The sequence below is a fragment of the Alienimonas sp. DA493 genome, from assembly GCF_043951915.1.
Taxonomy (GTDB): Bacteria; Planctomycetota; Planctomycetia; order Planctomycetales; family Planctomycetaceae; genus Alienimonas.
This window is the reverse complement of the sequence record NZ_JBINJD010000004.1, coordinates 1-57,671: the sequence shown is the minus strand read 5'-3', so window position 1 is coordinate 57,671 and position 57,671 is coordinate 1. Positions and strand designations below refer to the sequence as shown.

Annotated in this window: 37 protein-coding genes and 1 CRISPR repeat array (1 of these 38 running past the window's edge); of the genes, 11 read left to right on the top strand and 26 right to left on the bottom strand. The window is 73.0% G+C overall.

Translation table 11 applies throughout. The features are described from left to right. Positions 1-264: a CRISPR direct-repeat array (repeat unit 36 nt; unit sequence GTGCCCCCTCCGATCACGCCTACGGGCGTTGAGCAC) (it extends 2,493 nt beyond the left edge of the window). Between the two features lie 241 nt (positions 265-505). The 7 genes from ACG2DA_RS01230 to ACG2DA_RS01200 all read right to left on the bottom strand — a co-directional run bounded on the left by ACG2DA_RS01230 (position 506) and on the right by ACG2DA_RS01200 (position 11,522). After that, the gene (locus ACG2DA_RS01230; RefSeq protein WP_395253635.1) at positions 506-1,924 is read right to left on the bottom strand and encodes a DUF1501 domain-containing protein; all 1,419 of its coding nucleotides are present in this window, start codon (positions 1,922-1,924) and stop codon (positions 506-508) included. A 142-nt stretch (positions 1,925-2,066) separates the two neighbouring features. Next, positions 2,067-4,523 carry a PSD1 and planctomycete cytochrome C domain-containing protein gene (locus ACG2DA_RS01225; protein WP_395253634.1) on the bottom strand — a complete coding sequence of 819 codons (2,457 nt, stop codon included), beginning with the start codon at positions 4,521-4,523 and terminating at the stop codon, positions 2,067-2,069. Then, on the bottom strand, positions 4,510-5,457 hold the full coding sequence (locus tag ACG2DA_RS01220; protein ID WP_395253633.1) for a hypothetical protein: 948 nt from the start codon (positions 5,455-5,457) through the stop codon (positions 4,510-4,512). The genes ACG2DA_RS01225 and ACG2DA_RS01220 overlap by 14 nt, the downstream gene beginning before the upstream one ends. 20 nt (positions 5,458-5,477) lie before the next feature. Next, complete coding sequence (locus ACG2DA_RS01215) at positions 5,478-6,770, bottom strand: DUF1552 domain-containing protein (RefSeq protein ID WP_395253632.1); 1,293 nt, start codon at positions 6,768-6,770, stop codon at positions 5,478-5,480. Beyond that, positions 6,767-9,568, bottom strand: coding sequence for a DUF1592 domain-containing protein (locus ACG2DA_RS01210; RefSeq protein ID WP_395253631.1), 2,802 nt, complete (start codon positions 9,566-9,568; stop codon positions 6,767-6,769). Before ACG2DA_RS01210 ends, ACG2DA_RS01215 begins: the two co-directional genes overlap by 4 nt. After that, positions 9,565-10,989 (bottom strand): FecR domain-containing protein, encoded by a 1,425-nt coding sequence (locus tag ACG2DA_RS01205; RefSeq protein ID WP_395253630.1) that lies wholly within the window; start codon positions 10,987-10,989, stop codon positions 9,565-9,567. The genes ACG2DA_RS01210 and ACG2DA_RS01205 overlap by 4 nt, the downstream gene beginning before the upstream one ends. Continuing rightward, positions 10,986-11,522 (bottom strand): sigma-70 family RNA polymerase sigma factor, encoded by a 537-nt coding sequence (locus ACG2DA_RS01200; RefSeq protein WP_395253629.1) that lies wholly within the window; start codon positions 11,520-11,522, stop codon positions 10,986-10,988. The genes ACG2DA_RS01205 and ACG2DA_RS01200 overlap by 4 nt, the downstream gene beginning before the upstream one ends. 170 nt (positions 11,523-11,692) lie before the next feature. Between ACG2DA_RS01200 and ACG2DA_RS01195 the strand changes: the two genes are divergently transcribed. Further along, on the top strand, positions 11,693-13,141 hold the full coding sequence (locus ACG2DA_RS01195) for a right-handed parallel beta-helix repeat-containing protein (protein WP_395253628.1): 1,449 nt from the start codon (positions 11,693-11,695) through the stop codon (positions 13,139-13,141). Positions 13,142-13,154: 13 nt separating this feature from the next. Here the strand turns inward: ACG2DA_RS01195 and ACG2DA_RS01190 are convergent, their stop codons facing one another. The 19 genes from ACG2DA_RS01190 to ACG2DA_RS01100 all read right to left on the bottom strand — a co-directional run bounded on the left by ACG2DA_RS01190 (position 13,155) and on the right by ACG2DA_RS01100 (position 42,381). Next, positions 13,155-15,101 (bottom strand): glycosyl hydrolase family 28-related protein, encoded by a 1,947-nt coding sequence (locus ACG2DA_RS01190; RefSeq protein ID WP_395253627.1) that lies wholly within the window; start codon positions 15,099-15,101, stop codon positions 13,155-13,157. Positions 15,102-15,184: 83 nt separating this feature from the next. Then, positions 15,185-15,892 (bottom strand): DUF1080 domain-containing protein, encoded by a 708-nt coding sequence (locus ACG2DA_RS01185; RefSeq protein WP_395253626.1) that lies wholly within the window; start codon positions 15,890-15,892, stop codon positions 15,185-15,187. Positions 15,893-16,008: 116 nt separating this feature from the next. Continuing rightward, complete coding sequence (locus tag ACG2DA_RS01180) at positions 16,009-17,790, bottom strand: FecR domain-containing protein (RefSeq protein ID WP_395253625.1); 1,782 nt, start codon at positions 17,788-17,790, stop codon at positions 16,009-16,011. Continuing rightward, entirely contained in the window at positions 17,787-18,374 is a 588-nt protein-coding gene (locus ACG2DA_RS01175) for a sigma-70 family RNA polymerase sigma factor (RefSeq protein WP_395253624.1), read from the bottom strand. Before ACG2DA_RS01175 ends, ACG2DA_RS01180 begins: the two co-directional genes overlap by 4 nt. Positions 18,375-18,512: 138 nt before the next feature. Then, entirely contained in the window at positions 18,513-19,952 is a 1,440-nt protein-coding gene (locus tag ACG2DA_RS01170) for a DUF1501 domain-containing protein (protein ID WP_395253623.1), read from the bottom strand. Between the two features lie 53 nt (positions 19,953-20,005). Beyond that, complete coding sequence (locus ACG2DA_RS01165; RefSeq protein ID WP_395253622.1) at positions 20,006-22,990, bottom strand: PSD1 and planctomycete cytochrome C domain-containing protein; 2,985 nt, start codon at positions 22,988-22,990, stop codon at positions 20,006-20,008. Positions 22,991-23,119: 129 nt separating this feature from the next. Further along, positions 23,120-24,439 (bottom strand): DUF1552 domain-containing protein, encoded by a 1,320-nt coding sequence (locus ACG2DA_RS01160; protein WP_395253621.1) that lies wholly within the window; start codon positions 24,437-24,439, stop codon positions 23,120-23,122. A gap of 49 nt (positions 24,440-24,488) precedes the next feature. Next, the gene (locus tag ACG2DA_RS01155) at positions 24,489-27,050 is read right to left on the bottom strand and encodes a DUF1592 domain-containing protein (protein WP_395253620.1); all 2,562 of its coding nucleotides are present in this window, start codon (positions 27,048-27,050) and stop codon (positions 24,489-24,491) included. Between the two features lie 127 nt (positions 27,051-27,177). Further along, positions 27,178-27,801, bottom strand: coding sequence for a hypothetical protein (locus ACG2DA_RS01150; protein ID WP_395253619.1), 624 nt, complete (start codon positions 27,799-27,801; stop codon positions 27,178-27,180). A 91-nt stretch (positions 27,802-27,892) separates the two neighbouring features. After that, positions 27,893-29,278 carry a Gfo/Idh/MocA family protein gene (locus tag ACG2DA_RS01145; RefSeq protein ID WP_395253618.1) on the bottom strand — a complete coding sequence of 462 codons (1,386 nt, stop codon included), beginning with the start codon at positions 29,276-29,278 and terminating at the stop codon, positions 27,893-27,895. Continuing rightward, positions 29,275-30,384, bottom strand: coding sequence for a sugar phosphate isomerase/epimerase family protein (locus ACG2DA_RS01140; protein ID WP_395253617.1), 1,110 nt, complete (start codon positions 30,382-30,384; stop codon positions 29,275-29,277). Before ACG2DA_RS01140 ends, ACG2DA_RS01145 begins: the two co-directional genes overlap by 4 nt. A 35-nt stretch (positions 30,385-30,419) precedes the next feature. Next, positions 30,420-31,238 carry an SDR family NAD(P)-dependent oxidoreductase gene (locus ACG2DA_RS01135; protein WP_395253616.1) on the bottom strand — a complete coding sequence of 273 codons (819 nt, stop codon included), beginning with the start codon at positions 31,236-31,238 and terminating at the stop codon, positions 30,420-30,422. Next, positions 31,235-33,877 carry a sulfatase-like hydrolase/transferase gene (locus ACG2DA_RS01130; RefSeq protein ID WP_395253615.1) on the bottom strand — a complete coding sequence of 881 codons (2,643 nt, stop codon included), beginning with the start codon at positions 33,875-33,877 and terminating at the stop codon, positions 31,235-31,237. Before ACG2DA_RS01130 ends, ACG2DA_RS01135 begins: the two co-directional genes overlap by 4 nt. An 8-nt stretch (positions 33,878-33,885) precedes the next feature. Then, complete coding sequence (locus ACG2DA_RS01125; protein WP_395253614.1) at positions 33,886-35,178, bottom strand: DUF1552 domain-containing protein; 1,293 nt, start codon at positions 35,176-35,178, stop codon at positions 33,886-33,888. Between the two features lie 93 nt (positions 35,179-35,271). After that, on the bottom strand, positions 35,272-37,908 hold the full coding sequence (locus tag ACG2DA_RS01120; RefSeq protein ID WP_395253613.1) for a DUF1592 domain-containing protein: 2,637 nt from the start codon (positions 37,906-37,908) through the stop codon (positions 35,272-35,274). Between the two features lie 176 nt (positions 37,909-38,084). Next, the gene (locus tag ACG2DA_RS01115; RefSeq protein ID WP_395253612.1) at positions 38,085-38,225 is read right to left on the bottom strand and encodes a hypothetical protein; all 141 of its coding nucleotides are present in this window, start codon (positions 38,223-38,225) and stop codon (positions 38,085-38,087) included. Then, positions 38,204-38,410 (bottom strand): DUF1553 domain-containing protein, encoded by a 207-nt coding sequence (locus ACG2DA_RS01110; protein WP_395253645.1) that lies wholly within the window; start codon positions 38,408-38,410, stop codon positions 38,204-38,206. The genes ACG2DA_RS01115 and ACG2DA_RS01110 overlap by 22 nt, the downstream gene beginning before the upstream one ends. 54 nt (positions 38,411-38,464) lie before the next feature. Continuing rightward, a complete protein-coding gene (locus ACG2DA_RS01105; RefSeq protein WP_395253611.1) occupies positions 38,465-39,928 on the bottom strand; it encodes a DUF1501 domain-containing protein in 1,464 nt (487 codons plus the stop codon). Next, on the bottom strand, positions 39,925-42,381 hold the full coding sequence (locus tag ACG2DA_RS01100) for a DUF1553 domain-containing protein (RefSeq protein WP_395253610.1): 2,457 nt from the start codon (positions 42,379-42,381) through the stop codon (positions 39,925-39,927). The genes ACG2DA_RS01105 and ACG2DA_RS01100 overlap by 4 nt, the downstream gene beginning before the upstream one ends. Before the next feature lie 1,060 nt (positions 42,382-43,441). On the opposite strand from ACG2DA_RS01100, the gene ACG2DA_RS01095 reads away from it, so the two are divergent. From ACG2DA_RS01095 to ACG2DA_RS01050, 10 genes are all read left to right on the top strand, one after another. After that, positions 43,442-44,950, top strand: coding sequence for a sulfatase (locus ACG2DA_RS01095; RefSeq protein WP_395253609.1), 1,509 nt, complete (start codon positions 43,442-43,444; stop codon positions 44,948-44,950). 43 nt (positions 44,951-44,993) lie between these two features. Further along, positions 44,994-46,499, top strand: a complete 1,506-nt coding sequence (locus ACG2DA_RS01090; RefSeq protein WP_395253608.1) for a sulfatase — start codon at positions 44,994-44,996, stop codon at positions 46,497-46,499. Positions 46,500-46,537: 38 nt separating this feature from the next. After that, a complete protein-coding gene (locus tag ACG2DA_RS01085; protein ID WP_395253607.1) occupies positions 46,538-49,531 on the top strand; it encodes an exo-alpha-sialidase in 2,994 nt (997 codons plus the stop codon). Positions 49,532-49,554: 23 nt separating this feature from the next. Beyond that, positions 49,555-50,697, top strand: a complete 1,143-nt coding sequence (locus ACG2DA_RS01080) for a substrate-binding domain-containing protein (protein ID WP_395253606.1) — start codon at positions 49,555-49,557, stop codon at positions 50,695-50,697. A 160-nt stretch (positions 50,698-50,857) separates the two neighbouring features. After that, complete coding sequence (locus ACG2DA_RS01075; protein WP_395253605.1) at positions 50,858-52,459, top strand: sodium:solute symporter; 1,602 nt, start codon at positions 50,858-50,860, stop codon at positions 52,457-52,459. Then, positions 52,456-53,412 (top strand): dihydrodipicolinate synthase family protein, encoded by a 957-nt coding sequence (locus ACG2DA_RS01070; RefSeq protein WP_395253604.1) that lies wholly within the window; start codon positions 52,456-52,458, stop codon positions 53,410-53,412. The genes ACG2DA_RS01075 and ACG2DA_RS01070 overlap by 4 nt, the downstream gene beginning before the upstream one ends. Then, complete coding sequence (locus ACG2DA_RS01065; RefSeq protein WP_395253603.1) at positions 53,409-55,013, top strand: ribulokinase; 1,605 nt, start codon at positions 53,409-53,411, stop codon at positions 55,011-55,013. Before ACG2DA_RS01070 ends, ACG2DA_RS01065 begins: the two co-directional genes overlap by 4 nt. 45 nt (positions 55,014-55,058) lie before the next feature. Continuing rightward, positions 55,059-56,657: a fucose isomerase gene (locus tag ACG2DA_RS01060; RefSeq protein WP_395253602.1), complete on the top strand. Its 1,599-nt coding sequence runs from the start codon at positions 55,059-55,061 to the stop codon at positions 56,655-56,657. 109 nt (positions 56,658-56,766) lie between these two features. Further along, positions 56,767-57,147, top strand: coding sequence for a hypothetical protein (locus ACG2DA_RS01055; protein WP_395253601.1), 381 nt, complete (start codon positions 56,767-56,769; stop codon positions 57,145-57,147). A 216-nt stretch (positions 57,148-57,363) separates the two neighbouring features. Continuing rightward, on the top strand, positions 57,364-57,671 hold a 308-nt coding region (locus ACG2DA_RS01050), incomplete at its 3' end, for a heavy-metal-associated domain-containing protein (RefSeq protein WP_395253600.1).

Genomic DNA, 57,671 nt, shown 5'->3' with positions numbered 1-57,671 from the left:
GCCGGCGACGTGCCCCCTCCGATCACGCCTACGGGCGTTGAGCACTTCACCGCCTCGATGACGACGGGCCTCTTGCGGAACGTGCCCCCTCCGATCACGCCTACGGGCGTTGAGCACCCCAGCAGGCCGCCCACCGCCGCGGCGCACCAGAGGTGCCCCCTCCGATCACGCCTACGGGCGTTGAGCACATCAGGTCGCCGAACCGCTTCACCGTCGCCGTCGTCGCGTGTGCCCCCTCCGATCACGCCCACGGGCGTTGAGCACTTTCATGAATCCCCGACCAAGAGGACGGGTCGACGCGGATTTGTCCTACGAAACATGGGCGAGAGCAAGATTCTTTGATGCGGGCGGCGCGGAATGCGGCGCAGTGGAGACGGACGCCAATCTCGCCGTCGTAATCGCCGCTTGGCCGCACCTGCCGCCGGCGGTGCGGAGAGGGGTTGCGGCGATGGTCGTCGCGGCGACCGAAACGCCGGGCGGCGGCTGAACCCGACGGACCGTCGCCTCAGGCCAGCGCCTCGCGGACGACGCGGCCGTACACGTCCGTCAGGCGGAAGTCGCGGCCGGCGTAGCGGTACGTCAGCCGCTCGTGGTCCAGGCCCAGCAGGTGCAGGATCGTGGCGTGCAAATCGTGCATGTGGACCTTCCCGTCGACGGCCAGGTAGCCGAACTCGTCCGTCGCCCCGTGGGCGTGGCCGGGTCTGGCGCCGCCGCCGGCCAGCCAGACGGTGAAGCCGTGCGGGTTGTGGTCCCGGCCCGGCCGCCCGCGGTCGATCTGCGAGACCGGCGTGCGGCCGAACTCCCCGGCGCAGACCACCAGCGTGTCCTCCAGCAGACCGCGGCGGTCGAGATCTTGAATTAATCCCGCGACCGACCGGTCCGTTTTCGCGGCGCTGCGGGGCAGGTCGGTCTGGATGTTACCGTGGTGGTCCCAGTGGTAGCCGGTGGAGACCTGTACGAACCGCACGCCCGCCTCCGCCAGTCGGCGAGCCATCAGGCACTGCCGACCGAAGCCGTCGGTCGGTTCCTCGTCGACGCCGTACAGGGCCCGCGTCTCGGCCGTCTCCCGGCTCAGGTCGAACACCTCCGGGGCGACGGACTGCATGCGGAAGGCCAGTTCGTAGGAGCGAATCACGCCCTCCACGTACGGGTCGCCGCCGGCGCCGGGGTGGGCGGCCGACAGGGCGGCGACGGCGTCCACCTGCTCCCGCTGGCGGCCCTTCGACAGCCCGCCGCCGGTCAGGTTCGCCACCTCCGGGACCCGCCCGGGGGCCCCGCGGAGCCGCACCCGCATCGCCTGGTGCTCCGCCGGGAGAAAGGAGTTGCCCGCCAGCCGCACCCCGCCGTGGATCGTTGGCGGGTCCAGCGCCACGAACGCCGGCAGGCTCTCGTTCCCCGTCCCGAGGCCGTAGCTGACCCACGCCCCCACGCTGGGGCGGTCGAAGGCGGCCTCGCCGGTGTGCAGCCGCAGCACGGCCTGCCCGTGGGCCTCCCCCTCCGTGTGCACGCCGTGCAGAAAGCACAGCTTGTCGACGACCCCGGCGGTGTGCGGGAACAGCTCGCTGACCCACCGGCCGCTCTCCCCGTGCCGGGCCCACCTCAGGCCGGTGCCGAACACTTTTCCCAATCGGTCCGGGCGGATGAGCCCCGGCAGGGCGAAGGGCAGCGCCTCGCCGTGGCGCTTCTCCAGCAGCGGCTTGCGGTCGAAGGAGTCCATCTGACTCACCCCGCCGTGCATGAACAGGAAGATCACCCGCTTTGCCCGCGGGGCGTGATGCGGCTGGGGCGTCGACCCGGCGGCCCGCTCCGCGGCGGCGGCCCGGTCGGCGAGGCCGGCCAGCGCCAGCCCGCCGAACCCGGAGGCCGCCGACCGCAGCATCGCCCGTCGCGAGACGGTCGGGCGGGGGGTGGCGAGGTCGCTCATCGGTTCGCTCCGGGGAGTGAAATGCGTTGAAAAAGTCTCAGAACACCAACCCGAAGCGTCAGCGAGGGACACGTGAGGAGCCGCTTCTGCCCGCGGTGCGGGCGGCCCTCGCTGACGCTTCGGGTTGGTGCGTCGTCATCTCTCAATCCAAAAACTGAAACTGCGTGCCGGCGACGATTACGCGGGCCAGCTTCGCCGCGTCGTGCCGGGTGAGGCCCCCCGCCCCGCCCGCCTGTCGGACGAGGTAATCGCCGAGGACGCCCGTCTCCGCGGCGTTCGGCGGCCGGCCGACGACCGCGGCGAACAGGGTCTCCGCCGCCGCGGCGAGGGCGTTCGAGTCGCTCGTTCCCAGCGGCAGATCGCCCGCCAGCCGCTCGGCCAGCCCCTCGCAGGCCCGGGTCACGGCGGCGTCGTTCAGGAAATACAGGGCCTGCGGGGCGACGACCGTCCGCGGCCGGTCGCCGGTCGCCATCGTGTTGACCGGGGCGTCGAACGTCCGCATCACGACCGGCTCCAGCGTGCGGATCACCGGTTGGTACACCGTCCGGCGGTCGTCCCCGGCAGGGATCGCCTCCGGGGCGCCGCTGAGGTCGCCGATCGGCAGGTCGTCCAGCATCCCCCGGCCCGGCGTGCGGTTCAGATGCCCGCCGAGGTGCAGCAGGGCGTCGCGCAGCTCCTCCGCGTCGAGCCGCCGCCGATGCTGCACCGAGAGCAGCCGGTTCTCCGGGTCCGCGGCCGGCGGCGGGGCGACGGCGCGGCGGTAGACGTCCGACAGCACGATCTCCCGCACCAGCCGCTTCAGGCTCCAGCCGGAATCGATGAACCGGCGGGCCAGCGCGTCCAGCAGTTCGGGGTGCGAGGGCTCCTCGCCCATCACGCCGAAGTTGTCCACCGACCGCACCAGGCCCTCCCGCAGCAGGTGTTTCCAGACGCGATTGACGAACACCCGGGCGGTCAGCGGGTTCTCGTCGGAGGCAATCCACGCCGCCAGCTCCCGCCGCCCGCTGACGCCGGGGGGCAACGCAGGCCGGGCGTCGCCGACGCTGGCGACCTGCAGGAACCCCCGGGGCACGACGTTCCCGCGGCTGGCCGGCACGCCGCGGACCCGCAGCGCCTCGTCCGCCGGCGCCGCCGCGTCCCGCACCGCCATCGCGTGCGGTGGCTTGAGGGCCTCCAGCTCCGCCAGCCTCGTCTCCCACCGCTCTAACTCGTCCCGCTGCTTTTGAAGGTCCGCTTCGATCCGCTCCCGCCCGGCCGAGTCGGCCGCGGCGAGGTCCCGTTCCGACTCCGCGACCTTCCGCCGGCCGTGGAAGGTCTTCTGCGTGGCCTTCACCCATTCGTGGGCGTGCTCCTCCAGAAACGCCCGCAGCGCCGCGTCGCCGCCGGGGCCGAGGCCGCGGCGGGCCCAGTCCGATTCGTCCTCCTTCGGCCCGCCCAGCCGCCCGTCGAGCGTCGCCGTGCTGGTGAGGATGCCGGCGAGCGCGTAATAGTCCGCCTGCGGGATCGGGTCGAATTTATGATCGTGACAGCGGGCGCAGGCGACCGTCAGGCCGAGCATCGATTTGCTGATGACGTCGAGTTGCTCGTCCGCCACGTCCAGCGTGAGTTGCTCCTTATCGAACGTCCCCAGCACCTTCGATCCCAACAGCAAATAACCGGTGGCGATCAGATGGTCGTCCCGCTCCGCCGGCGTGTCGGCCGGCAATAAATCGCCGGCGAGCTGCATTTGAAAGAACCGGTCGATCGGCAAATCGTCGTTCGTCGCCCGGATCACCCAGTTGCGGTAGCGCCAGGCCTCGCGGAAGGGCGGATTAAAACTGGAGCCGTTGCTGTCCGCGTAGCGGGCCAGATCGAGCCAGTGCCGCCCCCAGCGCTCTCCGAAGTGCGGCGAGGCCAGCAATCGGTCGACCGCCGCCGCGACGCCGGCGTCGCTGTTCAATTCCTTCGGTCCCACGTCCGGCAGCACGGCGTCCGGCGGCAGGCCGGTCAGGTCGTGGGCGAGCCGTCGGAGCAGCGTGACCGGGTCCGCCGGCGGGGCGGGGCTCAAGCCGGCCTCGGAGAGCCTTTTATTAATGAACGGGTCGACCGCGTCGCCCTCGCCCCAATTCTCGGGGGCCGCCGGGTCGCCCGTCGGGAGCGGGCGGAAGGCCCACCAGTCACGGCCGGCGTCGAGGTCGATCCCCGCCGGGCCGGCCTGACCGCCCTCGCGGGGGTCGGCGGCGCCGGTCTCGATCCAACGCTTGAATACGGCGACCTCTTCAGCGGGCAGCGTCTCGTCGGGCGGCATATGCAGGCCCTTCGACCCGCCGCTGACCGCTAAATACAGCAGACTCGCGGCCGGCTTGCCGGGGGTGACCGCCGGGCCGGAGTTCCCGCCGGACTCCCACCCCGCCCGGCTGTCCAGCACCAGCCCGCCCTCCGCCGTCTCCCACTCGTGACTGTGGCAGAGCGTGCAGCGGGCCTCCAGAATCGGCAGCACCTGCTCGGTGAAATACGCCTCCTCCGGCGACGGCTCGTCGGCCCACGCCGCCGGGGCGGCGAGGAGCAGCGCGGCCAATAGAGCGACCGAGGCGGCGGCGGGGCGTTTACAGTCCGTCATAATTCCTCGACCGGGTGAGCTTCGGCGAGACGACCAGCCCCGGGCGGGCGGTCGTTAATTCTTCGAGGGCTGCGGCGTTGGTCTGCGCTCCGCGGCCGGCGATCTCCAGACGTTCCAACGCCGGATGAGCGGCCAGCGCGTCCCACCCGCCGGCGTACGGCACGGCGTTTTTGAAGTGTTGCGGACTGAAGATCCGCAGCTTCGGGAACGCCGCCAGCGCCCGGAGATGCTCCGCCTTCAACCCGCCGCGGGGCTTGAACCACAGGACTTCCAGCTTCGGCAGGAGGGCGCCGAGTTCCGTGAGTTGCTCCGGCGAGAGGTCCGTCCGATGGAGTTGTAGATCGCGGACGTGCGGGCAGAGCCGGGCGAGGTGCAGCGTCTGCTCCGCCGTCACCGGCGTGTCCAGCACCAGTCGCCAGACCTTCGGGAACGGCCCCTTTAATGCGTCGACCGCGATCGCGTCGACTTTGAAGTTGTGTTTTATTTCCAGGATCTCCAGGTCCCGCATCGGGTCGATCCGCGTGACGAACCCCGGCGAGACCGGCGACAGGTCGCGGTCGGCGGCGAACGTCGCCCAAGCTTTACCCATGTAATGAAAGCCGACCTGCTTCATCCCCGGGAACCGGTTCAGCACGGCCAGCCCGCGGTCGGTCACCGGCTGGGACTCCAGGACCAGCGTGTCCAGCTTCGGCAGGGCCGCCAAGGAGAGCAGGTCGTCGTCGTCCGCGCCCGGTTTCTCGCCGACCTTCTGATGCAGCGCCTGGTGATTGATGAGGATCAGCCCGGTCACGTTCCCGTCGTCGTCCGTGCGGACCTCGGCCCGCTGGGCCTTCGCGGCGACGGCGTCGGCGAGCGCCCGCTGCTCCGTCGGCGAGGGCGGCGCGTCGGCGGGGGCCGGCGGGGTCAGGACGGCGGTCAGCAGGAGCGCGAGCATGCGTGCGAACTTGGAAGGATTTAAAGCGTCACCGTGCCGTCGCTGTCGGCGAAGGCGTCGGCCTCCACGCCGACGGCCTGGGCGACGGACAGCCACAGGTTCGCCAGCGGGACCTTCCCTTCGAACTTATGGTGGGCGCCGGTCCGCACCCGGCCGCCGAGGCCGCCGGCGGTGACCAGCGGGAGGTCGCCGTAGTCGTGCACGCGGCCGTCGCCCATGCCGCTGCCCAGCGAGATCAGGCAGTTGTCCAGCAGGGAACCGCCCGCCTCCGGCGTCTCCGCCAGGCGCCGCACAACATGGGCGAACTGCTCCACGTGGAAGCGGTCGATCCGGGCCAGTTTCTCCTTCGCCTCGTCCCCCTTGGTGTGGGTGAGGGCGTGGTGGTTCTGCGGTTCGTCGAACACGCCGTGGTACAGGCGGGGGGTGTCCCAGCGCTCCGGGTCGACCAGCAGGGTGGCGACGCGGGTGCGGTCCTGCCGGAAGGCGGCGACGATCAGGTCGCCCATCAGCCGCAGGTATTCCCCGCGGTCCTCCGGCACGGACGAGGCCCGGCGGGCGAGGTGCGGGTCGGCCTCGGCGGGCGAGGCGCCGGCCCGTTGGACCCGCTTTTCCAGTTCGCGGACCGACTGCAGGTAGCCGTCGACCGTCTGCCGGTCCGACCGGCCCAGCCCGGTCCGCAGGCGTTTGGCGTCGGCGAGGGCCACGTCCAGCACGCTGGCAGCGGAGGGGTCCAGCTTGCCGAACAGTCGGTCGAACACCTGCCGCGGGTCCTTCTGGGCCGGGGCCGCGTTCCCGGGGCCGCGCCAAGAGACGCTTTCGAAGTACCGCGTCTCCCGCTGGTTGGCGTGGTCGTTGCAACTGAGGTGCAGCGAGGGGACGGGCGTGTCCCGGCCGATCTGCGACGCCACGATCTGGTCCAGCGTGCGGTTCGTCGGGAACCCGCCGTCGAGGGCCTCCGCGGGGGGCGAACTGCTCAGCCAGCAACAGCCCGCCTGGGCGTGCACGCCGGTGCCGCCGCGGAACTCCCGGTCCAGCCCGGTGTAGAGGTTGAGGTGGCGCCGCAGGTCGGCCAGCGGGGCGAGGGAGGGCGTCGCCTCCCAGTCCGGCCCGGCCGTCCGGGGGTGCCAGGCATCCTGCACGACGCCGTTGGGGATGTAGACCCAAGCCAGCCGCGGCGGCGGACCGGGGGCCGCTTTCGCCGCGGCCGTGCCGGCGGCGGGGACCATCGCCTCCAGCCACGGCAGGGCGATCGCGGCACCGGCCCCGCGGAGCAGCGTGCGGCGGTGCAGCGGGGCGGTCGTCGAAACGTTCATCGGGTCTTCTCCACTGAGGCGTTCTGCGTGTCGGCCGGGCGATCGGCGTGTCGGAACGGGTCGCTCCGCACCACGCCGGCGACAAGGTCGCTCAGCCGGAAAGCGCTCCCGTCCGCGGCGGCGAGGATGCGCTCCACCGGGGCGAGGTCGTGGTAGGCGAGTTCGCGGGCCAGGGCGTAGGACAACAGCCGCTCCGTGACGCCCCGGGCGAACCGCAGGCGGTCCTCGCAGAGTCGTCGTTTGAACTCGGTCACGTCCCCGAACGCGCCCACGCCGGGCAGGTCGCCGGCGGGTTCAATCGGGCCGCCGGCGTCGTCGGTCTCGCGCCAGCGGCCGATGGCGTCGTAGTTCTCCAGCACGAAGCCGGGCAGGTCGATGCGGTCGTGGCAGATCGCGCAGGCCGGGTCCTCCCGGTGCCGTTCGACCTTCTGCCGCAGGGTGAGAGCGTCGCCGAACGCCTGTTCGTCGACGTCCGTCACCGCCGCGTTCGGCGGGGCCGGCGGACGGTTTAGGATCGTCTCCAAGGTCCAGGCCCCGCGGCGGATCGGGCTGGTGCGGTGGGGGAAGGAGGTGAGCGTCAGCACGGCCCCGGTCGTCAGCAGCCCGCCGCGGCGGCCGTCCGGCAGGTCGACCCGCCGCCAGGTGCGGTCGCCGTCCGGGCCGCCCTCCAGGCCGTACAGTTCGGCCAGCGGACCGTTGAGGTAGGCGGCGTCGGCGTCGATCAGCTCCAGCACGCTGCGGTCTTCGATCAGGATGCGTTCGAACAGCAGCAGGGCCTCGGCGAACATGTCGTCGGCCAGCGTGTTCTTGCCCTTCGCCCCGGCGTAGAAGGCCCGGAACGCCCGGCGGTCCGGCTGGGCGCTCCACAGCTCCCGCAGGCGGAGCCATTCCACGAAGAAGTTCTCGGACAGCTCCCGCACCCGCGGGTCGCGGATCATCCGCCGGGCCTGGGCCTCCAGCACGTCCGGGTCGGACAGCCGGCCGGCGTCGGCGAGGGCGAACAGTTCGTCGTCCGGCAGCGTGCTCCAGAGGAAGTACGACAGCCGGTTCGCCAACTCGTGATCGGTCAGCGGCCGCACGCCGGAGGCGTCGGCAGCCTCGGGCGGGGTCGGATTGACGTAGAGGAAGCTCGGAGACGACAGCGCCGCCCGCACGACCTGCCGGGCCGCCCGCTCTTCGCCGCCCTCGGCCTGGCCCGCTTGGTAGAGGGCGAAGTAGCGGTCCGCCTCCGCGGCGTCGACGGGCCGGCGGAAGGCCCGCCGCAGGAACCGGGTCACGCGGTCCCGCGGGGCGCCGCCGAGGTCGGCGTCCGGGGCCGGGCCGGCCGGTTTGGGGGTCTCTTCATCCTCCGGCTCGGCCGGTTCGACGCCCACCAAGGCCGGGGCCGGCGGCGGCGAGTCGCACAGCAGGGCGAGGTCGTCCAGCAACACGTAGTCGCCGCTGAAGGCGGACCCGTCGATCACCAGCCGCCGCACGTGCTCCCCGTCGGGGGCGGCCAAGGCGGCGAAGACGTTGTCCGCCCCGGCCCCGGCGGCCAGTTCGACCGTCACCGAGACGGCCTCGTCGCCGGTGCACTCCGCCGTCAGCGTGATCGCCCCCGACTGCCCCCGCCGGCTGACCAGCGACACGCCGACGGCCCGCACGGCGCCGCGGTCCTCGCCCTCGAAGCCGATCAGGAAGTTCTTCTTGTCCTTCTGACGGTTGGTGAAGATCGCGTTGCCGGAGGTCGCCCGGCCGGTGGAGAACACGGCGCTCCACAGGTCCTCGCTGGGGTTCAAACCGACGGTCCGTCCGCCGATCTCCGCCGGGGCGAGGTGCAGCACGCCGCCCTTGCCGGGCACGGTGGTGTTGGCGACGGCGTCGGCGTCGAAGGTCCCGCCGCGGCCCTCCGCGTGGGCGGCGGCGACTTGCTGCCGGAACGCCTCCAGCGTGACGGCGCTGCCCTCGGCGGTGCGGGCGAGGTTGTCGTTGGGGGCGAACTCCGCGGAGGCGACCGCCACCAGCCGGTTCCGCGGCCGGTTCGGCCCGGGGCTGGGCTTGGGGGCGGCGTCGGCGACTTCCGGGGCGAGGTCCCGCAGGCGGGCCGCCCGGCCGAACAGTTCCGGGTGGGAGGCGACCGCGTCCGCCAGCGACAGGTACTGCTCCAACAGCGAATCCGACATGTCCTGGGCGTCGCCCCGGTTGCTGAACCCGTGCTCCGCCCGCCCGTCGCCGGGCAGCCCGGCGGTCGGCAGCAGGACCGGGTACTTCGCCCCGTACTCCCGCGCCCGGATCGACAGTTCCGCCGGCAGCCGGTCGGCGGCGGGGTCGAAGTAGGCTTTGTCGAAGGGCAGCCGCTCCGGGAACATGAACACGTCCGTCTCCAGCCCCAGCAGGTCGCGGACGGTGTTGTTGTACTCCAGCCGCGTGAGCCGCCGCAGCGGCGCCGCCCCGACCCGGGCGCGGCCGAGCCCGGGCTCCGGCTCCGCCAGCGCCCCGCGGAGCCACGCCGCCAACGCGTGCCGGTCGGCCGGGTCGAGCCAGGCGTCGTCCGCCGGCGGCATGGCGTGCGTTTCGATCGCCTCCAGCGCCTTCGCCCAGGTCGCCCGCTCCCGCAGGACGGACGCACGATCGGCGAACCCGGCCATGGCGAATCCGCCGGCGGGGTCCTCGTCCGCGGCGCCGTGGCAGTACGTGCAGTTGTCCTCCAGCAGGGGGAGGATGCGGTCCGCGAAGTCGTCCGCGGCCCCGGCCGGGACGGCGAAGACCGGGCAGAGCAGCGCCGCACAGCCAGCGAGCAGGGGCGAAACGCGGGTCATTTGGCCTCTCCAGCGGACGTCAGGGACAGTTCGGCGACCTCCAGCCCGTCGTCCGAGGCGAAGCTGGTCAGCATCCACAGCACCGGCCGACCGGCGTCGGGGACCGTGGCGTGCCGGGGGATCAGCGGGCGGAACGCGGCGACCGGCACACGCACGCGGCGCCACCCGGCCGCCCCCGCGGCGCCGGGCAGCGGGGTTCCGGCGCCCTCCGGCAGGCGAACCTCGAAGTTCCCGCCGAAGCGGCCGGACTTCTTCAGCGTTCCCAGAAAGACCTGCAACGCCGTCGGCCGATCGGTGCGGAGCACGGCGGTGAACACGGCGTCCGGCGGGAGCGTGCCGAGGTCCGCCGCGTCCGTCCGCCGGGCCGTCACGCCGAAGTGCACCACCGGGGCGCCCTCGCCGTCGGCGCCCGGTTCGTCGGTGCGGCCGACGACCAGCGGCACGGAACGCACCCGGGCGGGGGCGTCTCCGTCGGGCCCCGGGGGCAGCCAGCGGCCGCGCCACGCGTCCGGCGGGGGGGCGGCGAAGACGTGCCGCCAGCCGGGCTCGTCGGCGGCGGGGGCCTGCGAACGCAGGTCGGCGGCGGCGTCCAGGGAGGCGATCACCCGCCGCCCGGCCGGCACCTCGACGGCCCGCCCGTCCACGGACCGGCGGAGCCGCACCAGCCCGTCCTCCACGTCCAACCGCGTCGCGTCCGCCCCGGCGGCGAGCGTGAACACCGTGCCCAGCACCTCCGCCCGGGCGGCGGGCGTTTCGATCACCATCGGGGCCCCGGCCGGCTGCGGGCGGACCTCCGCCGTCAGCAGGCCGGACCGCAACCGCAGGCGCTTCTGGGCGACGCCGCCCGCCGTCGGGCGTTCCTCGATCTCCACCTCCGCGTCCCCGCCGACGCTGACCAGCGTGCCGTCCGCGAACCGCAGTTGGACCGAGGACGACGCCCCCTCCAGCAGCGCCGTGCCGGCCGGCAGACCGGCGGCGACCCGCACCGGACGAAGCGCCCCGCCCGGACCCCGATACCGCACCGCCCCCCGCACCGACGCCACGCTCACGACGGACGCCGCGTCGCCGTCGCCGCCCGGCGCCCAGACCCGCGGCAGCAGGGCCGCCGCCAGCAGACTCGCGGCCAGCGTCGCCAGCCCCAGCGCCCACAACGCCCGCCGCCGGACGCGCGGTTCGGGCGCCGGCTCCGGGGCGTCGGGCTCGGCGAAGCTCGCCGCCGGGGCCCCGGTCCGCCAGTGCAGCTCCGCGTGCAGGGACATGAACCGCCGATACCGCTCCCGGGCGGCCGGGTCGTCGCGGAGCCGGGCCGTCAGCTCGGCCTCCTCCGCCTCGGACAGACCGTCGTCCACGGCGGCGTTCAGCAGCCGGTCCAGCGGGTCGGCCGCCGCGTCGTTCGTCGTGTTTTGGAAGGGATCGGTCACGCGCGGGCCTCCCGGGCGAGGGTGCGTTCGACGCAGTCCAGCAGGGCGGCCCGGGTGCGGCGGAGGGCCTCGCTGATCGCCTTGGGACTGCGGCCCAGTTCGGCGGCGAGGGCGTTCACGCTGGCGCCGGGTTCGTACCGCCGCAGGGCCAGCCGGCGGCGGTCGGCCGGCAGTTTGGACAGGCACTCCGAGAGCGCCCGCCGCCGCGGCTCCTCGCGGTCCGCGTCGGCGGCGGCCTCGTCGGCCAGCGTGGCGACCAGAGCCTCGTCCAGGATCGGCCGCCGCCCCTTGCGTTTGCGGAGGGCCAACGCCTGCAACTGGGCGATCTTGAGGGCCCAGGGCAGGAACGGCCGGGCGGGGTCGAACTCCGCGGCCTTCGCCCACAGGACCGCGTTGGTCTCCTGCAGGGCGTCCTCCACGTCGTGGGGGTTCCGCAGCAGGGAGAACAGCACCGCGTACAGCGTCCGCTGCGCGTCCGTGACGGCGGACAGGTAGTCCAGCGAGGGCGGCGGGGCGGGCTTCGGGTCATCCATTGCCAGGAGTTAGCCGTCGCGGCGGAGATCCCACGGCCGATTCTGATCCGATGCGAAGATTCCTGCGAATCCGTTGACGACGGATCGGGCCTGCCGGATCGGGTTCGACGCGTCCCGGGCGCCGGAGGCGCTACCCTCGGGCGCTCCCGCCTCCGCCCACCGCCTGTCTGATGCACGCCCTTCCCGTCCTCCTCCTCGAGGCCGCCCTCTGCACGCCTGCGGCGCCCCCCGGCGGCGGAAAGCCGGCCCCGGAGGCCCTAGCCCCGATCACGGACGTCGCCGCGCTGGTCAAGGCGGTGAACGGCGGGAGCCCGGGCGACCGGATCGCCGTCGGTCCGGGCACGTTCGAGTTGACCGAACCGCTGCGGGTCGAAAGCGGGATGACGCTCGCCGGCGCCGGCCCCGGAGAGACGGCCCTCACCCCCGCCCCGACCTGGACGCCCGCCCCCACCGACCGGCCGGACAACGAGACCGACTACAACACCGCGGACGAATCCGCCTACCTGATCGTCGTCGAGCCGCGGGCGCAGAGCGTGATGATCAGGGGGTTGACGCTCCGCAGCACGGCCGAACGCGGCGGGCTGCACGGGGCGATCCTCTCCCGCGACGCGGAGGACCTGACGCTGCGGAACCTGCACGTCGGACCGTTCCGGTGGAGCGGCGTGCGGCTGTTCCATTCGAAGGGCGGGTCGATCACGGACTGCCGTTTCACCGACGCCGGCGGGCGCATGCGGGTCACGAAGGGGCCGGTCGGCGGGTCGATCTTCGTCCGCTGGGCCCACGGGCTGGAGATCGCCCACAACACCTTCGAGATCACCCCCGACCACCCGGACCACGTGTACGGCGTGAAGGGCCGCGGCGCCCGCGACGTGCGGATCCACCACAACACGATCCGCTGCAACTTCGCGATCGAGTTCCCCTTCGAGGGGGAGAGCGGCATGGAGATCGACCACAACTACCTGGACGGCGTCGTCTCGATCCCCAAACACGCCGGCGGCCCCGTGCCGGAGGACGGCTCGCCCACCTTCCACCTCCACCACAACTACTTCATGCGCAGCTATTCGATCGAGGGGACCCGCAACGCCCTGGTCGTGGAGCGGAACCTGTTCGACTTCGACCCGGCGGTCGACGGCGGGAACCTGATGGCCAGCTTCGGCCGCGCCGCCGCCCCCGGGCCGGTCACGTTCCGGGACAACCTCGTGAGGAACCCCGGCCGCGGGGTGTTCTGGAGCGACCCGGCGTACGACCGGCTGTCGTTCCGCAACAACCACGTCGTCGGCGTGGAGACGGCCACGCCCCGCACCGAGGGGCTGTTCGGGATCGACGCGAACTCGGACTTCTCCACGATCGAGTTCGTGAACAACCGCGTCGAGCTGACCGGCCCGCCGCGGCCGCTGGTGCGGAACGAGGCGAGCCTCGCGGCGACGTTCGAGAACAACCGGCTGACCGGCGTCTCCGACGCCGACCGCACGAGCGGCCCGCGGACCGACGCGGCGGTCGGCCCGCGGGAGCCGCTGGAGTTCCGCGTCGGGGCCCGCGGGGAGTACCGGGTCGACGGGTTCTCGATCGCGCCGGTCGAGCCCGCCGACGCCGATCCGCCCGCCGGCGGCGGGGACTGACGCGGGCGGCGACTCAGTCGGCCCCGGCCGCCGGGGCCGCGGTGAACAGGCCGGCCGGGAACAGGGCGCCGGCGTCCGTGGCGCGGCCCAGCCGCGACTCGCGGTCCCAGCGTTCCAGGAGCGTCACCTGCCCGGGGCCGCGGCCGCCGGGGCCGTAGACCTTCCGCCCGACGGCCGTCAACGTGGCGTCCTCGGCGACGTACCACGGCAGGCCGGTCTCGCCGTTGTTCAGATAGGTGAAGACGCCGTACAGCTCCGCGACGGCGCCGGCCGCGGAGCGGACGAACGTCGCGTCGGCCCGCTCGGTCTTGTGCCCCAGGACCCACAGCCGGCCGCCGCGGACGTCGACGTGCGGGCCGCCGGCGCCCTCCGTGTTGAGCTGCCGCGCCCAAGCGGTCGCGGCGTCCAGCCGCAGCCAGCCGATGTGATCCTCCAAGAAGATCGGCCCGCAGCCGGGGTCGTTCGTCAGCAGGCCGAAGTCGCAGTGCCGCACGACCAGCGTGCGGTCCGAGCCGTGGTGCAGGCCCGGCCCGCGGCACTCGAGGTCCGCGAACTCGACGACCGCCGGCCCCCCTTCGTCGCCGTCGCGGACCGTGAACCGCCCGCCGCCGAGCACGCGGGCGTTCACGCCGACCACCCGCCGCACCCCGCCGCGGACGACGACCTCCCCCGCCACGACCCACGCCCCGCCGGAGAGGACCACCGTGCCGCCGGGCGGGCAGGCGTCGACCGCGGCCTGGACCGCGGCGGTGTCGTCCTGGGCGGCGAAGTTCTCCGCCTCGTAGCCGTTCGCCCCGTCGGCCGGGTCGCCGCCGTGGTCGCGGGGGTCGACCCACAGCGCGGCGGGGGCGTCGCGGGCTACGGCCGGCGGCTCCCGGACCGGCAGAACGAACGGCGCCGCCGGGCGGTCCGGGAACAGCGGGGCGGCGGCCGGCGGCCGCAGGCCGGGGGCGGTGACGAACGCCTCGCCGGGGGGCGGGAGCGGCTCGTCGCTCGGCCGCCACTGCCAGCCGGTGCCGGCGCTCTTGAACCGGCGCCGCACCTCCGCCCCGAAGCCGGTCGCCTCGACGTTCCTGACGAACCCGCTCGTCAACTCGACCGCCGCGTGCTCCGCCGCGGCGCCGACGCCCTCCAGCCGGGAGTCGAGCAGCGTGAGGACGCCCTCCGGGTCGCCGTTGCGGCTGACGACCGCCGGGACCTCGCCCCGCGTGCGCAGCCCGCGGACGGCGACCATGTTCCAGCCGGGGTTGAGAAAGGCGACTTCGTTCTGGTCGGTCAGCGTCAGCCGCTCGAACGTCTGGCTGTTGGCGTGCCCGCCGCCGGCCTTCACGCCGACGTCGAACCCGCGGACCTCCACGTTCGTCACCAGCAGCGGGCCGTTCAGGTCGCTGGAGAGGTCCAGCCCGACGGCGCCGGCCCCGTCCCCGCTCTCGACCAGGACGTTCCGCACCGCCCCCCGGTTGCTGGCCCGGAACCGCAGGCCGATCGCCCGCGGATTGCCGACGCCGGTGCGGACCGTCAGGTCCCGCACGCCGTTGCGGAAGTTCTGGGCGGCGTTCGCGGTGTTGAAGTCGACGACCGCCCCGGCGAAGGGTTCGCCGTCGACCGTCAGGCCGTTCGCGAGCTTCAGGACCGTGCCGTCGCGGCTCTCCCCCTGGATCACGTTCCGCTTGCTGTGCCCTTGGGCGGGGGCGGGCCGCAGCGTGCCCGACAGGTCGTAGACGCCGTCGCGGAGGTAGAAGATGTGGTTGCCGGAGGGGTGCTCGTCCAGCGCCCGCTGGAGGGCGGCGGTGTCGTCGCGGCCGTCGTCCGGCACGGCGCCGTACTCCCCCGCCACGTCCACGACGCCGCTGCCGGGTGGGTAGACCACGCGGCCGGGGGGGACGACGCCGGGCTCAAAGCCGGGGGCGGCCGGTCCGGTCAGGAGCGCCGCGAGCGTGAGGAGCGGGGCGAGGACCACGGGGAGACTCCGGTGCGGGAGCCGCACCCTAGCGGGTCGCCCGCCCGACCGGCGATTTCGCCGCCGCGGCCCGCCCGCCGCCGTCAGGGGAGCGGCCGGACCTTGATCGACCGGAAGGACCACACGCTGTCCGGGTCGTGGGCCTGCAGGGCGATCGCGCCGCCCTCCGGGGAGAGGCGGCGACCGGCCCGGCTCGCCGGCCGCTCGACGTTCTCCGGTTCCGTGTAGTCCACGACCGTCTCGCCGTCGAGCGCCACCGTAATCCGCCGGTCCCGGACGGCCAGGCGGACGACGAACCAGTTTGTCTCGTCCACCGGCGAGCGGTCGAGGTCGACCACGGCGTACAGGCTGCCGGTCTTCCGCCGCTCCCGGGCGGAACTGTTCAACTGGAGCTCGTAGCCCGTCGCCAGGTGACCTTTCGCGTCACGCAGCGTGCGGTCGGTGTGAAAGAAAATTCCGCTGTTGGAGTTCGGCTCCGCCCGCACGACGGCCTCCAGTTCGAAGTTCCGGAACCGCTCGAAGTCGCCGTCGCCGTTCCCCTCCCCGTTCCCGGCGTCGCCGACGTAGAACAGGTGGGCTCGCTTCGGGCCGGTCGCCCGGACGCGGAGCAGGCCGTCCTCCACGGCGAACGCGTCCGGGTCGAGGTTCGCCCGCCAGCCGGACAGATCTTCGCCGTTGAACAGCGGCCGCCAGCCGTCGTCCCCGGCCGGCGCGTTGTCGGCCGGCGCATTCCCGGCTGCCGCGGCGCCGGCCGCGATCGCAAATGCGAGGGTCGTCAGAACGGCGTTCACGGCAGTCTTTCCGTCAGGAGGGCGGGGCCCGGTTCGGCGTCGCAGGCGGGCCGCCACCGTACCGGCGAAGGGCGCGGACGTTCTATGGGTTGCCGGGGCGTCCGGCCCGGGTTCGCTCAGCCGCCCGGGACGGCCGGCGGGGTGACGGACTCCCAGGTGGCGCCGTAGCGGAGTTCGTCGGCGACGTAGGCGTGGTCCCGGCCATTGTAGAGGTGAAGTTCGTCGAGCCGCTCGCGGCGGTCGACCATCCGGCCGGCGACGGTCCACTCCAGCGGCTCGGACGGGTCGACCGGCTCGCCGGGGCGGTAGACCTTCAGGAAGGTCTGGTCGGGCCGGTCCCGGCCGCAGACGATCTTCGCCACCAGCAGGCAGGTCTCGCCGTCGCCGACGCGGTCCGGCGCCGTGGCGTTCCCCTCCAGGTTGAACACGATCGGGCGGCGGTCCGACAGCACGCCGAACCCCATCCGCTGTTTGCGGTTCGCGCTCGCCACCAGCATGAACCGGAACCACTCGTCGTCCCGCCCGGCCGACTCCGCGTCCCGCCGCAACAGCACGCTGACGTAGCGGACGGAGTCGGAGTTCAGGTCGATCGGCTCGGCCAGCCGCCGCTTGCTCGCCTCGCGGAACTTCTTTTTCAGGTCGGGTTCGGCGGGGAATTCCAGGCTGCCGCCGGTCGCCGCCGCCAGGCCGGGGGGGGCGTCGAGGCTGTGGTCCGGGTCGAAGTCGAGGACCTGGTCGCTTCTGGGCCAGCCGCGATACCAGTGGGTCGTCCAACCGAACCCGCCGTCCGCCTCGGCGTCGCCGGAGGCGGAGCGTTCCATCGGGTAATCGAAATCGTCGAAGGCCAGCAGCCGCCCGTCGCCGCGGGGCGACCGTCCCTCCCGGGCCAGTTCGGCGAACCGGCGGGCCGAGAGCGGGATGGGGACGGCGGCCGCGGTCCCGACCGACAGCCGCACGGCCTGCCCCGCCGAAAGTAGCCGCGCTCCGGAGTTCTCGCGCCTCCCGGCGCCGGAGCGGTCGCGGCCGCCGTCCCCCTCCGGGCGGTGCCACTCGACCTCCCCCTCGGTCACGTGCACCTCGGTCTCGCCGGTCGCCCCGACGGAAACGGCGAACTCCGTGCCCAGGTCGATCAGGTCCGAGGCCGGCGTCCGCAGCATGAACCCGGCGGCCTCCTCCGGCGTGCGGACCACGGCGGCGCCGGATTCGAGGACGGCGGTCCCCGCGGATTCGATCGTCAGCCGGCTCGCGCCGGTCAGCGCGACGGAGGCGCCCCCGTCGAAGCGGACGACCGCCGTCCCGCCGCCGGACCGGATCGTGCCGCCCGTCAGCCGGGAACCGGGCCGGACCGGCCGCGGGACGGCGTCCCCGGCGCCGTCGCTCACGGGGGCGGCGTCGACGAACCGGCACCCGTCCCCGCGGACGAGCGTGGCGACGTACTCCCGCGGGGCCGCGGGGGCGGCGGGCGGCTCCCGGTCGGCGGCGCGGCCGAACACCGCCCACTGCACGCCGAGCGAGCACAGCAGCGTGAGCGCCGCGACCAGACCGTACCCCCGCAGCCGGGAAAGCGGCGGCCGCGGGCGGAGCGGCCGGGCGGGGCGGACCGCGCCGGCGACGCGGCCGACGAACCCGTCGCGGTCGGCCCTCAGGGCCGCCAGGACGCCGTCCCGGAACGCGTCCCCCGACGCCGGTTGCAGGTGGACGCCTAACAGCCGGTGCGTCTCGTAGGAGGCCGCGGCCTCGGCGAGCAGGTCCGGGCGTCCGTCCAACAACCGGCCGAGTTCCGCCAGCCCGGCGGCGTCCAGGCCGCCCTCCAGGTAGTCGCACCACAACTCGTCGAACCGCGACCGCTCGGGCCGCGATGCGTCGGACGAACGGTCTTCGGGTCGGGGGTCGGTCACGGCATGGCCTCCGCGGCGGTTTTCAGGCGGACGCACTCGTGGAGCTTCTTACGGAGCAGGTGCAGATTCTTCTTGATCGCCCCGACGCTGCGGTCGGTGCGGTCGGCGATCTGTTCGAGCGGCAACTCGTCCCGGTAGCGCCAGGCCAGCAGCCGCCGGGCGCCGTCGTCCAGCGTCCCCAGACAGGTTTGTAGGTGGCCGAGCTTCGCCTCGTGTTCGGACGCACGCTCCAACCGGTCCCGCTCGACCTGCCGGGCGAGGGCGTCGGCGAGGGCCAGCGGGGCGTAGCGGCTGTGATAGTCCGCGACCCGCCGCAGGCGGGTGCACTCGGCCATCAGCTGGTAGCGGGCGATCGTCATCAGCCAAGCGCGGAAGTCGGTCCCCGGTTCGTAGTCGTCGATGTGCCGGAACGCCTCGACGAACGCCTTCTGGGCGACCTCGTCGGCGTCCCCGCCGGGCGGACAGCGGACGCCGACCCACCCGCGGACGAGCCGCTCGCACCCCCGGACGACCTCGGCGTAGGCGTCCAGGTCGCCGGCCTGCACGCGGCGGACGTGTCGGTCCAGTTCCGCATCCGCGTCCACTCGGCCTCCCGGTCGGCGTTCTTCGTGTCCCCCGCCGGGGGATAGCAGACGACGGGGGCGAGTTACCCGGCGACTCCCGAAGAATGGCGATCTTCGTCCTCCTCTCTCCCCGTGGGGGAGAGGGGGCAAGAGGCCGGCTCAGGCGATCAGCTCTCCGATCACCCGCCCGCCGGTCTGGCTGAGCTGCTTGTAGCGGCCGCCGTGGAAGTAGGTCAGCTTGTTGTCGTCCAGTCCCAATAAATGCAGCAGAGTGACGTGCAGGTCGCGGATCGGGTGGACCGTCTCGACCGCTTTGGCGCCCAGTTCGTCCGTCGCCCCGACCGCCGTGCCGGCCGGCACGCCGCCGCCGGCCAGCAGCACGGTCATGGCGTCGGCGTTGTGGTCCCGGCCGACGCGGCCGCGGCCGGTGGAATTGTCCGGGGAGCGGCCGAACTCGCCGCACAGCACGACCAGCGTGTCCTTCAGCAGGTCCCGCTGCTTAAGGTCGCGGATCAGCCCGGCGACGGGGCGATCGACGGCCCGGATGCGGGCCCCGTGGGCCCGCTCCAGGTCGTCGTGGGAGTCCCAACCGACCGCGTAGGCCTGCACGAACCGCACCCCGCGCTCCACCAGCCGGCGGGCCAGCAGGCAGCGGCGGGCGAACCCGTCGTCCGGCCCCTCGCCGATCCCGTACAGCCTGCGGACGTGCTCCGGCTCGGACCCGACGTCCAACAGGTCCGGCACCTCCGCCTGCATGCGGAAGGCCAGTTCGTAGTTGTGCATCCGGGCGGCGAGGGCCCCGTGCTGCGGGTGGTCGGCGGCGTGGTTCCGCTCCAGGGTCGCCAGCAGGTCCAAGCTGCGGCGCTCTGAGGCGGCGGTCATGTGGGCCGGCGGGTGCAGGTCCAAAATCGGCGATCCCTGCGCCCGCAGCGCCGTCCCCTGGTAGTGGGCGGGCAGGAACCCGTTGGACCAGTTCGCCGAGCCGGCCTGCGGGTAGTAGACGTCCGGCAATATGACGAAGCCGGGCAGGTTCTCGTTCTCGCTGCCCAGCCCGTAGGTCGCCCAGGCGCCCACCGCCGGGTCCCCGCCGAAGCGGTTGCCGGTGTTCATGTGCAGGTTGGCGGTGGGGTGGTTGACGGACTCCGCGTGACACCCGCGGTAAACGCACAGCTCGTCCGCGACGCCGGCTAAATGCTCGAACCGGTCGCACATCCACAGGCCGGACTGCCCGTGCCGCCGGAACGAGTACGGGCTGCCGACGTACCGCCGCTTGCCGCTGGACATCCCGGAGAGCAGCTTGCCCGCCTGCCGGAATTCCTGCCCGTCCAGCTCCGTCAGCTTCGGCTTGGGGTCGAAGGTGTCGATGTGGCTCGGCCCGCCCTCCATGTAGAGGAAGATACACCGCTTGGCCTTCGCCGCGTGGTGGGCCGGCTTGGGCGCCAGCGGCCCGGCCGCGGGGTCGCCCGCGGGTCCGGCGGCCCGGCCGTCACGGCCCAGCAGCGAGGTGAACGCGAGGGCCCCCAGCCCGGCGCCGAGGCCGAACAGGGCGTCGCGGCGGGCGACCGGGCGGCGGTGCGGCAGACGGGGCGGGAAGGACATGTCGTAAAACTGTGCGGGCGGCGGCGGAGCGGTCGAGAGTTCCCCGGGGGCGGTCAGTACACGTGCAGGAACTCACTGGAGTTGAACAGCACCAGGCAGAGCCCGCCCAGCGCCCGCACCTCCGGGCCGACCTGCCAAGGCTTCAGGTCCTCCTCGTAGTCCTTGAGGCTCCTCAACTCGAACGTCTGCTCGACCACCTCGCCGGTCTGCTCCTTGACGTTCTGCATCGTGACCTCCGTCGGCAGCGGGACCGGCTCGATCCGGAGCGCTCGCTGCTCCGCGGTCTCCTCTGTGAGGAACGCCAGCGCGGCGGCCTGCTCCGCGGCGGTCGCGTCGCGGCCGAGGACGGCCCGGAAGGCCCGGCGGACCCGCTCCGCGGGGTCGTCGGCCTGCTCGGCGATCTTCGCGGCCAGGGCGAGGGACCGTTCGTGGCTGAACTCCCCGTGTAGCAGCGTGAGGGCCTGCGGGGCGACGCTGGTCTCGTCCCGCCGCTCGCAGGCGGCGTCGGCGCCGGGCTGGTTGAGCGTCTCCAGCAGCGGGTCCCGCAGCCCGCGGAGGTGCACCGCGTACAGCGTGCGGCGGTTGCGGTCGGCCCGCCGCGGCGACGGCTCGTACGGCGGGGCGAGCTTGCCCATCAGCAGCCGCGGCTGGAAGGCGACCTCCCAGTGGATCTCCGGGCGGACGCTCGGCCCGCCGACCTCGCGGTTCAGTTCGCCGGTCGTCGCGAGCATGGCGTCGCGGACCTCTTCGGCGGTCAGCCGCCGCGGGGGGAAGACGGAGAGCAGCGCGCCGTCCGGGTCCGCCGCCGCCAGCCGGTCCGGGTCGGGGGAGCGGCCGCCACGGCGGTAGGCCTCGCTGGAGAGGATCAGCCGGGTCAGGTCCTTGACGGACCAGCCCCCCTCCACGAACCGGTTCGCCAGATAGTCCAGCAGTTCCGGGTGGCTCGGGCCGGAGCCGGTCCGACCGAAGTTGTTGGAGGACTTGACCAGCCCGGTTCCGAAGTGCCACTGCCAGACGCGGTTGACCATCACCCGGGCGGTGGAGGGGTGGCGATCCGAGGCGATCCAGTCCGCCAGCGCGGCCCGGCGGCCGGACCGCGAATCCGGCACGTCCGCCGGCGGCATCCCGCCGAGGCCGACCATCGCGCTGAGCACCCCGGGGTTCACCGCCTCCCCCGGGTCCTCCAGTGAGCCGCCGGGCAACACGTGCACGGCGTCGGCCTGCTGCGGGCGGACCTCGTACTTCCCGCCCCCGCGGGTGTGCACCGTGGAGGCGAACGCCGCCTGTACGCCGTAGTAGTCCCGGGTCGGGATCGGGTCGAACTTGTGGTCGTGGCAGCTGGCGCACCGTAGCTCCTGGGCGAGGAACGTCACCCCCACGCTGTTGGTGACGTCGTCGAGCCACAGCTGCCGGGTCTCGGCGGCGACGCTCATGTTGGTGTGCTCCCACGGCCCCATCCACAGGAAGCCGAGGGCCGCCCGGGCCCGTTCGTCGGGGACGCCCAGCTCGTCGGCGGCGAGCTGTTCCCGCACGAACTCGTCGTACGGCTTGTCGTCGTTGAAGGCGGCGACGACGTAGTCGCGGTACCGCCAGGCGTCGGGGCGGAACTCGTCGCGGGAGTAGCCGTTGCTGTCGGCGTAGCGGGTCACGTCCAGCCAGTGGCGGGCCATGCGTTCGCCGTAGTGGGGGCTGGCGAGCAGTTCCTCGACCAGCGCGGCGTACGCCCCGTCCGGGTCGGCGGCGGAGGCGGTCTCGAAGGCGTCGAGCTGCTCCGCGGTCGGCGGCAGGCCGGTCAGGCCGAAGTGCAGCCGCCGGGCCAGCGTGCGGGCGTCGGCCCGGGGGGCGGGGGTCAGGTTCGCCTCGTTCAGCTTGCGGTGCAGGAAGGCGTCGACCGGGCGCCGCGGGGCGCCGGCCGGCAGGGCGTCCCAAGGGACGGCGGGGTCGCCGACCGGGCGGAAGGCCCACAGGTCGGCGGGGTCGTAGCGGCGGTTCGTCCACGCCTCGCTCTGCCCGCCGCTGGTGGCGACGCGGACGCCGTCGGCGGTTTCCCATTGCGATTCGTACCGCTCCCGCAGTTCCGCCTGACGGTCCGCGTCCGGCCAGGGGGCGCCGGCGTCGACCCAGCGCTCCAGATGGGCGATCTCCTCGGCGGTCAGGCGGTCGTTCTCCTTGGGCGGCATCTCGTAGGTCTCCCACCGCACCGCCGAGAGCAGCAGGCTCCCCGCCGCGTCGCCCGGCAGGACCGTCGGCTCGCCGGACTCCCCCCCGCGGACCGCGCCGGCCCGGGAGAGCAAACTCAGGCCGCCCTGCACGTCGTCCGGGTCCGCCCCGTGGCAGGCCAAGCACTTGCGGGCGAACAGCGGCCCGACGTGCCGCACGAACAGTTCCTCCCCGGCCGGGTCCGCCGCGGGGGCGCCGGCGGGCTCGGTCGGCGCGTCGGCGGGGGCGTCGGCAGGCACCTCGGCGGACAGGTCGGCGTAGCGGGCGGCGACGCGGGGGCGGGGCAGGTCGTAGCGGCTCCCGCCGCCCGCGTAGGGGACGAATCGGTCCACGCGCGGCAGGGTCAGCCCGTCGAGGGCGGCGACGGCGTCGGCCGGCCGCGGCTCGGCGCCGGCGGGGACCTCCGGATCGACCCACAGCCGCAGGCTCTCGTCGCCGGGCGACGCCGCCCCGAAGTCCGCCCGCACCACCAGCCGGGCGGTGCGGCCGGGTTCGACGCCCGGCCCGGCGCCGGCTTCGGCGAAGGCGAAGCGGTTCCCGGCCGCGTCCCACAGCCCCCACCGGCCGCGGCGATCCTCTCCCGCCTTCCAGCCGCTGCCGACCCAGAACAGTTTCTTCGCCCCGTCGAAGGCGTCCCACCCGCCGTTGGGGAACTGGCCGGTCCCGAGGTCGCGGGGGGTGACCTCGAACTCTAGCCACGCCACGCCCGCGGAGAGCGGCTCGGGCGGCGACGCCTCCTCCGCCCGGGCGGCGCCCAGCAATGCCGACAGGACGCACCCCGCGACGACCGGACCGGGGCGGCGAACGGCGAACGGCATCGCGGGGGCGTAACGGGGGAAACGGACCGGACGGCGGGCTCGACGGGCCGCCCATATTCTACCGGACTGATGCGTCCTCATGCGGGAGATCCCCCGGGCGCGGCGCCGGGCCGACGGGAACCGGGGGCGTCAGGCCGGCTCCAGACCGGTGAGGGTCCCCTCGCCGGAAGCGAAGCGGTCGGTCTCCACGCCCAGCCGCTGCAACATGCTGACGAACACCTTGGCCAACGGGGCGTTGCGGCCGCGGTCGAAGGCGAGGTGCCCGCCGTGCCGGAACCCGCCGCCGGCCAGCAGAACGGGGAGGTTCGTCGTGTCGTGCCGGCCGGCATGACCGAGGTTGCTGCCCTGGAGCACCATCGTGCGGTCCAGCAGCGTCTCGCCGCCCTCCCGCACGTCCTGCAGGCCGCCCAGCAGCCGGGCCAGTTCGGCCATCTGGGCCTGCTCGATCGTCATCAACTGCTGGTGCGAGTCCTCCCGCTGGCTCTGGTGGGTGAGGGCGTGGTGGGGCAGCTCCACGCCCGGCAGATTCACCTTCGGGTTGAACTGCTGGGTGATGAAGATCGTCACCAGCCGGGTGGAGTCCATCTCCAGGGCCAGGCGGGTCAGGTCGAACATCGTGCGGGTGCGGGTGACGAGTTCGCCGGGATCGAGCACGTCCTTGGGCGCCGGGGCGTCCACCTCCGGCTTGGGCTTCCGCTCCCACTCCTCGCCGGCGGCGAGGCGGCGTTCGACATCCCGCACGGCGGTGAAGTACTGGTCCAGTCGGGCCCGGTCGGTCGCGTTCACGCCGCGGCCGAGGGCCTTCAGTTGCCCGCCGAACCCGTCCATCAGGCTGCGGCCCTCGCGGAGCCTCTGGATCTGCTCGGCGGTCTCCCGCGGGGAGCCCTGCACGAACAGCTGCCGGTAGACGCGGGAGGGCGTCATCTCCGAGGGGATCCGCACGCCGTCGGCGGTGTAGGCCAGCGACCCGCCGCCGGGGCCGACCCGCAGGTTCAGCGTGGGGAACCGCGTGAGGTGCCCGACGTGCTGGGCGGCGTACTGGTCCAGCGAGATCGTGTTGCGGAACCCCGCGCTCCGCGGGTGCGGGGCGCCGGTGAGAAAGCACTGGTCCGTCTGGTGCCCGCCGACGACCTCCGGGTGGCTCAGCCCGCTGAAGACGGTGAAGTCGTCGCGGAACGCCTCCAGCGTCTTCAGATAGGGCGACAGCTCGTAGCCGCGGCCGGTCTGCTGCGGGAAGAATTCCTCCGGCATGAAGCCGAGGTCGAAGTTCATCGCCACCATCCGCCGCGGCACGTCCGGCCCCGCGTCGGCGGCCCGGGCGGGGGTCATGGCGTCCAGCAGCGGCAGGGCCGCCACGGCCCCGCCGGCCTTCAGGAAGGTCCGGCGGGAGAGCCGCTTGGCGGAGATGAACGGGGCCGGGCGGGCGGCGGGGCGGACGGGCGTCTTCATGGGGAGCGGTCGGCGGGGGGTGCGGGCGGGGCGTGGGGCGGCGGGGCGGCTATTTGCGGCGGAACAGCGGGCTCTGAACGATCTCGTGGACCATCGACCGCACGCCGTACCCGCCGGGCGCCAGCCGGTCGAGCATGGCCTCGACGGCCGCCTCGTCGGCGAACCCCGCCGGGGCGCCGGTGGCGTAGACGAGGAGCTGTTCCAGCAGGTTGCGGGCGATCTGCCGCTCGCGGCCGCGGAGCCGCTCGCGGAACCCGTTCACGTCCGTGAAGGGCTCGTCGGCGGACAGCTCCCCGGACGGGTCCACCGCCGGGCCGTACCCGTACTCGGCGGGCCGGCCGTTGAACTTGCGGTTCACGCCCTTCCCCCGGTCGGCGGAGACGCGGTAGCGGTCGCGGTACCCGCCCATTACGTCGAAGCTTTCGAGCGCGAAACCCGGCGGGTCGATCTTCCGGTGGCAGACCGCGCACCCCTCCACGTCCCGGTGGGCCGCGAGCTGCTCCCGGATCGTGGTCGCCCCGCTGATGTCCGGCTCGATCGCCGGCACCGAGGGCGGCGGCGGGGGCGGCGGGTCGCCCAGCAGGCGGTCCATCACGAACGTCCCCCGCACCACCGGGCTGGTCGTCGTCCCGTTCGCCGTCACCTTCAACAGGCTCGCCTGGGTCAGCAGCCCCCCGCGGACGCCGTCTTCAGGAACGGGCACCGTCTGCGGCTTCGACCCCCGCACGCCGGGGATGTTGTACAGCTGGGCCAGCCGCTGGTTGATCGTCAGGAAGTCGGAGTCGACGACGTGGAACGCCCCCCGGTCCTCCCGTAGCAGGGCGGCGAAGAAGGCCCGGGTCTCCTCCAGCATCGACTCGGTCAGCAGGGCGTCGTGCTCCGGGTAGAGGTTGCCGTCCGGTTGGGTCTCGCGGATCGCCCCCAGGTCCAGCCAGTCGTCGAGGAAGTGCGCCGCGAACCGCTCCGCCCGCGGGTCGTCCAGCAGCCGGTCGGTTTGGCGGCGGAGTTCGGCGTCGTCGGTCAGCGAACCGTCGGCCGCGGCGGCCCGCAGTTCCCCGTCCGGCGGGGAGTTCGTCAGGAAGAAGGCCAGCCGGTCGGCCAGGGCGTAGGCGTCCAGTTCGCCCGGCTCCTCACGGAGCAGCAGAAACTCCGGCGAGGCGAGGACCGCCCGGTAGCCGGCCAGCAGGGCGTCGACGAACGGGTCCCCGTTCGCCAGCCGGCCGCGGACCTGCCCCATCGAGACCTTCAGGGCGTCGTCGGCGACGGGGCGGCGGAAGGCCCGCTCGGCGAACCGGCGGAGCAGCCGCTCGGCGTCGGCCTCCGGGTCGTCGGTGACGGCCCGGTACTCCAGGCCGTTCGGCTGAGGTCCCGTCGGCTCCAACTCCAGGTCGCCCAGCAGCCGGCGGTGGCTCTCCGGCGGCCAGGGGCTCAGCGGGCCCTCCAGTTCGAACCACTGCAGGGCGATGCCGTGCGACTTGAACGTCTCGTACTTCGGCTCCAGCTTCGCCGGGAGCTGCACGTTCTCGTTGGGCGTGGAGACGGCGAGGTACTCAACCGGCTCGCCCTCGTTCAGCCAGACGGTCGTTTCGCTGGTGGTCGGCTCGTTCGGCGGGAGGTCGCACCGGCCGAGCAGCCGCCCGCTGGGGGAGTAGAACGCAACGGTCTCGCCGCGGTCACTGGGGACCAGCGTGCCGTGGTCGTTCAGCACGCCCCAGCCGCGCACGCGGATCTTGTAGGTCCCGCTCTGGCGGACCTTGAACGGCTTCACGACCACATTGTGGTTGGACCGGCTGTTCATGAAGGTGGCGACGCCGTCGAAGTGCGGCTCCGGGTCCTTCACGTACCCGGGCTCCCGCCTGGCGAAGTTCCCGCGGTGAACCTCCAGCGTCGGGTCGAGTTCCGTGCCGACCAGCGGCATCGCGATGGTCTGTTTGAGCTGCACCTTGAGGGTCTGGAGCGTGTCCTCGACCCCCTCGACGCTCTTCAGTTCGGCCCGGACGACCTTCCGCGGCACAGGGTGCAGCCGCGGGGCCAGCGCGGCCCGCAGGGCGTGATCGGCCGCCTCCAGGTAGCGGCTGACAGTGACGTGCGAGACGTCCAGCGCCGCCGCGGACTTCGCGTACCCGTGGGCCGACCCGTCCGGCGGCAGCATGTCCTCCACCTCTAGGTGCGGCAGGGCCAGCACGTCCTTGAGGGCGTTGGCGTACTCCGCCCGGTTGAGCCGCCGCAGTTCGCTGCGGCCGACGGTCCGCTGGCGCTCGCGGTCGGCCTCGATCAACGCCCCGCCCAGCGCGTCCACGACCGCGGCCCGCTCGGCGGCGTCAGGCTGAAGGGCGTCCGCCGGCGGCATCTCCCCGCGGCGGACCCGCTCGAACGCCCCGCTCCAGCGGCGGAAGTCCTCGGGCCGGTCGAACTCCCAGGCGAGGCCGTCCAGGTCGAACCCCGCCTCGGCGTACTCCCCGCTGTGGCAGTCCAGGCAGTGGCTCTCCACGAAGGCCAGCGCCGCCGCGGAGGGTTCGTTCGGCGCCCCCTCCCCGGCGCTGAGGCGGCCGGCGGGCGCGGCGGCGGACAGGGCCGTCAGAACGACGGCGACGACGGGGAGTCGCGGCATCGGGGGGCGGATCGCGGGGGCGGGGGGGAACGTCTCCGGGGCGGGGGGCGGCGCCGGCGTTCCGAGAACGGATAGCGGAAGCCTCCGACGGGTTACCCGGAAAAGCGGGAGGGTTCGGAGACCCGCCTCAGTCCAGCAGTTCCAGCCGGGTGACGAGGGTCTTCGACTCCCCCGCCGCCGTGGGGACCAGCACGTCGATCACCGTGACCGTCTCCTGCGGGCGGTCCAGTTCGGAGATGAGCCGGGCCATCGGGCCGGCGGCCAGGCGGGTCCCCTCCGGGCCGTCGGCCGTCAGTCGCAGCCGGCGGCCGCCGCGGGTCAGCACGGCGGAGAGGCCGTCGACCTCCACCGCGGCCTCCGTGTGCAGGCGGGCCCGCGTGGGGAAGGCCTCGCCGGCGGCGGTCCACTCGTCCGTGACCTCGACGCCGCGGTCGCCGTCGAGGATCGAGTAGGTCCGCACGGCGGTCGTCACGGCGTCGCCCAGGGCGGCGGTGAGGTCGAGGGCGGCGGGGAAGGTTTCGGCGTCGCCGACCAGCCGCCCCGCCCCGTCCGGGTCGTGGTAGGCGTCGCCGATCGAGAGCGTGTTGTGGCCGCGGTTCCCCCAGGCGTAGACCGATTCGCGGCCCCGCCGTCCTCGCCCCGCAGCGGGTTCATCCGGGTGAGGAACGGCCGGAAGACGCCGCCCTTCCTTCGCAGCGGGGAGACCATGTCGAACGTCTCGCCGGTGCGGAGGGTGCGGGTCATCGCCCACTTTCGACAGCCGCCGGCATCCGGGCGAGCCGCCCCCCTCACAGGCCAGCGACCGGCGGAGCCCGCCGCTCGCTGGGGCCGACGAACACGTCCTATCCACGGGCCGCGGGCTCGCGGGACAGCAGGGCGTTCGCGGCGGGGTCGTTCTTGAACCGCTCCGCGGTCGGGTCCCACCGCAGCGGGCGGCTCAGTTCTCGGGCGAGGTTGACGAGGTGGCAGACCGTCGCCGTCCGGTGGCCGACCTCCGCCGGGGCGGTCAGGTCCGCCGTCCCGGCGATCGCGTCGAGCCAGTTTTGCAGGTGCGGGCGGGCGACGAACCCGCGGCCCTCCCACACCGCCCGGTCCGCCTGGCTGGGGCGGGGCAGCAGGGTGGGCGGGGTCGCCCGGTAGTTGTTGCGGGGGATCGACAGGGCGCCGCGGGCCCCGTGCACCGTGGCGTCCTTCACGCCCGGCCGGAACTCGACCGTCACGCCGTCGGCGTAGGTCAGGCGGACCGGGTGGAACCGGCTCGCCGCCGCCCAGCCGCCCTCCGGCGGCGGGGTCTTCCTGTGCCACTTCCGATCGAAGTCGCGTTGCAGCGCCGCCGCGTCCGCCCCAGTTCCGGGCGGCAGGGGTTCGATCGAGACCGGCCCCGTCCCGTCCGCGGCCAAGGCGAATTGCACCATGTCGACGCTGTGGGCGCCCCAGTTGGTCGTCAGGTGGCCGGAGTAGGTCCGATAGAGGTCCCACCCCCGCCAGGCGACGCCGTCGACCGCGAAGCGGTCCTTCACCCACAGATGCCGGTTGTGCGGCCGGCGGGGGGTGTCGCCGAGGAACAGGTCCCAGTCCAGCCCCGGCGGGACCGGCTCGGCCGGCCAGACCGGGTCGCGGAGCGGGCCGGGGTAGTTCGGCAACTCGACCCGCTCGACCGCCCCCAGCCCGCCGCCGGCGACGAATTCGCAGGCCGTGCGGTTCACCGCCATCGACCGCTGCTGACTGCCCACCTGCAACGCCCGCCCGCTGCGGCGGACGGCCTCGACCAACTCCCGCCCCTCGGCGACGCAGACGGAGACCGGCTTCTCCAGGTAGACGTGCAGCCCGGCCTCCAGCGCGTGCGTGGCGGCGGGGACGTGGTGGTGGTCCGGCGTCGCGACGATCACGGCGTCCAGCCCGCCGGCGTCGATCAGGCGGCGGTAGTCCTGGAAGGTGTGAACCGACGAACCGTCCGCGGCGGCCCAGTCGCCCAGCAGGTCGGCCCACTCGCCGGTCGGCCGCAGCGTCTCGGTCATGCGGGAGGTCGCGCAGTCGCAGACCGCCGCGATCCGGGCCGTCGGCGGCAGGCTCGCGATCAGATACCGCCCCCGCACCCCGCAGCCGATCAGCCCGACCCGCAACCGCGAATCCGTCGACCGGGCGAACGCCGGCCCGGCCACGGCCGAGGCGGCGGCGGCGGCGAGGAACCGACGGCGGGTGGTCGGGCGGGGAACGGCGTGCGTCACAGGTTTAGCTCCCGGCGGGCGTAGGCGAGGCTCTCGCGGACGTTTCGCGATTCCCGCTCCGCCGCCGCCTCGGGCGACAGCGTGGAAATCTTTTGCCCCGCCGTCGGGTTCGCGCGGACCAGCCGCAGCGTGCGGGCCAGGTCGCGGGCCGGCAGGTCGGGGAAGGTCGCGTAGAACCCGTCCGTCAGGCAGGGCACGTTCAGCGGGTCGCGGGTGATCAGTTCCAACGAGAAGTTCGCCGCCGGCCACGCCGCCCGGACGGCCCGGACCATCCGCGGCAGGTCCAGGCTGCCGGCGCCCAGCGGCACGTCGCCCAGCAGGAAACCGTCCGGCGTGGGCGTGAGCGACTGATCCTTGACGTGCACCGAGGCGGCGAAGGGGGCCAGCGCCTCGACGGTCTCGTACGGGTCGTCCAGCAGGGCGACGTTGTTGCCGAAGTCTACGCAGGCCCGCACGAACGGGCTGTCGTAGGCCTCCAGCAGGTCCACCCGCGGGCCGAGCCGCTGGTCCTTATGGTTCTCGATCGCCAGCGGCACGCCGGCGGCCTCCGCCAGCGGGGCGGCCCGGGCCAGCCGGCGCTTCCCCTCGGCGAGGGCGTCTTCGAAGCCGGCGCGGGAGTCGAATTCCTCGTACCGCCGCCCCGGGAACAGGTGCGTGCGGGCCGCGGCGGCCCCGGCCCGGGCGGCGGTCTCCAGTTGAGCCGCGAACTGCTCGGCGTCCCGCTCGGCGGGCAGCCGCACGACGGCGTCGACGTACATCCCGTGCTCGGCGGCCCAGGCGCCCAGACGTTCGGCGTCCGCGGGCTCCATGACGCCCAGCGGGATCTGCATCCCCCCGGCGCCGAGTTGCCGGCAGTGCTCCAGGAAAACGAACGGGTCGTTCAGGTCCGGCCCGCCCGCGGCCCGCCGCACCTTGCGGAGGCACTTGCAGGCCCAGACCGTCAGCCCCAGCCGCCCGCGGTTCGGCTGCCCCGGTTCGCCGTCGCCCGGTTCGCTGTCGCAGTTAGGCCGCGCGCCCCCCGCGGAGGCCCGCGCAGCCAGCAGCGCGGCCCCGGCCAGCGCGGCCCCGGCCAGGGCGGTGCGGCGGGAGATCGGTGCGGTCGTCATGCGGTCTCGGGACGTGCGGTCTCGGGAAGAAGAAGTCACTGGGCGGTCCAGCCGCCGTCGACCGTCAGCATGCTGCCGGTCACGTAGCTGGCAGCGGGGGAGGCGAGGAAGATGGCGGCCCCCTGAATCTCCGGCAGCAGGCCCCAGCGGCCCAGCGCGGTGGCGCCGACGATGAACTTCTTGGCCTGCTCGGTCTCGGCGATCGGCTCGTTCATCGGGGTGAGGAACGGGCCCGGGCAGATCGCGTTCACGGTGATCCCCTCCCCGGCCAGCTCCAGCGCCAACGCCCGGGTCATGTTCGCCACTGCCCCCTTGCTGGAGGCGTAGGGGGTGCGGTCGGCGAGCCCGACCAGCCCCAGCGTGCTGGCGAGGTTGATGATCCGCCCGTGGCCGGCGGTCCCGCCGTCGCGCATCGCCTTCACCGCCTCCCGGCAGCAGAGCCACACGCCGTCCACGTTGATCCGCTGGACGCTGCGGAACTCCTCCAGGCTCAACTCCGCAATCGGGCCGCGGACGTTCACGCCGGCGTTGTTGACCAGGATCCCCGGCACCCCGAGTTCCTCGACGCAGCGGGCGATCATCCCGGCGACGGCGGCCTCGTCGGTCACGTCGGCGGCCAGGCCGAGGGTCTTCACGGGGTACTCCGCGGCGATCTTGGCGGCGGCGGCCTCGGCCTCGGCGGCGTTGCGGCTGGTCAGCAGCACGTTCGCCCCGGCGCTGGCCAGCCCGGCGGCGATCGTCTCCCCGAGCCCCTTCGACCCGCCCGTCACGATCGCCGTACGGCCGGACAGGTCGAACTGACTCACCCCCGGCCAGCGGGGGGCGGGGCGGTCGGCGGACGCGGGATCGGTCATTCGGGCGTGTCTCGTTGGGGGACGTTCTTGACGGTTCCCGGCGGGTCCGGGCGGTGGGCCGGCCGCGGGCCGGGGGGGACGGCGACGGCCGGGCGGTCGCCCCGGACGTTCATGTCCACGGCGTACAGCCCGGTGCGGGCGGTGACGAACAGCGTGCGGCCGTCGGGGCCGCCGAAAGTCAGATTCGCCGGCTGCTCCGGGAACGGGATCGCGGCGATCCGCTCCCCGGCCGGGGAGTAGACCAGCACGTCCGTCTTGCCGGTGACGTACAGGTTGCCGCGTTCGTCCACCGTGAGGCCGTCGGAGGCCCGGTCGGCGATCCGGCGGCGATTTGAGAGCGCCCCGTCCGGCCCGAGATCGTAGGCCCAGCAGGCCCGGCCGGGCGGGTCGGCGAGGAACAGCCGTTTGCCATCGGCGCTGCCGACGATCCCGTTCGGGCCGTTCACCAGCACGTCGTCCGGGTCGAGGTCCCGCACCGCCCCGGTCGCCGGGTCGATCCGGCAGACGGTCGCGTACAGCTTGCCGTCCGGCGGCGGCTTCGCCCCGCCCCGGCCGCGGCGGTCGCGCGGCAGGGTGAAGTACACGGCGCCGTCCGGGCCGATCCACAGGTCGTTCGGCAGGCCGAGGGGTTGGTCGCCGCAGCGGTCGGCGAGCGTCGCCTCGGAGCCGTCGACGGCCCGGCGGACGATCCGGCCGGACGCCTCGCAGAAGGCCAGCGCCCCGTTGCGGTCCACGTCGATCCCGTTGGAGAACACCGCCCCGGTCCGCAGCAGTTCGACCCCGCCCTCCTCCGTCCAGCGGTGCAGCGTGCGGTTCGGCAGGTCGGAGAAGTACAGCGTCCCCGCCCCGTCCCACGCCGGGCCCTCGGTGAACCGGAAGCCCCCGGCCAGCTTCCGCACCGGCCCGACGGCCCGCGGCGGGGCGGCGGCCGCCGCGGCGTCGGCCGGGTCGGCCGGGGCCTCCACGTCCGCGACCGGCGCCGCGGCGGGGTCGCCGCCGGCGAGGTAGGCGACGCCGTAATCGGCCGGCGCCGGCGTCACGTCGTTCGCCGCGGCCCAGGCATCCCACGCGGCAGCCAGTTCCGCGACGCGGTCGGGGTGAGCGGCGGACAGGTCGCGGGTTTCGGTGCGGTCGGTTTTCAGATCGAACAGCGCCCACGGCTCGCCCCGCAGCGCCGTGAGCTTCCACCGCCCCCGCCGGGCCGCCCGGTTCCCCTCGTGCTCCCAAAACAGCGCCCGCTCCGCGGCGGCCTCGCCCGCGGACCCGCCCGCCGCCAGCGACCGCACGGAGACGCCGGCGAGGCCGTCCGCCGGGGCGTCCGCGGCGTCCAGCAGCGTCGGGAGCACGTCGAGCAGGTGGGCCGGCGCCGTTTCCACCGTCCCCGCGTCCGGCACGCCCGGGCCGGCGAGGATCAGCGGGACGGAGATCCCGCCCTCGTGGGCGAAGTGCTTGGCCAGCCGCCACGGCGTGTTCGAGGCGTTCGCCCACCCGGCGCCCACGCTGTGAAACGTGCCGGGGGAGCCCATCGCGGCCAACTCGTCGCCGGTGTGCAGCACGTTGTTGTCCGGGCCGGATTCGCCGTCGAACCCGAACGGGTCCCACTCCGCACAGGCGCCGTTGTCGCTGGTGAACAGGACCAGCGTGTCGTTCAGCTCCCCCCGGGCTTCGAGCTGCCCCAGCACCCGCCCGACGGCGGCGTCCAGCCGCGTCACCATCGCCGCGTAGATCGCCATCCGTCGGGCGAGGTCCGCCCGGCGGTCGGCGGGCAGGTCGTCCCAGGCGGGGATCGGCCGCAGTTCGTCCGCGGCCCAGTCGAGGTATTCGCCGCGGGGGGAGAGGCCCGCGTCCGCCGGGAGGACGCCGAGGGCCTTCATCCGGCCCAGCCGCTCCGCCCGCAGGCGGTCCCAGCCGGCGGCGTAGCGGTCGGCGTACTCGGCGATCGCCTCCTCCGGCGCCTGCAACGGGAAGTGCGGGGCGTTGAGGGCGAGGTACAGGAACCACGGCCGGCCCGGCGTGTCGTCCGCCCGGGAGAGGAACTCGACGGCGTGGTCGACGACCGCGTCGGTCGCGTAGAAATCTCCCGGTTCGTACCGCAGCGGCGTGCGGCCGGCGGGCAGACGGCGGAAGTGATCGGGATCCCAGAAGGTCTTGGCGCTGGCGAGGGTGCCGTAGAACTCCTCGAACCCGTGGCGGGTGGGGTCCGGCGTGCCGAGGTGCCACTTCCCCGCCAGAAAGGTGCGGTAGCCGGCCGCGGCGAGGCGGTCGCCGGCCGTGAGGGCACCCGGAGCCAACCGCCCGCGGTAGCCGGGGGCGCCGGCGTCGCGGGTCATGTGGCCCAGCCCGACGGCGTGCGGCTCCCGCCCGGTCAGCAGGCAGGCCCGCGACGGGCAGCACCGTGGGGTGGCGTAGAACTGCGAGAACCGCACGCCCCCGGCCGCCAACCGGTCCAGGTGCGGCGTGGCGATCTCCCCGCCGTAGCAGCCCAGGTCGGAGTACCCCAGGTCGTCCGCCACGATCACCAGCAGGTTCGGCCGGCCGGGAGACCCGTCGGCCGGCGGGCCGGCCGCGGCGGGCGAGCCCGGAACGGCCCACAGCGCCGCCGCGATCAGGGCGAGGGGGCCGCGGAGCAGCTTCGTCACGCACTTCATCAGACCGCCTCCAGACCGGGCAGCGTGGTCGTGCCGGTGGCGAACCGGTCCGTCTCCAGGCCCAGCCGCTGGAGCATGGAGACGTACAGGTCGCCCAGCGGGCGGTTGCGGTCGCGGTCGAAGGCGAGGTGCTGCCCGTGCCGGAACCCGCCGCCGGCCAGCAGGATCGGCAGGTTGGAGTTGTCGTGCCGGCCGGCGTTCCCCAAGTTGCTGCCCTGCATGACCATCGTGCGGTCCAGCAGGCGTTCGCCGTCCTCCTTCACCTCCGCTAGGCCGTCGAGCAGCCGGGCCAGTTCGGTCATCTGGGCCCGTTCGACGGTCTCCAACTGGCCCCGCGCGTCGTCGCGGCTGGCCTGGTGGGTGAGGGCGTGGTGGGGCATCTCCACGCCGGGCAGGTCCACCTTCGGGTTGAACGCCTGGGTGACGAGCACGCTGATCAGCCGGGTGGAGTCCGTCTCCAAGGCCAGCCGGGCGAGGTCGTACATCGTGCGGGTGCGGGTGACGAGGGCGCCGGCGTCGAGCACGTCTTTCGGCTCCGGGGCGTCGACCTCCGGCTTCGGGCGGGCCTGCCAGGCCTGGTTCGCCTCCAGCCGCTTCTCCACGTCGCGGACGGCGGTCAGGTACTGGTCCAAGCGGTCCCGGTCCGGCCCGCCGACCTTCCGCCGCAGGGAATCGATCTGCCCGTCGAAGGCGTCCATCAGGCTGCGGCCCTCCCGCAGCCGGCGGATCTGGGCGGCCTGCTCGGCGGCGGAGCCGTCCACGAACAGCTGCCGGTAGACCCGCGAGGGGACCATCTCCGCCGGGATGCGGACGCCGTCGGCCGTGTAGGAGAGCGACCCGTTCCCCGGGCCCACCCGCAGCGCCAGCGTGGGGAACCGGGTGCGGTGGCCGATCTGACGGGCGGCGTACTGGTCCAGCGAGATCGTGTTCCGAAACCCCGCGCTGATCGGGTGCGGGGCGCCGGTCAGGAACGACACGTCCGCGCTGTGCCCGCCGTCCACCTCCGGGTGACTTAGTCCGCTGAACACCGTGAAGTCCTCCCGCCGCGACGCCAGCAGTTTCAGGTACGGCGAAGGGGCGTACCCGCGGCCAGTCCCCGTCGGGAAGAAGGCGTCCGGCAGAAAGCCGAGGTCCACGTTGATCGCCACCATCCGCCGCGGCACGGCGGCGGGATCCCCGGCGGACCCGGGGGCCGGGCGGGCGAACGCGGGGGTCATCGCGTCCAGCAGCGGCAGGGCCAAACTGGCCCCCGCGGCGCGGAGCACGGTGCGGCGGGGCAGCGCTTTGGGCATCGGTGTTTCTTTGAGGGGGCGAGCGGGGGGCGAAGGCGAGGGGGGGCGTCAGCCCCCTGAGCGAACTGCGGCGGGGTCGGGCGGACCGGGGATCTACTTGCGGCGGAACATCTCGCTCCGCACCACGGCGTGAATCATGGAGCGGGTCCCGAACCCGCCCGGTTCCAGTTCGTCGAGGAGCGCCGCGAACTCCGCCTCGTCGGCGAAGGAGACCGGCCCGCCGGTGGCGTACAGCACGAGCCGCCGCAGCAGGTTGGCGGCGATCTGCCGGTCCATCCCCCGCAGCCGGTCGCGGAACCCGTTGACGTCCTCAAACGGCCCGGCCCCGGGCAGGTCGCCGAAGCTCTCCACCGCCGGCCCTTCGGCGTACGGCAGTTTGCCCCGCTTCCGCAGGCGGTCGGCGTCCTCCCGCAGAACGCGGTAGCGGTCGCGGTAGCCGCCCGTCACGTCGAAGCTCTCCAGCGCGAAGCCCGGCGGGTCGATCTTCCGGTGGCAGCCCGCGCAGGCCGGGTCCGCCCGGTGGGCGTCGAGCAGTTCCCGCACGGTCGTCGCCCCGGACAGGTCCGGCTCAATCGCCGGCACGTTCGGCGGGGGCGGGGGCGGCGGGTCGCCCAGCAGCCGGTCCATCACGAACACCCCCCGCACCACCGGGGAGGTGGTCGTGCCGTTCGCCGTCACCTTCAACAGGCTCCCCTGGGTCAGCAGCCCGCCCCGCACGTGGTCCGACGGGATCGGCACGCGGCGGATCTGCGAGCCCCGCACCCCGCCGATCCCGTAGGCCTCCGCCAACCGTTGATTGATCGTGAGGAAGTCCGAGTCGTACACGTGGCTCACCCCCAGGTCGTCCGCGATCATGGCGGCGAAGAAGGCCCGGGTCTCCTCGACCATCGACTCGGTCAGCAACGCGGTGTGCTCCGGGTAGAGGTTCTCGTCCGGCTCCGTCAGGCGGATGTCCGACAGGGCCAGCCAGTCGTCCAGAAAGTGGGTCACGAACCGCTCCGCCCGCGGGTCGTTCAGCAGCCGGTCGGTCTGGCGGCGGAGGCCGGCGTCGGTCAGCAGGTCCCCGCTCTCGGCCGCGGCCTTCAGTTCCGCGTCCGGCGGGCCGTCCCAGAGGAAGAAGGACAACCGCGACGCCACCGCGTGGCCGTCCAGCGGCCCCGGCTCCTCGGACCGCAGCAGGAACGCCGGGCTCGTCAGCAACGCCCGGTACCCGGCGAGCATCGCCTCCACGAACGGCTGACCGTCCGCCAACGCGGCGGCAATCTGGGCGCGGGGGACGGCGAGGTCTTCGGCGGTCGGCGGGCGGCGGAGGGCGCGGTCGGCGAAAGCCGTCAGCAGCCGGTCCGCGTCCGCCTCCGGGTCGTCGGTCGCGACACGGTACGGCAGCCCGCTGACCGGGTCGACCGCCGGCTCGTTCTTCTTCCGACCGCCGTTGCCGCCGGCGTCCGCGGCGACCGGTTCGAGCGGCAGATCCCCCAACAGCGCCCGGTGACCCGCCGGCGGCCAGGGGGCTTCGCTCAGGCCGCTTCCCTCCGGCGGGAGCGGGCCCTCCAACTCGAACCACTGCAACGCCAGCCCGTGCCGGGCGAACTTTTGCCAGACCGGGTCGTCCTTCTTGTCGAACTGCCGCCCGTCGCCGTTGGGGATCGACACCGCCAGGAACTCGATCGGCACCCCGGCCCGCAGGCGGACGCGGCACTCGGCGGTGGTGGGGACGTCGGGCGGCAGGTCGCAGCGGCCCAGCAGCCGGCCGGTCGGCTCGTAGAACGCGACCGTCTCGGTCCGTTCGCCCGGCTTCAGCACGCCGTAATCGTTGTACACGCCCCACCCGTGAACCCGAAGCACGTACTCCCCGTCCTGCGGGACCTTGAACGGCTTGAACGCGACCCCGTGGTTGTGCCGGTGGTTCATGAACGTGACCAGCCCGTCGAAATGCGGGGCCGGGTCTTTAATGTAGCCGGGGGTGCGGGTCTTGAAGTCGCCGCGGTAGGTCTCCAGCGTGGGGTCGATCTCCGTGCCCACCAGCGGGATCGCGGAGGTGTGTTTCATCTGGATCCTGAACGTCGGGACCGCGTCCAGGCCCTTCACGCTTTTCAGCTCCGCCCGGACGGCCCGCCGCGGGGCCGGCTCGGCGGAGTCCGCCAGCGCCTCCCGCAGGGCGAAGTCGGCCACGTCCAGGTACTGGCTGACGGTGACGTGAGAGAAGTCCAGCGCCGCGGCGCTCTTGGCGAACCCGGCCTCCCGCCCGTCCGGGGGGAGCATCCCCGCCAAGTCCAGCTCCGGCTGGTGGAGCAGGTCCTTGAGGCTGTTGGCGAACTCCGCCCGGCTGAGCCGCCGCAGGCCGGCCCGACCGTACAGGTCTCGCCGGCGGCCGTCGGCGGCGGTCAGCCCGGCCCGCAGCGAGGCGACGGCGGCGGCCGTCTCGTCCTCGGGCGGCGCCCCGTAGTCGGCCGGCGGCATCTCGCCCCGCTCGACCCGCCCCAGCGCCTTCGCCCAAGCCGCCGCGGCGGCGGGGTCGTGGAGGTCGCCGGAGAGGTCGTCCAGCCGGAAGTCCGCCTCCGCGAACGCCCCGCTGTGGCAGTCCGCGCAGTGGGTTTCCGCGAACGCCTCGAAGGTGGCCCCGCCCGGCCGATCCGCCGCCCCCCCCGCCGCGCGAACCCGCACGCCGGGCGCGACCGACAGTGCGGCGAAGAGCGCCGCGGTCACGATGGGGAGAAACCTGCGGGGCATGCCGAGTCTATTTCGAGGAAAGCGGGCGGCGGACCGCCCCGGGGCCGCGGTTCTGGGCGGGATCGGGCGTGAGGGGATAGCGGGGTCGCGGCCGAGGTTACCCATCAGAATCGCAGAATATGAAAATGGGGGCCGGTCGCCGGAAGACGCCGGCGGGTCGCGGTCGTCCAATTCCCTCAGCTCCGGTCCGTCATCGAGCAGGTCGACCTGCGACGGGCGCCGGTCTGGAAGAGGGAGCTCACCCGCTTCGCCTGCGGGGCGTCCGACGACTGCCGGTCGGCCCGGTTCGTCACGATCAGGCGGACCGGGGCCTCCATAGCCCACCCGCCGCGGACGTAGTCGGCCGCCAGTCCAGCAGGGCGGCGTGCCGGGGTTCGGGGCGCTGCACGCCGAAGTTTCCGGGCGCATCGACTAACCCGCGGCCCCAGGATGTCTGCCAAAGGTGGTTCGTCGCGACCCGGGCGGTCAGCGGGTGATGGCCGTCGGCGAGCCGGTCCGCCAGCGCCCGGCGTCTCCGGTCGCCGCCCGGCGAGGACGGGTCGGTCGTCCCGGCCGGTCAGGCGAGGATGCCGTCGACCACCCGCGCCTCCTCCACGCCGGTCAGCTTGAAGTCCAGGCCCTGATGCCGGTAGGTGAACCGCGCGTGGTCGATGCCGCACAGGTGCAGCAGCGTCGCCTGCAGGTCGCGGACGTGGACCGGGTCCTCCGCGACGTGGAACGCGAACTCGTCGCTGCGGCCGTACACGCACCCCGGCTTCACGCCCCCCCCGGCCAGCCACATCGTGAACGCCCGCGGGTGGTGGTCCCGGCCGTGGGCGGTCTTGTTGGCGATGTCTCCTTGGACGAACGGGGTCCGCCCGAACTCCCCGCCCCAGATGACCAGCGTGTCCTCCAACAGCCCCCGGTTCTTCAGGTCCGTCACGAGGCCGGCGGAGGGCCGGTCGGTGTCCCGGCACTGGATGGGGAGCTGCGTCGGCAGGTTGCCGTGCTGGTCCCAGCCGGCGTGCATGAGCTGAATATAGCGCGTGCCCCGCTCCGCCAACCGGCGGGCCATCAGGCAGTTGTAGGCGTAGCTGCCCTTTCGGGAGACGTCCGGACCGTACAGGTCGAGCACGTGCTGCGGCTCGTCGGAAAAGTCCACCAGGTCCGGGACGCTGGCCTGCATCTTGAAGGCCATCTCGTACTGAGAGACGCGGGTGAGCGTCTCCGGATCGTGATAGCGGTCGTGGGCGAGGGCGTTCAATTCGCCCAGCCGGTCCAGCATCGCCCGCCGGTCCGACCGCGTCACGCCGGCCGGGTTGGAGAGATACAGGACCGGGTCCCCGGCCCCGCGGAACGGGACGCCCTGATACTTGCCCGGCAGGAACCCCGAGCCCCAGTAGTAGTCGTAGAACAGCTGGCCGCAGGTGTTCTCGCGGTCCTTGGACGTCATCACGACGAACGCCGGCAGGTCCTCGGCGGCGCTCCCGAGGCCGTAGGTCAGCCAGGCCCCGATGCTCGGGCGGCCCGGCAGGTTGTGGCCGGTCAGCACGTGCGCTACCGCCGGCGCGTGGTTGATCTGCTCCCCGTGCAGACTGCGGACGAAGCACAGGTCGTCGGCGATCGCCGCGGTGTGCGGCAACAGGTCCGACACCCACATCCCGCTCTCGCCCCGGCGGCTCCCGCCCCAGGCGGCCGGCAGGCACGGCTTGCTCTTTTGGCCGGCCGTCATCGTCGTCTGGCGGAGGCCGCCGAGCACGCTCTCGGGCATCTCCTCGCCCCGCCTCTTGCGGAGCGTCGGCTTGTCGTCGAACAGGTCGACGTGGCTCGGCCCGCCGGATTGGAGCAGGTAGATCACCCGCTTCGCCGACGGGGCGAAGTGCGGAAGCGACCCGGCCCCGGTCTCGGCGGCCCCGGCGGTCCCCGCGCCCAGCAGCGACGCGACCGCCGGCAGCCCCAGCGACAGCCCGGCGGAGGAGCCGAGGAAGCGGCGGCGGTTCAGGGCGAACGCGGCGTCTTCGGTGAGGGGCGGGAGCGTCACGGCTTCGAGATCGCCTCGTCGAGGTTCAGGATCATTAGGCACACCCGCGCCCACGCCGCCTCCGTCGCCGCGTCCCCCCCGGCGGCGGACGACTCGCCCACGGCCAGCAGGTCCGCCGCGGCCTCGGGGTCGGCGGCGTAGCGGGCCTTCGCCTCCGCCAGGGCGCCGGCCAGCACGTCCGAATCGCGGCCCCCGGCCCGGCGGCCGGTGGCGGCGAAGAAGGCTTCGCCGAGGGCGGCCCGGTCGTCCCCGTAGGTCCCCGCGTCGAGACCGGCGAGCAGCCGGCCGGCCCACCGGCGGGCGGCCTCCACGTAGGTCGGGTCGTTCAGCAGCGTGAGGGCGTGCAGGGGCGTGTTCGTCCGCTGCGGGGCGACCGCACACACCTGCCGGGCCGGCACGTCGAAGAAGCTCGTGGGCCCCGCCACCCGCCGCCAGAACGTGTACAGGCTCCGGCGGTACAGGTCGTCCCCGCGGCCGACCTCGTAGACGTTCTTCCCGAGGCTCATCTCCGACCACACCCCCGGCGGCTGGTACGGCTTGACCGGCGGCCCGCCGACCGCGGGGACCAGCAGCCCGGACAGCGCCAGCGCCTGGTCGCGGATCAGCCGCGAGTCCAGCCGGCCCCGCGGGCCCCGCGAGTACAGCTCCCCGGACGGGTCGGCGGCGACGCGGGCGGCGGCGACCTCGGACGTCTGTCGGTAGGTGCGGCTGAGCACGATCGACCTCAGCAGCGCCTTCACGTCCCACCCGCTCTCGACGAACTCGACGGCCAACCAGTCGAGCAGGTCCGGGTGGGTCGGCCAGGCCCCCTGCAGGCCGAAGTCGTCCGGGGTCTTGACCAGTCCGACGCCGAACAGCGTCTGCCAGTACCGGTTGACCGTCACCCGGGCGGTCAGCGGGTTCTCCCCGCCCACCAGCCAGCGGGCGAACGCCAGCCGGTCCGCCTTCACGCCGTCGGGCAGCGGCGGGAGGAACCCGGGGACGCCCGGCTCGACCTTCTCGCCGGGGGTCTGGTAGTTGCCCCGCTCGAGGATGAAGGTGTCCTTCGGGCGATCGTCCCGCATCACCATGACCAGCGGGACGTTCGCTTGGTAGGCGGACTCGTCGGCTTCGGCGGCGTCGATCGCCCGCCGCCGGTCGTGCAGTTCCGGCCGGGTCTTGAAGTACGCCCGGAGCAGGATGCCGGTCGTGTAGTTGTTCACGTTCTCCAGCGGGGCGGTCCCGACGTACCGGCGGACCTGCCCGTTCGGCAGCCGCTCCTCGGCGAGGGCCTGGTCCTCCCGCATCTCCGTCACCCACGCCTTGAACGCGGCGTGCCAGCCGTCGGGGCCGTCCTTGTCGGCGTTCAACGCCTGCCTCGCGGCGGTCACGCGGGCGTGCAGCCGTTTCAGCTCGGCGGCCTGCTCGTCCGTCGCGAGGGAGATGTACGGGCCCGCGATGCCGTACTTTTCGGGCCGGGCGCCGTCGGACGGGCGGCCCTGCCAGCGCTTGTTCACCCCGCCCGGCTCGCCGACCTGGTTGAACAGGGCGATCAGGGCGTAGTAGTCCGCCTGCCGGACCGGATCGAACTTGTGATCGTGACACTGGGCGCACCCCACGGTGAGCCCGAGGAACGCCGTGCCGGTCGTCTCCACCCGGTCGAACGCGTACTTGGCGAGGTTCTCCTCGGGGATCGCCCCGCCCTCGCCGTTGATCATGTGGTTCCGGTTGAAGGCCGTCGCCACCAGCCGGTCGGTCGTCGGGCCGGCCCCGTCCGGGCCGGGCAGCAGGTCGCCGGCCAGCTGTTCGACGTGAATTCGTCGAACGGCTTGTTCGCGTTGAACGCGTCGACGACCCAGTCCCGCCACGGCCAATTGGTGCGGACAAGGTCTTGCTGGTAGCCGTTCGTATCGGCGTAGCGGGCGACGTCCAGCCACTCCAGCGCCATCCGCTCCCCGTAATGCGGGGAGGCCAGCAGGCGGTCCACCGCCTCGACGTAGGCGGCCTCGCCGCGTTCCGCGTAGTCCCGCTCGAAGGCCCGCATCTCGTCGGCGGTCGGCGGCAGGCCGGTCAGGTCGAGCGAGACCCGGCGGAGCAGTTGGGCCGGCGGGGCCTCCGGGGCGAACGTCAACCCGCGTTCGTCCAACCGGCGGCCGACGAACCCGTCCACCGCGTTGCCGCCGTAGCCCGCCGGGACGCTCGGCCGCTGCGGGGCGACGAACGCCCAGTGCGGTTCGTACTCCGCCCCCTGTTCGATCCACCGCCGCAGCAGTGCGGCCTCCTCGGCGGTGACCGGCGGCTTGTGGGCGTCCGGCGGGGGCATGACTTCCCGCTCGTCGTCGCTGACGACCCGCCGCAGCACCTCCGAGAACTCCGGGGCCCCCGGGGAGAGGGCGTACTCCGCCTCCTCGAACAGGTCCAGCCGCAGGTCGGCCTCGCGGTGGTCCGGGTCGAACCCATGGCAGTAAAAGCACCGGTCCGAAAGGATCGGCCGGACGTCCCGGTTGAAGGACACCCGGCCGTCCGCCGGACCGCCGGCCGGCGCCGCCCCGTCGGCCGGCCCGGCGGCGGCCAACGCCGCCCACAGCCCGCAAGCCGCCGCGGCGAGGGCGGGCGCCGGGGGTCGGGTCGGCCGCGGGTTCGTCATGCGGCTAAGATAAGCCGCCGGGGACACGCGACAACCGCCGTTGATCCGTCGGCGGGGGATCCGCCCCGCCCGCCCCCCGGACGCAGGGTTCGCCGGCCCGCCCCCCGCGTCGCGATTCTGTACCCGCCCGGGGGACCATTTGCTCTAGATTTGGTCGCCGTTCTGCATTCTCTCGGCGACTGGCTGTTCTGGGGCGACTTGGTTCATGGCGTTTCGGCAGGCACGATCGCAGACGTTGACATCAGGCGAAACCTCGCCCCGCCGTCCCAGGTCCTCGTCACGATCCAATCACCAATCCGCAGACGAGCGACCACTCCCGAGGACCGTCGCTGCGGCCTGGCGACGACATATGGCCGACCGGATTCGGCACCGGGTCGAGCGAGTACCCAGTCGAGCGGGGTGACGCCAAGGGTCCACTGGTTCGTCGAGCTCCGGCCCCGTCCGGCCTTCGAAGCCGTCCGCACCGACCGCGATCGCCTCCTCGGGCTTCGACCGGTTTGGGCTCCTGCACGCCGTCGTGCCGCAGTGGGACGACGCCGTTGGTGGCCCTCCCGGATGCGCCGCGGCGTTCAGTACTGCCGGCGGGAGACCCACCCGGACGAGCGGCCCCCGCCGTGGGTGGTACAGCGGGTGGCACAAGTTTGTCCGACCTGAGGAATATCCTTTATTTGCAGCACTTGGGGCTATTCTCTCGGATTCCCCCCGCCTCCACTGACCCGCCCCGGTCCGCCGGGGCGGGTTTTTTCGTGTCGTCGTCGGATCAGCAGAGCCACAAGCGTTCCGGTCGGCGCCCTCGCTTGCGAGGGGGCGACGGCGGCGTTTGTGCGGTCGAGGGACGACGGCTAGGCTCGCCGGACATCCATCAAAGTTGATTGAGGGCGAACTCGGTGAGCGTGGCGAACGGCGACCGGGACGGACCGGCGGGGCAGACGCGGGATCTCGGAGCCGTCGGAGCGCTCGTTGCGGCGTTGCTGGCGGGGGCGGCGGCGGACGGCGCGGCCGCGGACCGGCCGAACGTGCTGTTCATCGCCGTGGACGACATGCGGGTCGAACTCGGCTGCTACGGCTCGCCGGTCGTGCAGTCACCGAACTTGGACGCGTTGGCCGAACGCAGCCTGCTGTTCGAGCGGGCCTACTGTCAGCAGGCCCTCTGCAACCCGTCGCGGGCTTCGCTGCTGACGGGGATGCGGATCGACTCGCTGGGCTTCACCGACCTGCCGACGCACTTCCGCCAGCGGCGCCCGGACGTCGTCACGCTGCCCCAGTTGTTCAAGCACCACGGGTACGCGGCTCACGGGATCGGCAAGATCTTTCATAACTTCCGGCAGGACGATTGGGAGGGGGACGCGGTCTCCTGGAGTCGGCCGCAGGTCCTGCACTACGGCAGCCACGGGAACGACCGGGCTCAGGTGGACGGTCCGGTCCCCGCCGACAGTCTCGCGATCCCGCGGGCCGAGCGGCGGGAGGTCCCGGACGACGCCTACTGGGACGGGCAGATCGCCGACCTGGCCGTCGAACGCCTGAACGAGCTGAAGGACGAGCCCTTCTTCCTGGCGGTCGGCTTCTGGAAGCCGCACCTGCCCTTCAACGCCCCGGCGAAGTACTGGGACCGGTACGACCCCGCGGCGATCGACCTGCCGGCGAACCCGGCGCCGCCCGCGGGCGTCCCGCCGCTCGCCCTGCACGACAGCCGCGAACTGCTGCGGGACTTCCCGGACGGCCTCACCGACGACGAGGTGCGGACGCTCCGCCACGGCTATTACGCGGCGATCTCGTACGTGGACGCCCAGATCGGCAAGGTGCTGGACGAACTGGACCGGCTCGGGCTGCGGGAGGAGACGATCGTCGTGTTCTGGTCGGACCACGGCTTCCACACCGGCGAGCACGCGCTCTGGTGCAAGACCTCGAACTTCGAGCTGGACGCCCGTGTGCCGTTGATGATCTCCGTGCCGGGGTCCGAGTCCGCCGGGCAGCGGACCGGGGCGTTGGTCGAACTGCTCGACCTCTACCCGACGCTCGCCGACCTGGCCGGTCTGGAGCCGCCGTCGACCGTTGAGGGCGTCAGCCTGCGGCCGTTGCTCGGAGATCCCGGGGCGACGGTGCACGACGTCGCGTTCACGCAGAACCCGCGGCCAACCTACCGCTCCGGGACCACGCCGCCGGAGGCGATGGGGTACTCGGTCCGCAGCGAGGACTTCCGCTACACGGAGTGGCGGGACTTCGACTCCGGCGAAACCCTCGCGGCGGAGTTGTACGACCACCGCCGCGACCCGCTCGAGACGACCAACCGCGTCGACGACCCGGCGCTGGCGGCGACCGTCGCCCGTCTCCGCGGCCGGCTGGGGGAATTTGCGGACCTGGAGCCTCACCGGACGGCCTACTCCACCGCGGACTGAACGTCGCTGCTCGCTCACCGGTTCTTTGAAGAGTCGCTCCCCCGTGCTTCGCCTCGCCATCCTGACGGCCGTCGCTTTCGCCGCGGCGGGTCCGCCGGCCGCGGCGGAGCGGCCGAACGTCCTGCTGATCGTGACCGACGATCAGGCCCCTTGGGCGGTCGGCCACGCGGTGACGAACGGCCAGTACCGCGACGTGCCCGCGGCCCGCACGCCGCATATGGATCGCCTGGCCCGGGAAGGCGCCGTCTTCCGCAACTTTTTCTGCAAGACCCCCGTGTGCAGCCCGGCTCGGGCCTCGCTGATGACCTGGCGGTACGCCTCGGAGTTCGGGATCCACGACTTCATCCCGGCCCCGGACCACAAACTGTTCGACCCGGACGAGGAGGCCGCTCTGCCCCCGGACGCCAGCACGACCTTCGCGGAGCTGTTTCAGGCGCACGGCTACCGGACGGCGCTGGTCGGCAAGTGGCACCTCGGCGACTGGACGCGGCCCGGCAAGGAGGGCCGCCACCCGACGCGGCACGGATTCGACGAATTTACGGGGCTGACCGGCGGCGGCGAATCGCCCGTGGATCCGCGGCTGGAGAAGGACGGGCAGGTTCGCCGGTTCGAGGGGCTGACCGCGGACCTCCTGACCGACGAAGCGATCGACTTTCTAGAGCGGGCGTCGACCAAGGAGGCGCCGTTCCTGCTCTGCCTGCACACGCGGGCTCCGCACGCCCGTTGGCTGCCGGTGGCGCCGGAGGACTGGGCGCCCTACGCCGACGCGTCGATCCCGCTGCCGCAATTCGCGGATCTGGACGAGGCGAAGATGGACCGCTTCCTGCGAGAGTATCTGGCGAGCGTCAGCGGCGTCGACCGCAACCTCGGGCGGCTGCTGGACGCCCTCGACGAACTCGCCCTCAGCGACGACACGGTCGTGATCTCCACCTCGGACCACGGCTACAACATGGGCCACAACGGCATCTGGCATAAGGGAAACGGCCTCTGGGCGACCCGCACCCAGCCGCCGGGGCCGACGCACCGGGGGACGCGGGTGATCTCCGACAAGTACCGGCCGAACCTCTACGACCTGTCGCTCAAGGTCCCGGCGATCGTCCGCTGGCCGGGCCGGGTCGAACCGGGCACGGTGATCGAGCGGACCGCCAGCGGCCTCGACCTGTTCCCCACCCTGCTGGCGATCGCCGGGATCGAACCGCCGGCGGACCTGCCGCTGCGGGGCCGCGACCTTGGGCCGCTGCTCCGGGGGGAAGCGCCGGAGGACTGGGACGACGACTTCTTCGGCGAGTACAGCATGCGGCATTACGCCGTGGCGACGATGCGGTGCTACCGCACGCCCCGGTACAAATTGATCCGGGACTTTCACAACGCCGGCCGCGACGAGTTCTACGACCTGAAACGCGACCCCGGCGAGACCCGGAACCTGATCGACTCCCCGCACCCGGCGGTCTGTGAGGCGATCGCCCGGCTGCACCGCAAACTGTTCGCCTCATTGGAGGCGATCGACGACCCGCTGCGGGACTCCGCCCCGCCCCCACCGGCCGAATAACCGCCGCCCCGCCTTCACGCCAAGCTCCATAGACCTGCATGACCAGAACGGCCGTCCTCCTCCTGCTCGCCGGCTGCTGCGCGACGTCCGGCCGGGCCGACGACCCGCCGTGGAAGCTGCGGGCGCTGGAGTACAACAACCCCGGGCTGGAGGTGGACCTCGGCGTCGGGCTGTGGGCCTGGCCGCTGCCGATGGATTTCGACGGCGACGGGGATATGGACCTCGTCGTCTCCGGCCCCGACAAGCCGACCAACGGACTCTACTACTTCGAGAATCCGACGCAGGACCCCTCCGTTAAATTGCCCGTCTTCAAGCCGGCCGTCCGGTTGGGAGGAACCGGGCACAACGTGCAGGTGAGTTACGTCGACGGGGAGCCGCGGGTGCTCCGGGAGAACTTCGAATACCCGGACTTCAAGACGAAGGGCGTCGCGGACGGCGGCCGCAGGATCTACGACCGCGCCCGCTTTCATCCCGGCAACACCCGCGCCCGCATGTGGCGGTACGTGGACTGGGAGGGCGACGGCGATCAGGATCTCGTCGTCGGCGTCGGCGACTGGGACGACTACGTCTGGGATCAGGCCTACGACGCCCAGGGCCGCTGGCGGAACGGCCCGCTGCACGGGTGGGTCTACCTGATCGAAAACGTGGACGGAACCTATTCGGACACGCCGCGGAAGATCGAGGCGGCCGGCTCTCCGATCGACGTCTACGGCTGGCCCAGCCCGAACTTCGGCGACTTCGACGGCGACGGCGATCTCGACCTGATCTGCGGCGAGTTCCTCGACGGCTTCACCTGGTTCGAGAACGTCGGCACCCGGGCGGAGCCGGGATACGCCACCGGCTTCAAGCTGGAGGGGGCGGACGGCCGGCCGCTGGTCATGCATCTGCAAATGATCACGCCGACCGCCTGCGACTGGGACGGCGACGGCGACCTCGACCTGATCGTCGGCGACGAAGACGGCCGCGTGGCTCTGGTCGAAAACGTCACCCCCGACGGCGCCGCGACGCCCGTCTTCGACCAGCCCGTCTACTTCCAGCAGCAGGCCGACACGCTCAAGTTCGGGGCCCTCGTCACTCCCTACGCCCACGACTGGGACGGCGACGGCGACGAGGACCTCGTCTGCGGCAACACCGCCGGCAACATCGGCGTCTTCACGAACCTGGACGGGGCCGGTACGAAGTGGAGCGGGCCGGAACTGGTCGAGGTCGACGGCGAGCCGTTCCGCGTGATAGCCGGGCCGAACGGCTCCATTCAGGGGCCGGCGGAGGCGAAGTGGGGCTACACCACGCTCTCCGTCGCCGACTGGGACGGCGACGGCGGCGACGACCTGATCGTCAACTCCATCTGGCCGAAGCTCACCCTGCTGCGGCGGACCGACGACGGCTTTGAAGCGGGGCCGCTGAACCTCTGGACGAAGGAGGCGCCGCCGGAGTTCTACTGGTGGAAAAGGAAGGCCGCGAACCTGCAAACCCAGTGGCGGACGACCCCGGTGGCCGTCGACTGGGACGGGGACGGCGGGCTCGACCTGGTGCTGCTCGATCAGGAGGGCTACCTCACCTGCCATCGCCGCGGCGTGGAGGAGACGCGGATCTTCGTCGACGAGGACAATCAGCCGCTCCGCCTGAACGCCCAGACCTCCGGCCGCAGCGGGCGGGTCAAGCTGGACGTGGTCGACTGGGACGGCGACGGCCGGCTCGACCTGCTGGTTAACTCGGAGAACGCCACCTGGTACCGCAACTGCGAGGACCGCGGCGGGAAGGTCGTGCTCAAGAAGATCGGCAACCTCGCCGACCGGAACGTCGCCGGGCACACCTCCAGCCCGACGGCCTGCGACTTCGACCGGGACGGCCTGCCGGACCTGGTCGTGGGGGCTGAGAACGGCCGCCTCTACTTCATCAATCATAAGGACTGCGTGAGCTACCCCGCCGAGACGCTGCAGGCCCGCGCCTCGCGCGAGAAGCAGCCGCCCCGCTTCCCGGGGCTGATCGCCGAGGAGTTCCTGTTCGAGACGGCCCCCTTCAAGGAGTGCCACGCCTCCACGATTTCGGAGACGCCCCGCGGGCTGGTCGCCGCCTGGTTCGGCGGGACGCGGGAGAAGAACCCGGACGTCGGCATCTGGACGAGCTACCACGACGGCGGCGGCTGGTCCTCCCCGAAGCAGCAGGCCGACGGCGTGCAGCACGCTGATCTCCGCTACCCGACCTGGAACCCGGTGCTGTTCCAGCCGCCGGGGGACAGTCCGCTGATGCTGTTTTTCAAGGTCGGCCCGAACCCGCAGGAGTGGTGGGGCGAGGTGATGGTGAGCTACGACGCCGGGCGGTCATTCCGCGACCGCCGCCGGCTGCCGACGGGCATCGACGGCCCGGTCCGCGGCAAACCGCTCCTATTGGAGGACGGGGCGCTGCTCTGCCCCTCCTCGACGGAGCACGGCGACGATTGGCGGTTCCACATGGAGCGTCTGACCGATCTCGACCGGCCGGAACTCGGCTCCTCCTGGGAGCGGTTCGAACCGGAGACCCAGCCTTTCCAGGTGATCCAGCCGACGTTGCTGACCCACGACGACGGCGCTTTGCAGGCCCTGTTCCGCTCGAAGCACGACCGCATCATGCAGGCGACCTCCCGCGACGGCGGCCGGACCTGGACGGAGCTGGAGCCGACTTCCCTGCCGAACAACAACTCCGGCGTCGAAGCCCTCACCCTCGCCGACGGCCGGCATCTGCTGCTCTACAACCACATCGGCGGCGACCGCAAGGACGGCTGGGGGAAGCGGAACGAGCTGCACCTCGCCGTCAGCGACGACGGCCGCGAGTGGCGGGCCGTCGCCGCGGTGGAGAGCGAGGACGCCGGCGAGTTCTCCTACCCGGCGATGATTCAGACCCGCGACGGCCGGGTGCACCTCACCTACACCTGGAACCGCCGCCGGGTGAAGCATGTGACCCTCGACCCGGACGAACTGATCGCGGGCGCCGTGCTCGGCGCCGCCCCCTGGCCCGAAGCCGCGGCCGCCGACGCGGGTGCGGATCGGCCGTGAGGCCGCGGGGGGCGGACGTGCGGGTGGCGCTGCTCGTCCCGCAGGAGTTGGGCTACGGTCGGGGCGTGTGCGCCGGGGTGCAGGAGGTCGCCGAGGCGGAGGGCTGGTCGTTGCGGCAGGCTCCGGCGGACGCGGCCGTGCTGCCGATGATGCGACGCTGGTGCCCGCACGGAGTGGTGGCGCACCTCACGGACGCCTCCGTCGCCGCCGCCCTGCGGCGGGGCGGCGTGCCGGCGGTGAACGTCACCTCGACGCTCCGCGGCTGGCGGGGGCCGCTCGTCGAGGCCGACCACGAGGCCGTCGGGCGCCTGGCCGCGGAGCACTTCCTCGACCGCGGCTTCCGCCACTTCGGCTACCTCGGCAGCGCCTGGGCGGGCTTCTCGCTGAGCCGCGAGGAGGCCTTCCGCCGGCGGTTGGGGGCGGCGGGGTTCGACGTCTCCGCCTGTCACCTCGACTACCTGCCCCAACCCCCGGCGGACCGGCCGTGGGACGTGGTCGAACGGGATTTGCGGGCCTGGCTGACCGCGCTGCCGCGGCCGGCCGCGGTGTTCGCCTCTAACGACCGCCCGGCCCGGGAGGCGGTCGAGGCCTGCCGGTCGCTGGGCTTCGCCGTGCCGGAGGAGATCGCCGTGCTCGGGGTGGACGACGACGAGTTCGAATGCCGGATGTGCCGGCCGGCGCTGTCCAGCGTGGCGAACCCGTCGGTCGAGGTTGGCCGTCGGGCCGCCGCGATGCTGGCGACGCTGATTGCCGGGGGAACCCCGCCGGACCGGGCTGTCGCGGTGCCGCCGCCGCGGGTCGTGACCCGCGGTTCCAGCGACGCGACCGCCGTCCGCAGCCCGGGCGTGCGGGCGGCGGTGAGGCTGATCCGGGAGGAGGCCTGCCGGGGCCTGAACGCCGCGGAGGTGCACCGGCGGGTCGCGGCGCCGGCGGGGCGCTCCCGGCGGCAACTCGAACGGGAGTTCCGGGCGGAGCTGGGCCGGACCGTACTCGCCGAGATCCTGCGGGTGCGGGTGGAGCGGGCCCGGTCCCTGCTGGCGGAAACCGACCTGGACGTCGCCGCGGTCGCCGCCCACAGCGGCTTCGCCGACGCCCGCCGGCTGGCCAAGGTGTTCCGCGATCGCTCCGGCCAGAGCCCGACCGCCTTCCGGGCCGCCTGCCGCTGAGCGGCCGCGGTCCCGCCGCAATCCGCCCTGTCGCAAACCGACACGCCGCCGACGCGTTCACGACCGCCGCCGGTGGGGGGATTCGGTATCTTCGATCCGTGCTCGCCCGCCCCCCGCTCCGCCGATTATCGCGTGACGCCGTTTTCGCCGGGGGACTGGGATGAGCGGGACGTTCTCGGCGTTCGACTGGGCTGTACTGGTCCTCTACTTCACGGCCACGATGGCGTTGGGCTTCGCCTTCGCCCGGCGGGGCGGGGCGTCGGAGGGGTTCACCACCGGCAACCGGTCGCTGCCGGGCTGGGTGTGCGGGCTGTCGATCTTCGCCACCTACCTCAGCAGCATCAGTTACCTGGCGCTGCCGGGCAAAAGCTTTGCGGACGACTGGAACCCGTTCGTCTTCAGTCTGGCGATCCCGCTGGCGACGCTGATCGCGGTGACCTGGTTCGTGCCGTACTACCGGGCCAGCACGGAGGTCTCCGCCTACGCGGCGCTGGAACGACGATTCGGGCTGTGGGCCCGCATTTACGTGAGCGTCTTCTACCTGCTCACGCAGATCGCCCGGATGGGGGTCGTGATGTATCTCATGGCCCTGCCCATGCAGATGTTGCTGGGCTGGGACATGGCGACGCTGATCCTCGTCACGGGGGTCTCGGTGACGATCTACTCCTTCGTCGGCGGCATCGCGGCGGTGATCTGGGCGGACGCGATCCAGGCGATCGTGCTCTCCGTGGGGGCCGTCGCCTGTTTGGGGACGATGCTGTGGCTGATCCCCGGCGGGGTCGGCACGGTCGTGGAGGCGGCGGCGGCGGAGGAGAAGTTCTCGCTCGGCTCCTGGTCGCTGACGGACTGGGGGGCGCCGACGGTCTGGGTGATCCTGCTGTACGGGCTGGTCATCAACCTGCAGAACTTCGGCGTCGATCAGAGCTACGTGCAGCGGTACATCGCCGCCGACTCGGACGCCGCCGCAAAAAAGAGCCTCTGGCTCGGCGGGCTGCTGTACGTGCCGATGAGCGCCCTGTTCTTTTTCATCGGGACGACGCTGTTCGCCTTCTACCAGTCCCGGCCGGAGACGCTGACGGAGGTGCGGGCGGTCGTCGCGGAGCAGCGGAACGCGGTCCTCCCCCCCGGGTCCGAACCGGTCGTCGCCGCGGAGCTGACGGCCACGGACGTCGGCGACCGCGTGTTCCCCTATTTCATCGTCACCCAAATGCCCGCCGGCCTGCGGGGGCTGCTGGTGGCCGCGGTCTTCGCCGCGGCGATGAGCACCGTCTCGACCAGCCTGAACTCCTCCGCGACGCTGATCCTCGAGGACTACTACAAACGCTTCTTCAATCCGGCCGCCGACGATCAGGCCGCCGTCCGGGCGCTGCGGACGGCCACGGTCGTCTGGGGGGCGCTGGGCACCGGCATGGCCCTGCTGCTGATCCGCCTCACCGACAGCGCCCTCGACGTCTGGTGGATGCTGGCGAGCGTGTTCAGCGGCGGGATCGTCGGCCTGTTCCTGCTGGGCATGGCGAGCCGCACGAACTCCGCCGGTGCCGCGGTCGCGGTGTTGTGCGGGCTGCCGGTCGTCGCCTGGATGGCGCTCTCGCCGACCCCGCTGTGGCCGGCGGCCCTGGACGACTTCCGCAGCACGCTGCACCCGAACCTGACGGCGGTGATCGGCACGGTCGTGATCCTCGCGGTGGGCTTCCTCGCGGGGGTCCCGCCGTTCGGCCGCCGCTGCTCGCCGCCCGTCCCCGCTGCCGAGACGCCCGCATGAGCTTCCCCCGTCTTCAGGGCCTCGTCCCGCCGCTGGTCACGCCGCTGCGGTCCTCCGAGCCGCGGACCTCCGTCGCGGCCGGCCCGGACGAACTGGACCGCGACGGTCTGGACCGGCTGATCGCCCACGTCGTCGCCGGCGGGGTGCACGGGGTGTTCGCCCTCGGCAGCAGCGGCGAGGGGCCGTCGCTGAGCCACCGGCTGCAACGGGAGGTCGTGACCGCGACCTGCGACGCCGTCGCCGCCGGCGAGCGCCGCGTGCCCGTGCTGATCGGCGTGACGGACACCTCCGCGGAGGAGACCGTCGCCCTCGCCCGCCACGCCGCCGACTGCGGGGCGGACGCGGTCGTCCTCGCCCCGCCGTATTACTTCCCGGCCGGTCAGACCGAACTGCGGCAGTACGTCGAACGGCTCGTCGCGGCGATCCCGCTGCCGGTGATGCTCTACAACATGCCCTCGCTGACGAAGGTCGTCTTCGAGACCGAGACGCTGGAGGCCCTCGCCGGGTTGGATTCCGTCGTCGGCGTGAAGGATTCCGGCGGGGACCTCGACTACTTCGCCCGGCTGATCGAGCTGAAGAACCGCGTCCGGCCGGACTGGAGCGTGCTGATCGGCCCGGAGAGCAAGCTGGTCGAGGCCCTCCGCCTCGGCAGCGACGGCGGGGTCTGCGGCGGGGCGAACGTCTTCCCGAAGCTGTTCGTCCGGCTTTACGAGGCCGCCGTCGCTGGGGATGAGGCAGCCGTCGCCCGCTTGCAGGAGCAGGTCGAACGGCTCGGGCGGATGTACGAGATCGGCAAGTACGCCTCCCGCCACATCAAGGCGATGAAGTCCGCGTTATCGCTGCGGGGAATCTGCGGCGACGCGTTGGCGGAGCCGTTCAACAAGTTCCTCCCGCCGGAGCGGGCGAAAGTCGCCGCGATTCTGGAGGGGCTCGATCGGGAGTGGGTCGAATGACCGCCGTCGCCCTCGGATTGGATTTCGGCACGGAGTCCGTGCGGGCCCTGCTGGCGGACGCCGACGGCCGGGAACGCGGCGTCGCGGTGGCGGCCTACGAACACGGGCAGATCCTCCATTCGCTGCCGGGCTCGGACCGCCCGCTGCCGCCGCGGTTCGCCCTGCAACGCCCCGGCGACTGGCTGGACGCCGCCGCGGTCGCGGTGCGGGCGGCGCTGGCCGACGCGGAGCTCGACCCGCGGGCGGTGGTCGGAATCGGCGTGGACTTCACCAGTTGCACGATGCTGCCGACGAACGCCGACGGCACGCCGCTGTGCGAACGGGACCGCTTCGCCGACCGGCCGCACGCCTGGCCGAAGCTGTGGAAGCACCACGGCGCCGTCGAGCAGACCGCACGCATGAACCGCGTCGCCGTGGAGCGGGACGAACCGTTCCTGAAGCGGTACGGCGGGATCATCGGGCTGGAATGGCTCCAGCCGAAGATGTTGGAGGCGATCGAGGACGACCCGGAGGTCGCCGCCGCGGCGGAGGTCTGGTTGGAAGGCGGCGACTGGTTCGTCTGGCGGCTCGTCGGCGGCCCGGCCGAGGAGCTGCCGCGGTCCACCTGTCAGGCCGGCTACAAGGCGCTGTGGTCGGCGACGGACGGCTACCCGAGCGACGACTACTTCGCCGCCGTGCACCCCGGTCTTGCCGAGGCGGTGCGAACGAAACTGCCAGGCCGCAAACTCGCCCCGGGGCAGGTCGCCGGACGACTCACCGAGGAGCGGGCCGCGGCGTTGGGGCTGCCGGCGGGGATCGCGGTCTCGGCGGCGGTGATCGACGCCCACGCGGCCGTCCCCGGCGTCGGGGCGGCCGGGCCCGGGGCGCTGGTGATGGTGATGGGCACGAGCAGTTGCCACATGCTGAACGCGACGGAGGAACGCTTCGTTCCGGGACTGGCCGGCGTCGTGGAGGGGGGCATCCTGCCGGACCTGTTCGGCTACGAGACCGGGCAGGCGGCCGTCGGCGACGCCTTCGACTGGCTGCGGACGCTGCTCGGCCGGGACTCGTTCGACTCGATGTCCGCCGCGGCGGCCGCGCTGCCGCCGGGGGCCGAGGGGGTGCGGTGCCTGGACTGGCTGAACGGATGCCGCACGCCGCTCATGGACGGCTCCCTGCGGGGGGCGTTCTCCGGGCTCTCCTTGCACACGGGGCCGGGACACCTGTATCGGGCGCTGCTGGAGGGCTCCGCCTGCGGGCTGCGGTGGATCGTGGAGCTGCTCCGCGAGGGCGGCGTGCCGATCGACCGGCTGATCGCGACCGGCGGGCTGCCCCACCACAACCGCGACCTGGTGCAGATCTACGCCGACGTGCTGGGGGAGCCGATCGAAGCCCACCCCGCCCGGCAGGCCCCGGCGCTGGGGGCGGCGATCCTCGGGATGGTGGCGGCCGGCCGGTTCGACTCCGTCGCCGAGACGATCGAAGCGATGGCCGCCCCGGTGCCCGCCGACGCCCGCGTCGAACCGGACCCGGCCGCCGCGACGGCCTACGACGCCGTCTACCGCGACTACCGCCGCTTCGCCGAAACCTTCGGCCCGACCAGCGCCCGGAAGGCCTCGTGAGGCCCGCCGCCCGACTCCCGTCAACCCGCCAGAGCCGCCCTCGCCATGACCCGTCCCGTGCAACTCGTCGCCTCCGGCGATCTGCGAGAGTCCGCCAACCGCGTCTGCTGGCCGGCCCAGCGGGCGATGGAGGCGGCGCTGGGCACGGCCGTCGAGCGGTGCGGCGGTCAACTCCACCGCGGGCACGAAGTTTCTGAAGAGCGCGGGCACGGCTTCATCGCCTCCCAGAAAGAAGGGATGGAGGTCTTCCGCTCGCTCGACCCGGAGGCCCCGCTGATCGTGGCGGAGGCCGTCTGGCAATACTCGCACCACGTCCTCGCCGGTCTGACGACCCACCGCGGGCCGATCCTCACCGTCGCCAACTGGTCCGGGCAGTGGCCGGGGCTGGTGGGGTTGCTGAACCTCAACGGCTCCCTGGCGAAGGCCGGGGTCGGGTTCGATTCCCTCTGGAGCGAAACGTTCGAGGACGACTGGTTCGTCACCCGGCTCAAGGCGTGGCTGGAGGGCCGGCCGGTCGAGCACGACCTCTCCCACGTGCGGTCGTTCGATCCGGGCGAGGCGTCGGAGAGCGCCCGCGTGATCGGCGAACGGATCGCCGCGGATCTGCGGCGGGACAAGGCGATCCTCGGCGTCTTCGACGAGGGCTGCATGGGGATGTTCAACGCGATCGTCCCCGACCATCTGCTCATGCCCTGCGGCGTCTTCAAGGAACGACTCAGCCAGTCGGCGCTGTACCACGAGACGCGGCAGGTCCCGGACGACGAGGCCGACGCCGTGCGGGACTGGCTCGAAGACCGCGGCATGACGTTTCACACCGGCCCGAACCACGACGAGGACCTGACGGACGGTCAGATCCGCGATCAGTGCCGGATGTACGTCGCCGCGGTGCGGATCGCGGACGACTTCGGCTGCGACGCCGTCGGCATTCAGTACCAGCAGGGGCTCAAGGATTTGCTGCCCGCCAGCGATCTGGTCGAGGGCATGCTGAACAACGGCGACCGCCCGCCGGTCCGCAGCCGGGACGGAGCGCGGGTTCTGTACGAGGGCCGTCCGCTGACGCACTTCAACGAGGTGGACGAGTGCGCCGGCCTGGACGGCTTGCTGACCGAACGGGTGCACCGGGCGCTGGGTCAGCCGACGGAGAACACGTTGCACGACCTGCGGTGGTCGGACCGCGACGCCAGCGGGACGGTCGAGGAGGAGGTGTGGGTGTTGGAGATCAGCGGCGCCGCCCCGCCGGCCCACTTCGAAGGCGGCTGGGCGGGGGCGGAGGGCTTCCGTCAGCCGGCGATGTACTTCCCCTCCGGCGGCAGCACGGTGCGGGGCGTGTCGAAGCCGGGGCCGGTGGTCTGGTCGCGGATCTTCGTGGAGGACGACCGCCTGCACATGGATCTCGGCCGGGCCGACGCCGTTGCCCTGCCGCGAGAGGAGACGGAACGCCGCTGGGAGTCGACCACGCCGCAGTGGCCGATCATGCACGCGGTCTTCCGCGGCGTGAGCCGCGACCAGATGATGGCCCGCCACCGGTCGAACCACGTGCAGGTCGCCTACGCCGCGGACGAGGCCGCCGCGAACGAGGCGCTGCACGCCAAGGCCGCCGCCGCCGCGGCCCTCGGGATGACGGTCTCCCTCTGCGGGATCTGATCAAGCGCCGGGGCGGACTCCGCCGCCCGACCGGGCGGCGCTTCGCCCTTGCCGGGGCCGGCTGCGAAGACGTAACCTTTTGGTGCCGTTCCTCCCTTCGTCGGACTGCATGTTCCGGTCGTTCGTCGCCGCCGCCACGCTGCTCGCCCTGTTGGCGTGCCCGTTCCGCTGTGCGGCGGGCGCCTGCGGCGACGCGGAGGGCGAGGCGACGCATTGTCCGTGCTGCCCCACGCCCCCCGCCGACTGCGGCGACGACGCCCCGCAGCCCAGCGACGACTGCGGCTGCCAGGGCATCTGCGGCGGCGCCGTGTTGCCGGACGGGACGGATCTCGACGGCGCGTTGTACGCCGTCAGTTTGGAACCGGCCGTCGACGATAGGACGGCCGCCCCGGCTGCGGTCCCCGCTCCGGACCGTCTCGCGCCCGAGCGGCGACCGAGGCGGACGGCCGGCGCCGCGCTGCGGATTGCGCTGGCCTCGCTGCTGAACTAGCGCCCGGGGAGCGTTGCGATTCGCCCGTGTGAGGGCGTGATCCGCTCCCCTTCTCTTGCCTTGCCGGCTCTCCCCTGAGGCCGGCTCTCGCTTCGGTCGGCCCGCCGTCGGTCGCCGTCATCTCTGCGGGCTGTCGCCCGCATCGGGCTGACGACGCCGCGACCGCGCCGCGCTGACTGAGTTCTCCCCTGTTTCCTCCCGAAATGGAGTTCCTCGATGAAGTTCGCCCTCCAAGCGGCTTTGACCCTCTGCTGCGCCGCCCTGCTGGCCGCGGCCCCGACGACGGCGGCGGCCGACGCCCCCGCCAACGACGCCCCCTCCGCGGCGACGGTGATCACCGTCGGCGAGATGTGCGGCGGTTGCGTGAAGCGGATTGAAGGAAAGCTGAAGCCCGTGGACGCCATCGCCAAAGTCCAGTGCGACGTGGAGAAGAAGACCGTCACCGTGCTGCCCAAGTCCGGCGTGAAGCTCTCGCCCAAGTGGCTCTGGGAGGCGATGGAGTCGATCGGCAAGACGCCGAAGCG

Bases quoted from the DNA above. Each gene is read 5' to 3' on its own strand.
- ACG2DA_RS01230 (WP_395253635.1), bottom strand. From the start codon at position 1,924: ATGAGCGACCTCGCCACCCCCCGCCCGACCGTCTCGCGACGGGCGATG.
- ACG2DA_RS01225 (WP_395253634.1), bottom strand. From the start codon at position 4,523: ATGACGGACTGTAAACGCCCCGCCGCCGCCTCGGTCGCTCTATTGGCC.
- ACG2DA_RS01220 (WP_395253633.1), bottom strand. From the start codon at position 5,457: ATGCTCGCGCTCCTGCTGACCGCCGTCCTGACCCCGCCGGCCCCCGCC.
- ACG2DA_RS01215 (WP_395253632.1), bottom strand. From the start codon at position 6,770: ATGAACGTTTCGACGACCGCCCCGCTGCACCGCCGCACGCTGCTCCGC.
- ACG2DA_RS01210 (WP_395253631.1), bottom strand. From the start codon at position 9,568: ATGACCCGCGTTTCGCCCCTGCTCGCTGGCTGTGCGGCGCTGCTCTGC.
- ACG2DA_RS01200 (WP_395253629.1), bottom strand. From the start codon at position 11,522: ATGGATGACCCGAAGCCCGCCCCGCCGCCCTCGCTGGACTACCTGTCC.
- ACG2DA_RS01195 (WP_395253628.1), top strand. From the start codon at position 11,693: ATGCACGCCCTTCCCGTCCTCCTCCTCGAGGCCGCCCTCTGCACGCCT.
- ACG2DA_RS01170 (WP_395253623.1), bottom strand. From the start codon at position 19,952: ATGTCCTTCCCGCCCCGTCTGCCGCACCGCCGCCCGGTCGCCCGCCGC.
- ACG2DA_RS01165 (WP_395253622.1), bottom strand. From the start codon at position 22,990: ATGCCGTTCGCCGTTCGCCGCCCCGGTCCGGTCGTCGCGGGGTGCGTC.
- ACG2DA_RS01160 (WP_395253621.1), bottom strand. From the start codon at position 24,439: ATGAAGACGCCCGTCCGCCCCGCCGCCCGCCCGGCCCCGTTCATCTCC.
- ACG2DA_RS01155 (WP_395253620.1), bottom strand. From the start codon at position 27,050: ATGCCGCGACTCCCCGTCGTCGCCGTCGTTCTGACGGCCCTGTCCGCC.
- ACG2DA_RS01140 (WP_395253617.1), bottom strand. From the start codon at position 30,384: ATGACGACCGCACCGATCTCCCGCCGCACCGCCCTGGCCGGGGCCGCG.
- ACG2DA_RS01135 (WP_395253616.1), bottom strand. From the start codon at position 31,238: ATGACCGATCCCGCGTCCGCCGACCGCCCCGCCCCCCGCTGGCCGGGG.
- ACG2DA_RS01125 (WP_395253614.1), bottom strand. From the start codon at position 35,178: ATGCCCAAAGCGCTGCCCCGCCGCACCGTGCTCCGCGCCGCGGGGGCC.
- ACG2DA_RS01120 (WP_395253613.1), bottom strand. From the start codon at position 37,908: ATGCCCCGCAGGTTTCTCCCCATCGTGACCGCGGCGCTCTTCGCCGCA.
- ACG2DA_RS01115 (WP_395253612.1), bottom strand. From the start codon at position 38,225: ATGGAGGCCCCGGTCCGCCTGATCGTGACGAACCGGGCCGACCGGCAG.
- ACG2DA_RS01085 (WP_395253607.1), top strand. From the start codon at position 46,538: ATGACCAGAACGGCCGTCCTCCTCCTGCTCGCCGGCTGCTGCGCGACG.
- ACG2DA_RS01075 (WP_395253605.1), top strand. From the start codon at position 50,858: ATGAGCGGGACGTTCTCGGCGTTCGACTGGGCTGTACTGGTCCTCTAC.
- ACG2DA_RS01070 (WP_395253604.1), top strand. From the start codon at position 52,456: ATGAGCTTCCCCCGTCTTCAGGGCCTCGTCCCGCCGCTGGTCACGCCG.
- ACG2DA_RS01065 (WP_395253603.1), top strand. From the start codon at position 53,409: ATGACCGCCGTCGCCCTCGGATTGGATTTCGGCACGGAGTCCGTGCGG.
- ACG2DA_RS01060 (WP_395253602.1), top strand. From the start codon at position 55,059: ATGACCCGTCCCGTGCAACTCGTCGCCTCCGGCGATCTGCGAGAGTCC.
- ACG2DA_RS01055 (WP_395253601.1), top strand. From the start codon at position 56,767: ATGTTCCGGTCGTTCGTCGCCGCCGCCACGCTGCTCGCCCTGTTGGCG.